This is a genomic window from Kitasatospora sp. NPDC089913, assembly GCF_044748625.1.
Taxonomy (GTDB): Bacteria; Actinomycetota; Actinomycetes; order Streptomycetales; family Streptomycetaceae; genus Kitasatospora.
This window is the reverse complement of sequence record NZ_JBIVGI010000015.1, coordinates 113,227-168,903: the sequence shown is the minus strand read 5'-3', so window position 1 is coordinate 168,903 and position 55,677 is coordinate 113,227. Positions and strand designations below refer to the sequence as shown.

Genomic DNA, 55,677 nt, shown 5'->3' with positions numbered 1-55,677 from the left:
GTGCGGCCCTTTCGGGTCTGTGGTGGGGGACGGAACAGCGGTGGGGTCCCGGATCGCGGGACCCCACCGAGGGTTCTTACGGGCGGCGCAGCGCGTCGGCCGCGCCCGCCCCGCCGAGCAGCGACTGGACGCCGTCCAGGTCGCTGCCGCTGGTCGGCTTGCCGCGGACCGCGGGGGCCTGCTGGCCGCCCTTGATCTCGGCCTCCAGCAGGAGCTTGCCGAGCAGCGCCGGGTCGGGCAGCTCCATCGGGTACTCGCCGTCGAAGCAGGCCCGGCAGAGCCGGTCCTTCGGCTGCTTGGTGGCCTCGATCATGCCGTCGATCGAGATGTAGGAGAGCGAGTCCGCGCCGAGGGTGCGGCCGATCTCCTCGATGGTCATGCCGTTGGCGATCAGCTCCGCGCGGGTCGCGAAGTCGATGCCGAAGAAGCACGGCCACTTGACCGGCGGGGAGGAGATCCGGATGTGGACCTCGGCCGCGCCCGCCTCGCGGAGCATCTTCACCAGCGCGCGCTGGGTGTTGCCGCGGACGATCGAGTCGTCCACGACGACCAGGCGCTTGCCCTGGATGACCTCGCGCAGCGGGTTCAGCTTCAGCCGGATGCCGAGCTGGCGGATGGTCTGGCTGGGCTGGATGAAGGTGCGGCCGACGTAGGCGTTCTTCACCAGGCCGGAGCCGTACGGGATCCCGCTGGCCTCGGCGTAGCCGATCGCGGCCGGGGTGCCGGACTCGGGGGTCGCTATCACCAGGTCGGCCTCGACCGGGGCCTCCTTCGCCAGGCGGCGGCCCATCTCCACCCGGGAGAGGTGCACGTTGCGGCCGGCGATGGAGGTGTCGGGGCGGGCGAGGTAGACGTACTCGAAGACGCAGCCCTTGGGCTTGGCCTCGGCGAAGCGGGAGGTCCGCATGCCGTTCTCGTCGATGGCGATGAGCTCGCCGGGTTCGACCTCGCGGATGAAGGAGGCGCCGCAGATGTCCAGCGCCGCCGTCTCGGAGGCGACCACCCAGCCGCGCTCCAGCCGGCCCAGGACCAGCGGGCGGATGCCCTGCGGGTCGCGGGCGGCGTAGAGCGTGTTCTCGTCCATGAAGACGAGCGAGAACGCGCCCTTCACCTTGGGCAGGACGACCTTGGCCGTCTCCTCGATGGAGAGGTCCGGGTGGCCGGCGAGCAGCGCGGTCACCAGGTCGGTGTCGTTGGTCGCGGCCGACCGCCCGGAGCGGGAGACGTGCTCCTCGCCGGGGAGTTCGGCGACCATGGCCGCCAGTTCGGCGGTGTTCACCAGGTTTCCGTTGTGACCGAGGGCCAGGGAGCCGTGCACGGTCGCCCGGAAGGTCGGCTGGGCGTTCTCCCAGACCGAGGAACCGGTGGTCGAGTAGCGGGCGTGTCCGACGGCGATATGCCCGTGCAACGACCCCAGGGAGGCCTCGTCGAAGACCTGGGAGACGAGTCCCATGTCCTTGAAGACGAGAATCTGGGAGCCATTGCTCACTGCGATGCCCGCGGATTCCTGACCGCGGTGCTGCAGGGCGTAAAGGCCGAAGAACGTGAGCTTGGCGACCTCCTCGCCGGGAGCCCAGACACCGAAGACGCCGCAAGCGTCCTGGGGGCCTTTCTCACCGGGAAGAAGATCGTGGTTGAGTCTTCCGTCACCACGTGGCACGCCTTCGAGTCTAGGACAGTCGGCCCGGCCTTCCGGACCCCGGGCGGCCGCTGTCGCGCGGGCCGCTCCGGGTAACGCGCGTAGACAAAACCCCTTACCAGGCCCGGGTTTCGGCACTCCCGCATCCGGCGGCCGCGCGCTTGCCCTTGTGGTTCGCGCCCGTTGGCGTGTTCCGCGCGCGGCGGGCGCTTCGCCCGGCGTTGGTCCGCCGTTCGCCCAACGTGAGCCTGCTCACCCGGCGCAACGGGCCGCGCCGACGGGGCGGGGAGGGGGCGGGGGCGGCCCGGGTGTGACTCAGGGACAGCTAGGGGGCGTCCTGGGTGACCGGCAGCAGCAGCCCCCAGCAGCCGGCGTGGACCGTCCAGGTGCGGGCCCGCACCGGGCCGACCGGGCGCCCGTCCGCCTCGTAGCCGAAGCCCCGGCCGGCCACCGAGATGCTGGCGGCCCGGGCGCGCAGCAGGGCGCCCGGGGCGCGGACCACGATCTCCATCACGCCCTCGCCGGCGGCCGCGCCGGAGGGCAGGGTCACCTGGACCACCCGGACCGGCCGGTGCACGTCGGCGAGCAGCCGGCCGTCGGCCTCGACCCGCAGCCGGGCGCTGTGCTCGCCCCTGGCCGGCTCGACCCGCTCCGGTCGGCCGGCCGGTCCGCTCCGGCCCGCCCGGGTGCTCCGGCCGGCCCGGACGCTCCCCCCGCCGACCTCGTCCGGTCCGGCGCCCGCGCCGGTCGGTTCCGGGGTGAGTGCGGTCGCCTGCTCGGCCGCAGCCAGTTTCGCCCATAGCGAACGCCATCCGCCGGGACGGCCCGCCGGGCGCCGCGTCCCGCCGCCCGAGATCCGCACCCCTCCGAGCGCCACCCCGCCGCCGTCGTCCACCAGCAGGTCCAGCTTCCGGGCGGCGCCGGTCAGCACGGCGCGCGCCGCGGCGACCGGCGCGCCCGGCACCCCGAGCACCCGGGCCGCCGCCAGCTCCTCCGGCCGGCCGACCGGCACCAGGCCCACCGGGTCGGCGCCCAGCTCGCGTTGGCGGTACAGCGCTTGGAGCACCCGTTGCAGCGCGAGGTCGGAACCGATCACCACCGGTCGCCTCCGACCCCGGTGCGAAAGCACCCGATCGAGCTCGGAAGGCGTCTCCGGACAGGCCACCTTGACGTCCGTCCCACCGGAGAGAACGTCCTTCGCGATCCGCACCGACTCCCCGTCGGACTGCCGGGCCGCCGGGTCGAGGAGCAGGAGAAGCGGCTCCGGGCCGCCGGTTGCGGGCGTGGACAGGGACGACACAACCGGTCCTTCCTCAGGTAATCTCTCGGTGCAAGAGCCCCTTGCGCTATTGCGCCAGGGGCTTCGTCTATCTCGGGGCAGACTGCGGCCTACGCAGGATGCCCCAACCGGAAGGGGTGTACGCCTGTGCCGGCACTCGTGCTCGTTGGCGCTCAGTGGGGAGACGAGGGCAAGGGGAAGGCGACCGACCTCCTCGGCGGCTCCGTCGACTACGTCGTCCGCTACCAGGGCGGCAACAACGCCGGTCACACGGTGGTCATCGGCGACCAGAAGTACGCGCTGCACCTCCTGCCTTCCGGCATCCTCAGCCCGAACGTCACGCCGGTCATCGGCAACGGCGTCGTGATCGACCCGGGCGTGCTGCTCTCCGAGCTCAGCGGCCTGGACGAGCGCGGCATCGACACCTCCAAGCTGCTGATCTCGGGCAACGCCCACCTGATCACGCCGTACCACCGCACCCTGGACAAGGTCACCGAGCGCTTCCTCGGCAAGCGCCGGATCGGCACCACCGGCCGCGGCATCGGCCCGACCTACGCGGACAAGATCAACCGCGTCGGCATCCGGGTGCAGGACCTCTTCGACGAGTCGATCCTCCAGCAGAAGATCGAAGCGGCGCTGCACGACAAGAACCAGCTCCTGGTCAAGCTCTACAACCGCCGCGCGATCCCCGCCGAGCTGGTGCTCGAGGAGTACCTCGGCTACGCGGACAAGATCAAGCCGTTCCTGGCCGACACCACCCTGGTCCTGGACGAGGCGCTGAAGGCCGGCAAGGTCGTCCTGCTCGAGGGCGGCCAGGGCACCCTGCTGGACGTCGACCACGGCACGTACCCGTTCGTCACCTCCAGCAACCCGACCTCGGGCGGCGCCTGCACCGGTTCCGGCATCGGCCCCACCAAGATCGACCGGGTCATCGGCATCCTCAAGGCCTACACCACGCGCGTCGGCTCCGGCCCGTTCCCGACCGAGCTGCTGGACGAGGACGGCGAGGCGCTGCGCCGGATCGGCGGCGAGCGCGGCGTCACCACCGGCCGTGACCGCCGCTGCGGCTGGTTCGACGCGGTGATCGCCCGCTACGCGACCCGGGTCAACGGCCTCACCGACTTCTTCCTCACCAAGCTGGACGTGCTGACCGGCTGGGAGCAGATCCCGGTCTGCGTCGCGTACGAGATCGACGGCCGCCGGGTCGAGGAGCTGCCGTACAACCAGTCGGACTTCCACCACGCGAAGCCGATCTACGAGACGCTGCCGGGCTGGACCGAGGACATCAGCGGGGCGAAGACCTTCGCCGAGCTGCCGAAGAACGCCCAGGCGTACGTGAAGGCGCTGGAGGAGATGTCGGGCGCCCCGATCTCCGCCATCGGCGTCGGCCCGGGCCGGTACGAGACGATCCAGATCAACTCGTTCGTCTAGGCCTCACGGCTGCCTCACGGCTGGCCGAGCAGGGCCCCGCGGGTTCTCCCGCGGGGCCTTTCCGCTGCCTGGGGGCTTTTGCACTAAGGCAGCTATTCGTTGCATCTAGTGCATTCAAGGGTTACCTTTCGATCATGACCGCGAAGCTTCCCTCCCCCACCACCCTCACCGGCCGCCACATCCGTCTGGAGCCGCTGGACCGCCGGCACCTGTCCGACCTGTGGGACACCGTCGGCCCGGACCCCGAGGTGTGGCGCTGGGTCCCGTTCAGCGCGCCCGGGTCGGAGGAGGAGCTGGGCGCGATCCTGGACGTCCGGCTCGGCGAGGTGGCGGCCGGGAACGCCGTGAAGTTCGCCGTGATCGAGCTCGCGAGCGGGCGGGCCGTCGGCGTCACCGGCTACTACGCGTTCGACGCGGAGGACGAGCTGGTCGAGATCGGCGGCACCTGGTACGCGCGGTCGGTGTGGCGCACGGCGGTGAACACCGAGGCCAAGCTGCTGCTGCTCGTCCACGCCTTCGAGGAGCTGGGGATGGGCCGGGTGTTCTGGAAGACCGACGCGCTCAACGACCGCTCGCGCAACGCGATCCAGCGGCTGGGCGCGCAGTTCGAGGGCGTCCACCGGCGCGAGAAGCGGCGTGCCACCGGCGTCTGGCGCGACACCGCGTACTTCTCGATGCTGCGCGAGGAGTGGCCGGCCGCGAAGGACCGGCTGGAGCAGCGGCTCGCCGCGGGCTGAGCGCTACTTGTCGGCGAGGTCCCGCTTGGTCAGGTGTCTCTCGCGCGGCTGACGGGTCGCGATGATCTGCGCCACCACCCCGACGAAGACCACCGAGACCAACAGGCCCGTCAGCAACACCACGGCCATCAGCGATCGACCGCCGCCACGGCCCGGACCGCCTTGCCGCACACCCCGATGAGTTCCACACCCCAGTCATCGGCCAAAGCGGCGACGAGGTCAAGCCCCCGACCGCACGTTCGAGCCATTTCCGGCTCGGGTGCGGCGGGCGCGGCGGGCACGGCGGTGGATCCGTCGGCGACGGGCGATGTGCAGGGCGATGTGCAGGCAGCCGCAACGGAGTTCGAGTGCGACGGACGGCGCTCGGTGGACCCGCCGTCCACGGCACGGCACACTGCACCGAAGGCCCCGGTCGAGGAGGGGCACGCATGCCACCACCCCTGTCGCCCGGCGTGCGCCGACAGCGCCCCGGCTCGAAGGCGTCGAGCGCGGCGGGTCCGACCACTTCACCCACCGCTGACCCCACCCCTGAAGGGACCCGAGCACCATGGACCTGGAGACCTGGCAGAAGGCCGCCCCCGGCGGCGAGGGCGAGGACGCCCTCGAGATCCGCACCGTCAACGGCATGGTCGAGCTCCGCGACCCCAAGAACGACGCCGTCATCGTCCGCACCACCCCCCGCAAGTGGGCCGCCTTCGTCCTCGGCGTGAAGGCCGGGGAGTTCGACCACTTCGTCGCCTAGCACGCTCTCCAGGCGCCCCCTCGCGCCCCGCGAGGGGGCACCGGCACGATGGACACCGCCACCTTCCCCGCCCCCGGAACGGTTCGCCGCCGAGCACCGGTGGGCCGGCACCCACTGTTCGCCGGTCATCGCCGCCCGCGCGGGAAGTCGGAGCGGCCGACCTCCCGCACCGGCGCGGGGAGCTTCCGACCCCGGAAAATGCGGGCGAAGGGGCGGGGGCGGCTTGGATAGGATTGCGCAGCCCACAGTGGAACGTCGCTCTGGCCGGCCGACCGGGAGTCGGCGACTGTGCCCGGTTCCCGCCGCCGCCCCAGAGCCTGCACCCGTCACGGCACTCCGGGACCGGGGTGCGTGCGGGAGAAATCGGAGCATCCGAGGATGGCTCGGCACCTGATCACCAGCGCCCTTCCGTACATCAACGGGATCAAGCACCTGGGCAACATGGTCGGGTCCATGCTGCCCGCGGACGTCTACTCGCGGTACCTGCGCCTGCGCGGCCACGAGGTGCTCTACATCTGCGCGACCGACGAGCACGGCACCCCGGCCGAACTGGCCGCGCAGGAGGCCGGGCTGCCGGTGGCCGAGTTCTGCGCGCGGGCGCACGAGCAGCAGAAGGCGGTGTACGACGGCTTCCGGCTGTCGTTCGACCACTTCGGCCGCAGCTCCTCCCCGCAGAACCGGGAGATCACCCAGGAGATCGCCCGCGAGCTGCACGCCAACGGCTTCATCGAGGAGCGGGCGATCCGCCAGGTGTACTCCAACACCGACGGCCGCTTCCTGCCGGACCGCTACATCGTCGGCACCTGCCCGCACTGCGGCTACGACAAGGCGCGCGGCGACCAGTGCGAGAACTGCACCCGGGTGCTCGACCCGACCGACCTGCTGGAGCCGCGCTCGGCCATCAGCGGCAGCGCCGACCTGGAGGTGCGGGAGACCACGCACCTGTTCCTGCTCCAGTCGAAGCTGACCGGGCAGGTGGAGGACTGGGTCGCCGCGCACGCCGACGAGTGGCCGGTGCTGGCCTCCTCGATCGCCCGCAAGTGGCTGACCGAGGGCCTCCAGGACCGGGCGATCACCCGCGACCTGGAGTGGGGCGTGCCGGTGCCCGCCGATGTGTGGCCGGAACTGGCGGCCTCGGGCAAGGTCTTCTACGTCTGGTTCGACGCCCCGATCGAGTACATCGGCGCGACCAAGGAGTGGTCGGACGCGGCCCCGGCCGGCGAGCTGCGGGACTGGAAGTCCTGGTGGTACGAGGCCGACGACACCGTCCGCTACACCGAGTTCATGGCCAAGGACAACGTCCCGTTCCACACCGTGATGTTCCCGGCGACGATCCTCGGCTCGCGCAAGCCGTGGAAGAAGGTCGACTACGTCAAGGCCTTCAACTGGCTGACGTACTACGGCGGGAAGTTCTCCACCAGCCAGAAGCGGGGCATCTTCACCGACGTCGCGCTGGAGCTGCTGCCGGCCGACTACTGGCGCTGGTTCCTGATGGCGCACGCGCCCGAGTCGGACGACTCCAGCTTCACCTGGGACCTCTTCGCCTCCGTGGTCAACAAGGACCTCGCCGACACCCTCGGCAACTTCGTCAACCGGGTGCTGTCGTTCAGCCGCAAGCGGTTCGGCGACGAGGTGCCCGCCGGGCACGCGGCGGGCGAGGCCGAGGAGCGGCTGGGCGCGCAGATCGCGGAGCTGCTGGCCGACTACGAGACCCAGCTGGAGGCGCTCAACTTCCGCAAGGCGACGCAGAGTCTGCGCGCGCTGTGGAGCGCGGGCAACGCCTACCTGGACGAGAAGGCGCCCTGGCTGCAGGTGAAGACCGACCCGGAGGCGGCGGCGCTGACGCTGCGCACGGCGATGAACCTGATCCACCTGTACGCGGTGGTCTCCGAGCCGTTCGTCCCGACGGCGGCACAGGCGATGCGCGAGGCGTTCGCGCTGCCGGCCGACGCTCCGGCGCGCACCCTCGACTGGGTGGACGCGGCCGGGGCCCGGTCGCTGGACGCGGTCCCGGCGGGGACGCCGTTCACCGTGCCGCCGGTGCTGTTCGCGAAGATCACGGACGAGGACCTGGCCGCCTGGAGCGCCCGCTTCGGCGGCGGCGAGTAGGCGCGCGGCCAGTAGGCAGCCGTCAGTAGGCGGCCGCCCGCGCGGCGGAGCCCGGCACCAACCGCTCGGCCGCCCCTCCCACGAACGGGAGGGGCGGCCGAGCCTCGTTTCCGTGGGGGAGGGAGAGGCGCGCGGGTTCAGCCCAGGGCGCCGCGCGCGCTGCTCAGCAGCGGGGCCAGTTCGGGAGCTCCGACGGCGGCCTCGTCGAGGGCACCGGTGAGAGCCTCCTCGTAGGTGGCGCGGGCCTCCCGGTGGCGGGTCCGGCCGGCGTCGGTGAGCACGGTGTAGACGCCGCGCTTGTCGTCCGGGCAGAGGTCCCGGTAGGTGAAGTCGGCGGCGCCGAGCCGGGCGACCAGCCGGGTCACCGAGCTCTGGTTGAGGCCGAGGCCGGTGGCGAGTTCCTGCATCCGCAGCTCGGACTTGGGCGCCTCGGCGAGCAGGCCGAGGGCGCGGTACTCGGAGAGCCCGAGGCCGTGCCGCCGCTGCAGGACGGTGGCGAGCCGGCCCTCGACCTGGGCGTGCAGGGCGGTGAGCCGGTGCCACATACGGGCGTCGGCCGCGCCGTCGGGGGCGTCGGACGGGGTGGCGTCGGGGGCGGTGGGCACGGGGGTTCCTCCCTGTCCGGGCTGGGTGGTTGACATCAGATTACTTGTACATGCATGCTCTTGCCCAGCAGAAACTGTTTGCACATACATGCAACAACTACTCGGGGGGCTCGTCCCATGGCCTGGATCCACCTGCTCGTCGCCGCCGTCTTCGAGGTCGTCTTCGCCCTCGCCACCAACGCCACCCACGGCTTCACCGAACTCGGCCCGTCCCTGCTGACGGCCGCCGCGGCCGCCGGCGGGATCTTCTTCCTCAGCCTCGCGCTGCGCACCCTCGACGTCGGCGTCGGCTACACCGTCTGGACCGGCATCGGCTCGGTCGGCACGGTCGTCCTCGGCACGCTGATCTTCGACGAGGAGATGAACGCCGGGAAGGCCCTCGCCTTCGTCCTCATCATCGGCGGGGTGCTCGGCCTCAAGCTCGCCGACCGGCTGAGCAGCCGCGGTGCTGCCGCGCAGACCACCGCCCCCGGGCCCGCGTCCGCCACCGCCTGAATCCCGACCGACCCTCCGCACCGACCCTCCGCACCGACCCTCCGCACCGGCACCGGCACCGGCACCGGCAACCTCACCCGCACCAAGGAGTTGAACCGTCATGGCCTGGGCCTACCTGGCAGTCGCCGTCGTCTTCGAGATCGTCTTCGCACTCGGTACCAATGCCACCAAGGGCTTCACCCGACTCTGGCCCTCCGTGCTCACCCTGACCGCCGCCGCGGGCGGCATCTACACACTGAGCCTCGCCCTGCGCACCCTGGACGTGGGCGTCGGCTACACGATCTGGACGGGCCTCGGCTCGATCGGCACGGTGGTGTTCGGCGCGCTGATCTTCAAGGAGCGGATCACCCTGCCCAAGCTGGTGTCCTTCGCCGCGATCATCGCCGGCGCGGTCACCCTGAAGCTCGCCTCCGGGCTCTGACCTCCGCTCGCCGGAGGCGTTTTCACCCGATCGTGGAATCGCCCGGCCGGGTGCCGATCGGCAAGACTGGCCGTCCCCGACCGACACCCGAGGGAGGCGCGGACGATGGACGCCGAGGAGGGGTCACCGGCCGACCGGCCGCTGGCCGAGTGGTACGCCGAGCGGGCGCGCCGCCGCCGGGCGCCGGGGACCAGGGACGCGATCACCCTCGCTCCCGGCCCCCGGCGCGCGGCGCACCTCTTCCAGGACGTGCCACGCCTCGTGGTCGAGTGGGACGGCCACGCCTGGCAGCCGGTCGCGGTGGCCGAGAACTACGCCGAGGCCTACCCGCTGATCGTCCGCCCCGGGGCCGGGTCCGCGCCCGGGTCCGCGCCCGGGTCCGCGCCCGGGTCCGCGCCCGGGTCCGCGCCGGGGCCGGTGTTCCCGCAGGCGGACACTCCGGTGCCGCTGCTGCGGAAGGGCACCGGACGGCACCGCAAGCCCGACCGGTGAGCCCCCGTTCCCACTTCGCCACCGGTCATCGGTCACCGGCCGCCCGGGCGGTGTGGACGGTGACCGCGGTCAGGTAGAAGGCGTCCGGCCGGGCCAGGATGCCGGTGGGCGCCTCCCGGTCCAGCAGGGCGTCCAGGACCGCCAGGTCGTCCGCGTCCAGCCGGGTGTCCAACTGCCCGCGCCGGCGGGAGAGCTGGACGTGCAGGAACTCGCGGGCCGCGGTGTCCAGCGGGGCCGGACGGTCGACCAGGAAGGTCCGGGTGCCGCTCGGCACCAGCCCGGCCGCGGCCAGCATGGCCGGCCAGTCCTCCACCACCGCGACCGCGCCGGGAGTGTCCTCGCGCATCTGCGCGAACGCCTCCTCGTGCGCCGCGTCCAGCCGGGCCTGGAGGCCGGGACGGCCGAGGCCGAGGTCGCGCGGGAGGTAACGGGCGGGCAGACCGCGCTCGGCCACGGCCAGCAGGCCGCCGGGGCGCAGCGTCCCGGCCAGGGCGGTCAACGCGGCCTGCTGGTCGCCGAGATGGTGGATCGCGTTGCCGGACCAGATCAGCTCGGCACTGCCCAGGGTGCCGAAGTCCCCCGGCAGGTCGGCCTGTCGGGTGCCGACGCGGCCGACCGAACGGATCCGGGCCCGCTCGAGCAGGGCGGCCGACCGGTCGACCGCGACCACCTCGGCGGCCGGGAAGGTCTCCGCGAGCACTCCGGCGATCACCCCGGGCCCGCTGCCCACGTCGAGCACCCGCCGGACGGGGGTGTCCTCGAGCAGTCCGCGCAACCAGTGCGCGGCCTCGGTGACGGCCGGGGACTGGAGGTCGGCCTCGCGCTCCAGGTGGACGGCGAGGGCGTCCCAGTCGAAGTCGCCGTCGTGGCCGTGGTCGTGGCCGTGCTGGTGGCCGTGGTCGTGGCCGTGCTGCTGAGCGGTCTGCTGCCCGTGCTGGTGGCCGTGCTGGTGGGTGTGCCCGGTCATCGGGTACTCCGTTCCTTCGAGGTGGGTGGTCACCGCGCCGGTGCGGCGACGGCGGCGGTGCTGCTGGTCCTGCTGGTGCTGTCGGCGGTGACGGCGGTGACGGCGGTGACGGCGGCGAGCGCCCGCTCGGTGTCCTCCTCGACCAGGTCGTGGTTGAGCGCGACGGCGGCCGCGGACCCGGCTCCGGCGGCGGTGATCACCTGGGCGCGCGGGTCGGTGACATTGCCCACCGCCCATACCCCGGGCACCCCGGTACGGCCCGCCCGGTCGGTGGCGACCCAGCCGCTCGCGTCCCGGTCGCAGTCCAGGCCGAAGAGCGGCGCGTCCCGGGCCACCAGGTGCGGGACGAGGAACAGCGCCTCGCACGGCACGACCGCACCGTCCGCCAGTCCGACGCCCAGCAGCCGGTCGTCCGCGACGACCACCCGCACGGCCTCGGCCTCGACGACCCGCACACCCCGGGCGCCGAGCCGGGCCCGGTCGTCCGCGGAGAGGTCCAGGGTGTGCGCGAGCAGGACGACGTCCGCCGACCACTGGCGCAGCAGCAGCGCCTGCCCGACCGAACCCGGGGCGGTGCCGAGCACCCCGAGCGGCCGGTCGCGCACCTCGTAGCCGTGGCAGTAGGGGCAGTGCAACACGTCGCGGCCCCAGCGGGCGGCCAGGCCCGGGAGTCCGGGAAGCCCGTCGCGCAGACCGGTGGCGACCACCACCCGGCGGGCCCGCAGGGGCCGACCGCCGGCCGGGTGGACGTCGAAGGCGGGGGCACCGGCGCCCGGCACCGGGACGATCCGGTCCACCCGACCGTCGAGCAGATCCACCCCGTAGCCCGCCAGCTCGGCCCGGCCCGCCGCCAGCAGCTCTCCCGGCGGCATGCCGTCGCGGGTGAGGTAGCCCCGCAGATGCGCGGCCGGGGCGTTGCGCGGCTGTCCGGCGTCGACCACCGCCACCCGGCGGCAGGCCCGGGCCAGGACCAGGGCCGTGCTCAGCCCGGCGGCGCCACCGCCGACCACCACCACGTCGTAGCCGCCCTCGGCGGCCCGGACGCGCACGTCGCTGTGTGTGTCGCTCATCGCGATCACCTCCACCGCCAGGCTGCGTCGACCACCCTCCGGGAGGCAACTTTCGTTGCTGTTTCGGCAACACTCTCCGGCCCGAGGGGCGAAGCGCCTCTTGCGTTCGAGCGCACTCCAACTCCTAGTGTCGGCACCCGCGACCCCGCACCCCGCACCCCGCACGAGCGACGACCCAGGAGGAACCACCATGCGCTACCGCGTCCTCGGCGGCACCGGCATCGAGGTCAGTACCTACTGCCTCGGCACCATGATGTTCGGCGCCATCGGCAACCCCGACCACGACGACTGCGCCCGGATCGTCCACACCGCGCTCGACGCCGGCATCAACTTCGTCGACACCGCCGACATGTACTCGGGGGGCGAGTCCGAGGAGATCGTCGGCAAGGCCTTGCAGGCCCGCGGCGACCGTGACGACGTCGTGCTCGCCACCAAGGTGCACTTCCCGATGGGCGAGGGCCGCAACCGGAGCGGCAACTCCCGCCGGTGGATCGTCCGCGAGGTCGAGGAGAGCCTCCGGCGGCTGCGCACCGACCGGATCGACCTCTACCAGGTGCACCGGCCCGACCCCGGCACGGACATCGAGGAGACCCTCGCCGTGCTCGGCGACCTGGTGCGGGCCGGCAAGATCCTCGCCTTCGGCTGCTCGACCTTCCCCGCCGAGGACCTCGTCGAGGCCCACCACGTCGCGGAGCGGCGCGGCCTGCCGAGGTTCCGGACCGAGCAGCCGCCGTACTCGCTGCTCGCGCGCGGCATCGAGCGGGACGTGCTGCCGACCGTGCGGCGGCTCGGCATGGGCGCGCTGACCTGGTCGCCGCTCGCCTCCGGCTTCCTCACCGGCCGCTACCGCAAGAACCGACCGATCGACATGGGCACCGGTCGCGCCGCCCTGATGCCGGCCAGGTTCGACCCGGCGCTGCCGGTGAACCAGGCCAAGCTGGACGCCGTCGAGGAGCTGACCGCCGTCGCCGAGGGCCTCGGCCGCACCCTGCCCGAACTCGCCCTGGCCTTCCCGCTCGCGCACCCGGCGGTGACCTCGGTGATCATCGGCCCGCGCACCCGGGGCCAGCTGGAGGCGGCCCTCAAGGGCGCCGACCTCGTCCTGGACGACGCGACCCTGGACCGGATCGACGCGATCGTCCCGCCCGGCACCAACGTCTACCACCCGGACGGGGTCTGGCAGCCCCGGGCCCTCACCGAACCGGCCCTCCGCCGCCGGCCGGAGGGCGACCGCCCGGCGGCCGGCTGAGCACCGGGCGGCCGGACGAGCCACCCGGGGCCACCCCGGTCACCCGCGCAGCAGGTCGACCACCCCGGTGAGGTCCTCGGCCCCGTTGCGCGCGTCGGCCTCCAGCCGCCGCCGCATCAGGTCGAAGTAGGGCGTGAGCAGTTCGGCGCTCACACCCTGCTCCTCGGCGGTGCGCAGGAAGGTCGGCACGCCCGCGACCTGCATCGCCAGGTCGGAGACGACACCCCCGGTGTAGTCCCCCGCCGCCAGCTGCCGCGCCGTGGTCGCGACCGAGCCGGTCATCGCGGTGAGCCAGGAGGAGAGCAGCGGCGCCAGCGCGCCCGGGTCGACGGCCTCGTCCCGTACCAGCGCGAAGGCGTGCGCGACCCCCGCGAACATCCCGTACATCGCGCTCAGCAGCGCCACGTCGTGCAGCGCGGCGAAACCGGCGTCCTCGCCGACCCAGCGGGTACCGGCCGGGACGGCGAGGGTCTCCCGGTGCTCCTCGAACAGCTCGCGCGAGCCGCTGTAGAACACGTACGGGCCTGCCTGCGGGACACCGATCATCGGCGGCACGGCCATGATGCCGCCGTCCAGGTAGCGGGCACCCCGGGCGGCCGCCCAGGCGGCCCGGGCACGGGCCGTGCCGGGGGTGCCGGTCACCAGGTTCACGAGGTCCTTGCCGGTCAGGTCGGCCCCGGCCAGGGCCTCCCCGACCGATTCGTCGTCCAGCAGGCAGACCACCACCAGCCGGTTGGCGGCGACCGCCGCGGCCGGGGTCGCCGCGGTCGTGGCACCCTTCGCGGCGAGCGGTTCGGCGCGGGCGGCGGTGCGGTTCCAGACCGTGAGCGGGTGCCCGGCCGACAGCCAGGCGTCGGCCAGCGCGGTGCCCATCGCACCGAGGCCGAGCAGGGTGAGCGGGGCGGGGACGGTGGTCGCGGGGCGGGTCCCGGTGTCGTTCGTCGTCATGCCCACCAGGCTCGTCGCCCGCCACCGACCTGCTCAAGTACGCACTTGGGAGTTGGTGGTTACCCTGAGGTGAGCGAGCAGGCCGGCGGAGGGGCGGGGGCAGGGCATGGCGACGACACCGAGGCCCGGCGCGTACGTGTGCGGGATCGACGCCGCGATGGACGTGATCGGCGGCAAGTGGAAGGTGCTGATCCTCTGGGCCCTCGGCGAGCGGCCGAGCCTGCGCTTCGGCGAGCTGCGCCGCCACGTGCCCGGGATCACCGAGAAGGTGCTCGCCGCCCATCTGCGCGAGCTGGAGGCGGACGGCGTCGTGCACCGCGCCTCGTTCGACGAGGTGCCGCCGCGGGTCGAGTACTCCCTCACGGCGGCCGGGCGGCGGCTCAACGAGGCGCTGGCCCCGCTGGGCGCCTGGGGCAGGCGGCACGCGCTGGACGGCGCCGAGGAGGCGGCCGCCCCGGCGTAGCGGGCGCCGTCCGGGCGTAGCGGGCGCCGTCCGGGCGTAGCGGGCGCCGTCCGGGCGCGTGCTCCCGGCCCCGGGGAAGCTTCCGGCCCCGCGGAAGGTCAGGCGATCGAGGCCGACACGATCGCCGCGACCGCGAGGTTGCAGCTGGCGGTCACCCAGACCGCCGGGTGCGGCTCCGGGTCGACCAGGATCGCGCCCAGCTTGCCCGGCGTCAGCACGTCCACCACCCAGAACGCGACCGCCATCAGCACCAGGCCGAGCACCCCGAAGCAGGCCGTGGAGAGCAGGCCCTTCCCGAAGTCCTCGTAGGTGTAGAGGATCGCGGTGAAGACGATGCCGCCGATGCCCAGCAGCGCCGAGCTGAGCAGCACGGCGGCGTTGCGGTTGCGCTCCACCCAGATCTGGTGGCCCAGCCGCCCCGGCGTGAGGGCGTCCACGAGGAGGATGCCGAGCAGCAGCAGGACGACGCCGACGCCGCCGAAGACCGCCGCCGCGCCGAGTCCGTGCAGGATGTCGTTCATGGGTTGTCCAGCCCCCCGGGTCCGTGTCGCAGGTCGCTCCTCGTCGGGGCGGCCGCCCGCGTGGGGCCCGGTCCCGCGGTCAAGGATCGGCAAAAGATAACGCATCGGGGCCGGATCCGGACCGGGAACCGGGGTCCCTCCCGTACCATCCCGGCCCACGCGTACCATCGGACGCCATGACGCAGCCGCCGCCCGCCAGCCCCGCCCCGAGACCGGACACCGCGGAGTCCGGCGCCCCCGGCCCCGGCACCCGCCGCCGGTCCGGGTTCGTCGCGCTGGGCATGGTCGGCACCCTCGCGCTCGCGCTCTCCGGCTGCTCTTCCTCCTCCGGCGGCAACCCGCCGAGCCGCTGCGTCGACCCGACCACCCTCAAGGTCCTCGACAGCCACTCCTGCTCCGGCGGCAAGGCCGCCGGAGCCACCGCCGGCCGCTGGTACTACTGCGGCTCCGGCGCCACCGACGCCGTCGGCGGCACCTTCGACAAGGCCGCCACCAAGCGCGGCGGCTTCGGCTGCCCGGCCGGCTCCAGCGGCTCCGGCGGAGGCTGATCCGCCGTGCGCCGCCGTACCGTCGAACCCCGCCCGGACTGGCTGACGACCGTCGAGGGCCAGGGCCTGATCTACGCGATGTGCTCGGACCCGTGCAACCAGGGCGGCCCGCACGCCTACTGGGACGAGTCCGCGTACTACGAGTTCTCGCTGCCCGAGGTGGAGGCGCTGGAGGAGGTGGTCGAGGAGCTGCACGCGATGTCGCTGGCCGCCGCCGGCCACGTGGTGCGCACCGGCCGCTTCGCCGAGTACGGCATCACCGACCCCCGGCTGGTCGCCGCCGTCACCGAGTCCTGGCACCGCCGCGACGAACAGCCCTCCCTCTACGGGCGGTTCGACCTCGCGTTCGACGGCACCGGCCCGGCGAAGCTGTTCGAGTACAACGCCGACACCCCGACCTCGCTGATCGAGGCGGCCGGTCCGCAGTGGTTCTGGATGGAGGAGCGGTTCCCGCACGCCGACCAGTGGAACTCGCTGCACGAGCGGCTGGTGGCAGCCTGGGCCCGGCAGAAGCACCTGCTGCCGTCCGGTCCGGTGCACTTCGCGCACTCGCGCGGCGACACCGAGGGCGAGGACTGGATGACCACCCTCTACCTCCAGGAGTGCGCCGAGCAGGCGGGCATCGAAACGGTCGGCATCGCCGTGGAGGACATCGGCTGGGACGGCCTGTCCGGCCGCTTCGTCGACCTCGAGCACCGCTTCGTCCGCTCCGCCTTCAAGCTCTACCCCTGGGAGTGGCTGGTCTCCGACGAGTTCGGCGAGCAGCTGCTGGACGTCATCGACCTCGGCGGTTCCACCGGCTCCACCCTGTGGATCGAGCCGGCCTGGAAGATGCTGCTCTCCAACAAGGCCCTGCTGGCCGTCCTCTGGGAGCTGTACCCGGGACACCCCAACCTGCTGCCCGCCTACCTGGACGGCCCGCGCGAGCTCGCCGACCCGGACGGCCCCGGCTACGCCGCCAAGCCGCTGCTCGGCCGCGAGGGCGCGGGCGTGCGGATCGTCGAACCCGGCGGCCGGGAGACCAGGCTCGCCGACTGGGCCGGCGACCCGGACCGCTACGGCGCCGAGGGCCACTGCTACCAGCAGCTGCACCCGCTGCCCGACTTCGACGGCAACCGCCCGGTGCTCGGCACCTGGGTCGTCGACGGCGAGGCCGCCGGCCTCGGCATCCGCGAGACCGACGACAGCCCGATCACCCACCAGGGCGCCCGCTTCCTCCCCCACCTCATCGTCTGACCGCCGAGGCCCGGGGCGCTGCCCCGCGCCGTCCCACTCCCGAGTGAACACCAGCGGGATCCGGACCCCCACCTCGCTGAAGTTGATAAGTTCAATTGGCTATTCCGAGCGTGTATCAACTCCGGGGAAGGAGCACCGGTGGCCGGACGAGGCAGGCCCAGCCGCAGCACTGTCTACAACCGGCTCAGCGGAGCGCTGGCCGAGTTGAACGAGCGCTTCGGCGGGCTCCCCAGTCCCAGGGAGGCCCGGGAGATCTGGGACGACATCTGGCACGAGGAGGCGCACCACTCCACCGCCCTTGAGGGCAACACCCTGGTGCTCCGCGAGGTCCAGGCGCTCCTGGACCAAGGCCGGGCCGTCGGGGCGAAACCGCTCAGCGAGTACAACGAGGTCCAGGGTTACGCCGACGCCGCGCGCTGGGTCTACGGCCAGGCGCTGGAACCGGACTCCTGGCACGACGGCCGCCTCGTCACCCTCGGGGAGATCCGCCACGTCCACCACGTGGCCATGACCCCGGTCTGGAACGTCGCGCCGCATCCCGGGGCGGGAGACCGTGAGGGGCCCGGCAACTTCCGCGAGCACGACATCGCCCCCTTCTCCGAGGGAATGACACCGCCCCCCTGGCCACTGGTGCCGGCGCAGGCCGAGCAGTGGGTGGCCGACGTCTGCGACCTCGGCCGACGAATCGAGTCGCGGCAGGATCTCGGACGCCCCTTGCCGGAGGAGCTGGCCCGGATCCACAACGGTTTCGAACGCATCCACCCGTTCCTCGACGGCAACGGCCGAACCGGCCGCCTCGTCATGAACCTCGTTCTCGTGCGGCTCGGCTATCCGCCGATCATCATTCTCAAGCGCCAGCGGGAGGCCTACCTGGCCGCGCTCCGCAGAGCTGACGCCGGCGACTGCGGGGCCCTCGGAGAACTCGTCGCGCGGGCGATGGAGGACAATCTCAACCGGTTCATCGTCCCCAACGTGGCCGGTCCCGCCCGCATGGTGCCGCTGGCCGCGCTCGTCGACGCGGAGCTCTCCCTCGCGGCCCTCCGCCAGGCGGCGCAGCGCGGCCGTCTGAACGCCGCGCAGGGAAAGGACGGAGTCTGGCGTTCGTCACGGAAGTCGGTCGACGCCTACAAGGCGGGCAAGCACCAGCGCAGGCCGCGCTCCGCATCCTGAGCCCGCCCCGTCCGGAATGCGGGGCGCCGCGGTGCTGTTTGATTGCCTCATGGCATCCCGTGCACGTGTACGCGCCCCCGAGCTGGTCGGGGCAGGCGGTTGGCTCAACACCGGCGGCAAGGAGCTCACGCTCGCCGACTTCCGGGGCAAGATCACCGTCCTGGACTTCTGGACCTTCTGCTGCATCAACTGTCTGCACGTCCTCGACGAGTTGCGGGAGCTGGAGGAGAAGCACCGCGACACCGTGGTGATCGTCGGCGTGCACTCCCCCAAGTTCGTGCACGAGGCCGACCACCGGGCGGTGGTGGACGCGGTCGAGCGGTACGAGGTGCACCACCCCGTGCTGGACGACCCGGAGCTGGTCACCTGGAAGCAGTACGCGGTGCGGGCCTGGCCGACGCTGGTGGTGATCGACCCCGAGGGGTACGTGGTCGCCCAGCACGCCGGCGAGGGGCACGCGCACGCGATCGCCCGGCTGGTCGAGGAGCTGGAGGCGGAGCACGCGGCGAAGGGGACGCTGCGGCGCGGCGACGGCCCGTACGTGGCGCCCGAGCCGACCGCCGGGGACCTGAAGTTCCCGGGCAAGGCGGTCCGGCTGCCGGACGGCCACTTCCTGGTGGCCGACTCCGGGCACCACTCGCTGGTCGAGCTGGAGGCGGACGGCGAGACCGTGGTCCGCCGGATCGGTGACGGCGTGCGCGGCCTGGTGGACGGCACCAGCCCGCGGTTCAGCGAGCCGCAGGGGCTCGCGCTGCTCCCGGCCGGCTCCGAGTACGACGTGATCGTCGCCGACACCGTCAACCACGCGCTGCGCGGCGTCCGGCTGTCGGACGGCGAGGTGACCACCCTGGCCGGCACCGGCCGGCAGTGGTGGCAGGGCTCGGCGACCGAGGGCGCGGCCCGCGAGGTCGACCTCTCCTCGCCCTGGGACGTCGCCTGGTTCGACGGCCGGGTCTGGATCGCGATGGCCGGCGTGCACCAGCTGTGGGCGTACGACCCGGCCGCCGGCACGGTCGGCGTCGCGGCCGGCACCACCAACGAGGGCCTGGTCGACGGCCCCGCCGCCGAGGCCTGGTTCGCCCAGCCCTCCGGTCTGGCGGTGTCGGCGGACGGCGAGCGGCTCTGGGTCGCGGACTCCGAGACCTCCTCGCTGCGCTGGGTTTCACGTGAAACCAAGGAGGTGCACAGCGCCGTCGGCACCGGCCTGTTCGACTTCGGGCACCGGGACGGCGCGGCCGAGCAGGCGCTGCTCCAGCACCCGCTGGGCGTCACCGTGCTGCCGGACGGCTCGGTGGCCGTCAGCGACACCTACAACCACGCGCTGCGCCGCTACGACCCGGCGAGCGGCGAGGTCAGCACGCTGGCCACCGATCTGCGCGAGCCCTCCGGCGCGGTGCTGGTGGACCAGGACATCGTGGTGGTCGAGTCCGCCCGGCACCGGCTGACCCGGCTGCGGCTGCCCGAGGAGGCGGTCCGGGTGGAGGCGGTGGCGCACCGCACCCGGCGGGCCGCGACCGAGGTGGCGCCCGGCGTCCTGCAACTGGACGTGGTGTTCCGGGCGCCGACCGGCCAGAAGCTGGACGAGCGCTACGGCCCGTCCACCCGGCTGCTGGTCAGCGCCACCCCGCCCGAGCTGCTGGTCTCCGGGGCGGGCGCGGACTCCGCGCTCTCCCGTGAGCTGGTGCTCTCCGCCGAGGTGACCGAGGGCGTGCTGCACGTCTCGGCGATGGCGGCGTCCTGCGACGACGACCCGGCGATCGAGTACCCGGCCTGCCACGTCCACCAGCAGGACTGGGGCGTGCCGGTGCGGCTCACCGCCGACGGCGCGCGCCGGCTGCCGCTGGTCCTGGCGGGCATGGAGTAGTCGCGGACCCCGCCCCGTGCGGAAGGGCCCGGCGAGCGTCCGCTCGCCGGGCCCTTCCGCGTGCCGGGGGAGGGGCTCAGCCCTCCAGGAACGCCTTGATCGCGCTCGCCAGCAGGTACGGGTCCTCCGCGCCGCACAGCTCGCGGGCCGAGTGCATGGACAGCGCGGCGATGCCGCAGTCCACGGTCTGGATGCCGAGGCGGGCCGCGGTGATCGGGCCGATCGTCGTCCCGCAGGGCATGGCGTTGTTGGAGACGAAGGTCTGCCACGGCACGCCGGCCTTCTCGCAGGCCGCGGTGAACACCGCCCGGCCCACGCCGTCGGTGGCGTACCGGTTGTTGACGTTGACCTTCAGGATCGGCCCGGCGTTCGGCATCGGGTGGTGGCCCGGCTCGTGCCGCTCGCTGTAGTTCGGGTGGACGGCGTGGCCCATGTCGGAGGACAGGCAGACGGTGCCGGCCAGCGCCCGGGCCCGGTCCTCCAGGCCGCCGCCGCGCGCGTACACGCTGCGCTCCAGGACGTTGCCGAGCAGCGGGCTCTGCGCGCCGGTGTCCGACTCGCTGCCGGTCTCCTCGTGGTCGAAGGCGGCCAGCACCGGGATGTACGGCAGGTCCGCGCCCTCCGTCTCGGCCGCGGTGGCCACGGCGGCGAGCGCGGCGGTGGCGGCGTGCACGGAGAGCAGGTTGTCCAGTCGCGGACCGGCCAGCAGCTCGCGGTCCCGGCCCAGGTACGAGGCGGGCTGGACGTCGTGGGTCATGAGGTCCCAGCCGCTCACCTCGGCCGGGTCGACCCCGGCGCGCTCGGCGACGTACTCGATCAGCGCGCCCTCGTCGACCGGCCCGAGGCCCCAGATGGGGGTCAGGTGGCGCTGCTTGTCGAGCTTCATGCCGTCGTTGACCTGGCGGTCCAGGTGGATCGCCAGCTGCGGCACCCGCAGCAGCGGCTCGTCCAGCTGGACCAGCCGCCGGCTGCCGTCGCGCAGGGTGATCCGCCCGGAGAGGCCGAGGTCCCGGTCGAGCCAGGTGTTGAGCGGGACACCGCCGTAGATCTCCACCGCGACCTGCCGCCAGCCCGCCGTCCCGGTGTCGGGGATCGGCTTGACCCTCAGGTTGGGGGAGTCGGTATGGGTGCCCACCACGCGGAACGGTGTCTCCGGGCCCGCGCCGGCCGGCACGTACCAGGCGATCAGCGCGCCGCCGCGGACGACGTACCGGCCGCCGGCCACACCGTCCCAGGCGTCCGTTTCCAGTACCTGCCGGAAACCGGCTTTCTCCAGCCGCTCGGCGGCGCTCGCGACCGCGTGGTAGGGCGATGGCGAGGTGCCGAGGAAGGCGATCAGGTCATCGGTGTGCGTCCGGTCGAAGAAGGCCTGGCGGGCGGCGGTCGACATGCTGCTCCTGGGTCGAGGGAGGGCCGAGGCCGAATGGGAATCGGCTTCGCACCTTGAGCATATGCCCGTACACGGACATGACACTCGGAGCATCCCAACGGATGCAGAACGCAGACAGAAACGTGAACTGACGGGATCTGACGGCCCGCCGGGCGCGGGCGGACGGCCGAAGAACGGCCGCAGGACGGCCGCCGGACAGCCGCAGGACAGCCGCAGGACAGCCGCAGGACGACCGCGGGGACACCGAAGGGCCCGGTCGTGGAACCGGGCCCTTCGGTGTGAGGGTGGGGTCAGGCAGTCGGTGCGGGCGGCGTCAGAACGCCCCCTCCGCCAGGTCCATGATCTCGTTGTCGATGCCCTCGGCGATCAGGCGCTGCGCGGCGACGGTCGGCAGGATGTTCTTGGCGAAGAAGCGGGCGGCCGCGACCTTGCCCTGGTAGAACGGCACGTCCTTCTCCGAGGCGCCGGCCTCCAGCTTGGCCAGCGCCACCGCGGCCTGGCGCAGCAGCAGCCAGCCGACCACGACGTCGCCGGAGATCATCAGCAGGCGGGTGGTGTTGAGGCCCACCTTGTACATGTTCTTGACGTCCTGCTCGACCGAGGAGAGGTCGGCGAGCAGCTTGCCGACGACGGCCTCCAGGTCGCCGGCGGCCTTGGCGAGCAGCTCGCGCTCGGCGGCCAGGGCGTCGCCGCCCTCGGCGGAGCCGAGGAACTTCTGGATCTGCTCGGACAGCGCGGTGAGTGCCTGGCCGCCGTCCTTGACGATCTTGCGGAAGAAGAAGTCCTGGCCCTGGATGGCCGTGGTGCCCTCGTAGAGGGTGTCGATCTTGGCGTCCCGGATGTACTGCTCGATCGGGTACTCCTGCAGGTAGCCGGAGCCGCCGAAGGTCTGCAGGGACTGGGCGAGCTGCTCGTAGGACTTCTCCGAGCCGTAGCCCTTGACGATCGGCAGGAGCAGGTCGTTGAGGCGCTCGGCGGCGCCGTCGTGCTCGCCGCGCAGCTTGGCGGCCATCATGTCGTCCTGGACGGACGCGGTGTAGAGCACCAGGGCGCGCATGCCCTCGGCGTACGCCTTCTGGGTCAGCAGCGAGCGGCGGACGTCCGGGTGGTGGGTGATGGTGACGCGCGGGGCGGTCTTGTCCAGGAACTGCGAGATGTCCGCGCCCTGCACGCGCTCCTTGGCGTACTCCAGCGCGTTCAGGTAGCCGGTGGAGAGGGTGGCGATGGCCTTCGTGCCGACCATCATCCGGGCGAACTCGATGATCTTGAACATCTGGCGGATGCCGTCGACCTTCTCGCCCAGCAGCCAGCCCTTGGCCGGGTGCTTGGCGCCGAAGGTCATCTCGCAGGTGTTCGAGGCCTTGAGGCCCATCTTGTGCTCGACGTTGGTGGCGTAGGCGCCGTTGCGCTCGCCCAGCTCGCCGGTCTCCCAGTCGAAGTCGAACTTGGGGACGATGAACAGGCCCAGGCCCTTGGTGCCCGGCTTGCCGCCCTCGGGGCGGGCCAGCACCAGGTGGATGATGTTCTCGGACATGTCGTGCTCGCCCGAGGTGATGAAGCGCTTCACGCCCTCGATGTGCCAGGAGCCGTCCTCCTGCTTGATCGCCTTGGTGCGGCCGGCGCCGACGTCCGAGCCGGCGTCCGGCTCGGTCAGGACCATGGTGGAGCCCCACAGGCGGTCGGTCATCCGCTGGGCGACCTTCAGCTGCTCCTCGGTGCCCTCCTCGGCGACGACGCCGGCGAAGGCCGGGCCGGAGGAGTACATCCAGACGGCCGGGTTGGAGCCGAGGATCTGCTCCGCGAAGGCCCAGATCAGCGAGCTCGGGGTGACCTGGCCGCCGATCGACTCCGGGATGCCCAGACGCCACCACTCGGCGTCCATGTACGCCTGGTAGCTCTTCCGGAAGGAAGCCGGGACCGGCGCGGTGTTGGTCTCGGGGTCGAACACCGGCGGGTTGCGGTCGGTGTCGGTGAAGGACGCGGCGAGGTCGTTCTCGGCCAGGCGCGCGATCTCGCTCAGGATGTTCTTCGCGGTCTCGACGTCCATGTCCGCGAACGGTCCGGTGCCGTACACCTGCTCGCGGCCGAACACCTCGAAGAGGTTGAACTCCACGTCCCGCAGGTTGGACTTGTAGTGACCCATGGCCGTTTTCTCCGGTTCGTCGCTTCCGGGAGACCGCCGCGTTCGGGCGCCCCGTACCCACCAGTAGGCCTCATGATGCTACCCAGCGGTAACTTGTTTCAAGCCCCAGCCGGTGAATCCCTCGTGGATTCCGCTATGAACGTGGTCACGTCCCACAAGCCGGGGCGGCCACTCCTTGTCAGGATCGACGCCCGCACGGGTGGCCGCGCTCCCGATAGCCTGTCCGTGTGTACGGCTATGACCAGAACGCATACCCGGGCGATCCCTACCAGCAGGCGGGGCCGCAGCCGGGCATGAACGGCATGCCCAACCCCGGCCCGTACGGCGAGCAGCCACCGGGAGCGCAGCAGTCGCTCTACCCGGAGCCCTCGCCGCCGTCCCTGGCGGACGCCGTCCGGGCCTTCACCACCGGCTCGATGGCGGTGGAGGACTTCCAGGCCATCTTCATCACCTCCAAGGTGCACTGCCCGCGCGGCGAACGGCCGGGCTTCCTGGCGCTGCACAACACGCCGACGCCGGTGATCCCGATGTTCAGCTCGCTCAAGGAGCTGCGGCGCTACGCGGGCAAGGAGTCCAAGTACTTCACCGTGACCGGCGCCGAGGTCCTCGACCTGCTGCCGACCGGCTACGGCTTCGCGCTGGACATGGAGGGCGAGCACCGGATGGTGTTCGACGCCAAGGCGGTCGAGCAGATGGTCGACTTCACCATGCGCCGGATGTACGGCTGACCGACGATGGGCCGGGGGCCGCCCGGCCCCGCCGTCCGGCCACCCGCACCCAAATGGTTCAAAATTCAACTTGCTTCTAGTTGAGGATTGAACTAATCTCGTGGACGTAGGCCAGAGGAACATCCCCCGAAGGAGGCCGACATGCCCGCCGTGACCGTCGACAACCCGCTGACCCTCCCGCGCGTCACCACCCCGGACCCCGCCGTCACGAGCGCCCGGCCGGTCCTCACGGTGGCCACCGCCCCCGAGGGCTTCGAGGGCGAGGGCTTCCCGGTCCGCCGCGCCTTCGCCAAGATCAACCAGAAGTACCTGGACCCGTTCATCATGATGGACCAGATGGGCGAGGTGGACTACGCGGCCGGCGAGCCCAAGGGGACCCCCTGGCACCCGCACCGCGGCTTCGAGACGGTCACCTACATCATCGACGGGACGTTCATCCACCGGGACTCGCACGGCGGCGGCGGCACCATCACCGACGGCGACACCCAGTGGATGACGGCGGGCTCCGGCCTGCTGCACATCGAGACCCCGCCGGAGTCCCTGGTGCGGTCCGGCGGCCTCTTCCACGGCCTCCAGCTGTGGGTGAACCTGCCCGCCTCGGACAAGATGATCGCCCCGAAGTACCAGGACATCCGCGGCGGCAGCGTCAAGCTCCTCAGCACCGGGGACGGCGGCGCCCTGCTCCGCGTCATCGCCGGCGAGCTGGACGGCCACCAGGGCCCCGGCGCCACCCACACGCCGATCACCATGATCCACGCCTCGATCAGCCCCGGCGCCGAGCTCACCCTGCCCTGGCGCTCCGACTTCAACGCCCTCGCCTACGGTCTCGCCGGCAACGGCTCGGCCGGCACCGAGCACCGGCCCTTCCACCGCGGCCAGGCCGTCGTCTTCGGCGACGGCGACTCGATCACCGTCCGCGCCGACGAGAAGCAGGACTCCCGCGACCCCAACTTCGAGGTCGTCCTCCTCGGTGGCCTCCCCATCCGCGAACCCGTCGCCCACTACGGCCCGTTCGTGATGAACAGCCACCGCGAGCTCCAGCAGGCCATGGAGGACTTCCAGGCCGGCCGCCTCGGCACCGTCCCCGCCGACGGCCACTGAGCCACCGCGGGCACAGCGGCGAGGGCCCGGACCGGGAACGGTCCGGGCTCTCCCGCGTCCGGGCCCTCCCGTGTCCGGGCTCTCCCGTGTCCGGGCCGGTCCGTCGGCAGCAGCCGCACCGCGGCCCCGGCCGGGCCCGGCCGGCCGGCCGTCAGAGCTCCGCCGCGGAACCCTCGACCAGCGCGTCACCCAGCGCGGTGCGCCGGTACAGCACCGCGCGGCCGGAGCGCGCCCGGGCCAGCAGCCCGGACGCCCGCAGGACGGCGAGGTGGTCCCCGACCGCGCCCGGGGCCATGCCGAGGCTGCGGGCCAGCTGACTGGTGCCGGCGGGCGTCCCCAGCTCCGCCAGCAGTCGCGCCCGGGAACGCCCGAGCAGGGCGGCGAGCGCGGCCCGCGCGTCCGGGCCGGGCGCGGGCCGCTCCCGGAGCGCCGAGGTGCCGCGCGCCCGGTACACGAGCGCCTTCGGCCAGGGCTCGTCGTAGAACGCCGCCACGCCCGGACGGACCAGTACCGAGGGAACCATCAGCAGCCCCTCCCCCGAGAGGTCGACCACCGCGTCCTCGGAGTGCAACGGCACCAGGAGGCTGTGCCCGCTCCACACCAGTCCCCGGTCCAGGCCCTCGACCGCCTCCCGCCAGCCGCGCTCGCCGATCACACCGACGCGGTGCACCACGTCGCGCTCGCAGATCGCCCGCAACCGCGGCCAGTCGGGCGCCAACAGGTCGTTCCAGGCCCGGTCGAGCGCGTCACCGACCAGGTCGACCACCTCGTCCGAATCCAGCAGCGCGCGCACGCGCGGGTCGCGGACCGGAGCCTGCCGTCCCAACCGGTCGATCTCGTCCCGTGCGACCGGGAGCGGGGTGGCCCGGACGGCCGCCAGGTCGTCGGCCCAGGTCTGGGCGAGACCGCGCGGCGGCGGGGCGACGAAGTTGGCTCCCGCGGAACCGGTCTGCAGCGCCAGCACGGCGTCCAGCGCGGTCTCGCGGCGGAGGCGCGCGAAGGCGGGCGCGAGACGCGCCGCCCACCCGCCCGGCAGCCGGGCGTTCCCGCCGTCGAGGCGGCGCAGCAACCCGCAGAGCTCGAACGCCGGTGAGAGCGCGAAGCGGCTTCGCAACAGGTCCTCGGCGGTGGCGGTGAAGCGGAGCACGCCTCCACGGTAGACCGCGCCGGGCCGACCTTACGTCCTGGGGCGAATCATTCGCGGAACACCGGCCCCCGACCGGAGGCTCCTCGCATGACGACGGCTCCCCCGAGTTCTCCGGCGCGGTCCGCCGCGCGACGTACGACCTACCGCGAGGTTCTGGCCGAGCCGCGGTTCCGACTGCTCTTCCTGACGCGTGTGGTCGGCATCACGGCCGGCTCGCTGCGGATCACCACCTTCTCCGTGCTGGTCTTCAGCGGCACCGGCTCCGCGTTGCTCAGCGCCGTCGCCTTCGGGGCAGGCTTCCTCCCCCAGCTGTTCGGCTCGCTGCTCCTCGGCTCGCTGGCCGACCGCCTGCCGCCCCGGGCGCTGATCGTCGGCGGCTTCGTACTGGAGGGCGCGGTGGCGGCACTGCTCGCCCTGGGCCGGTTGCCGACCGCGGCCGGCCTGGCCCTGGTCGCCCTCGCCGCCCTCGCCGCACCGGTGTTCAACGGCGCCTCGGCGCGCCTGGTGGCCCACTGGCTGCACGGTGACGCGTACGTGCTCGGACGCTCCCTCAACACCATGGCCTCCAGCGGAGCCCAGCTGTTCGGCCTGGGACTCGGCGGCGTGGTCGTCGAGGCCCTGGGTCCGCGGCAGGCGCTGGCGCTCGGTGCGGCGCTGAACCTGGTGTGCGCGGCGGCCGTCCGGTTGCGGATGCCGCGCGTTCCGGTCGAGCGGGAGGACCGGGGCGACGCGAGCGCCGGCACGGTGCGGGACAGCCTGCGCGGCTCCGGCGCCCTGCTGCGCGACCGTGCCGTGCGCCGGCTGCTGCTCGCCCAGTGGCTGCCGAGCGCCTTCGTCACGGGCGCGGAGGGGCTGGTCGTCGCCTACACGGGCACCCGCGGATTCCCCCCGGGCTCCTACGCGATCCTGCTGGCCTGCCTGCCGGTCGGCATGCTCCTCGGCGACCTGCTGGTCGGCCGCCTCCTCCGGCCCCTCGCGCGCGAGCGCCTGGTGGTGCCGCTGGTCGCGCTGATGGGCGCGCCCCTGATCGGCTTCGCCACCGAGCCGGACCGCCTGCTCGCAGCGGCACTGCTGCTCTGCACCGGCTGCGGCTTCGCCTACGGCCTCGGCCTGCAGCGGGAGTTCCTGGCGGTCCTCCCGCCGCACGGCCAGGGTCAGGCCTTCGGCCTGCTCGGCTCGGGCAACATGACTCTGCAGGGCATCGGCCCCGTCTGCTTCGGCGCGGTCGCGGCCGCGACCGGCACCGGCGGCGCGATGGCCCTGGCAGGCGTCGGCACTCTGCTCACGGCCGTCTGGCTCCTCTCCTGGCGGCACCCCGGCCACCACGGCGACCCCGCCCTCCTGCCACCCGCGCCTTCGGCCCCGGCAGGCCCCGGAGCCCACCCGTGAGGGCGGCCGCCCCGCGGGTCAGGGGCGGTCGTCCGTGGGGGTGCCCGGCCGGACGCGGGGACTTCCCCCGCAGGATCGGTGACACGGCGGAGCGGGCCCCGGGCATCGGCTGTTCGGGGCCCGCTCCGAGGGACGGCCGGGAGGGGCCGACCGCGTGGGAGGGCCTTCCCGCGTCCTCGACCGTCGGACCGCTGCGGCGACGGCCGTCCGACCGCTCCGGCGACGACCGTCCGACCGCTCCGACCTCGGCAGCCGGGGCGCCCCGTACGTGCCCCCGGTGTCAGAGCCGGGCGTAGAGGGCCGAGGCGTCGTCGTGGGCCTTGCCCCGGGGCCAGCGTTCGCAGCCGGCGTCGGCGCGTTCGACCGCGCGGACCTGGGCGATGAGTTCGGCGGGGCCGGACTCGCCGAGCAGGCGCAGGGCGTCGCCCCAGCTGCCGAGGCCGAAGCGGTCGGTGAAGCGGGCCGCGCCGTCGGAGAGGGCGGCCACCGCGCGCAGTCCGGCCAGGGGGACGAAGCCGGTCTCGGCGTGGGCGGCGGCCTTCGGGCTGGCGGCGGCGATCCAGGGGCCGGTGCCGGAGTTCCGGACGGCGCGGACGGCCAGCGTGTACTCCAGGTGCAGGGCGGCCCGTTCGGCGGAGCCGGGCACCGTCGACCAGACCTGCCGGCGCAGTTCCTCCCCGCCGGGGAAGCGCTGGTTGTCGCCGATCACCCGGGGCGGACCGTCGGCCGGTTCCAGCACCAGCAGGGAGTCGCCGAGCACCAGGTACTCCAGCGAGGCGCCGTGCCGACGGGCGGCGACCACCATCGCGGCGGGCGTGTTGGGGTGGGCCAGGTCGCAGCGGCCGCCGTGCAGGGCGGCCGTCTCCGCGATGGCGTCGGCCAGGCACTCGGCGATCGAACGGTCCGGGCGGTCGGTGAGCCGGGCCAGCAGGTGGACCCCGAGTCTGCGGACGTACCAGGCGGTGCCGTGGCGGCACCCGGACTCGAGTCCGGTCGGCGAACTCGAGCCGTCGAGGAGGACGAGCGCCTCGGAGGTGGCCGCCGCGAAGTCCTCGCTCTCGCGGTCGGGCCGCCGTGCTTCCCATGCGAGCTGTACCTGCATCCCGACAGTGTGCGCGCCGGGTGCGGCGCGCGCCCAGACCCGTGCACGCGCCGCGCCGCGCGCTCCCGGTGGCAGCGCGGGTGATCCGGCCATACCGTCGGAGCACGAGTGGACATTTCGGCCAATCAGGGCCGTCCGGGTTTGGGACCACCTTCGGGGGATCCCCGCCCCCGGCGCTGACGAGGGCGAGGAGCGAGAGATGTTCTGGCAGTTCATCGTGCTGTTGGCGGCGACGATCGGCTTCCCGACCGCCACCCTGCTGTTCCTGATCGGCGGCCCGCGCTTCCCCGACGAGCGGCGCGACGCCGACCGCTGACGGCTGACGACTGACGGCCGACCCGGTGACGCGGCCGGCGGTCAGCGCGCGGCCGGCGATCAGCGCGCGGTCAGCGGCCGGCCGCCGACCAGGACGGGTCGCGGCCGAGCAGGGCGAGCACGCGGTCGAACGGCCCGGTACGGTCCGGTAGCGCCCGGACGGGACCGAACGCCTGCCCGGGCCCCCGCGCCCCCGCGCTGGCCGGAACCGCCCCGGCCACCGTGAGCAGCGCCCCGACCAGCGGCGGTTCGGCCTGCACCGCCGCCACCAGCCGGGCCGGCGAGCCCAGCGCGGCCGCCACGTCCCAGGCGTGCACCAGGGTGTCGAGCAGGTGGAAGCCGACCGCCCGGTCGAACGGGAACGGCCCGCCGTCGCCGATCTCCGGCAGGTGCAGCGCAGCGGGTTCCGCCGCCGCGCCGGCGGTGGCGAACGCGGCGGTCAGCCGCTCCGCCGACCGCCGGAACGCGCCCGCCGGGTCGCCGTGGACCGGGACGTCGCGCCAGCGCGCGCGGTCCGCCCCGGCGCCGAGGGCGGCCGCGGCGAAGCCCCGGTGCTGCCCCACCTCGTGCTCCAGCAGCCGCCGCAGCGGCCACCCGGCGCACGGGGTCGCCAGCACCAGCTGCTCCGGTTGCACGGTGCCGACCACAGTGGTCGCCAACTCCAGTGCACGGGCGTGCAGTTCGACGATCCTCATACCGCTCCCACCGCCTCCCCCGGCCCGTCGACGGTCCGGCCGCCGGGGTGCGCCCCGGCCGCCAGGAAGCCCGTCACCTGGTCCAGCACGGTCGGCTCGACGAGGATCCGGCGGTGGCCGAGCCCCCGGGTGGCCACCAGTTCCAGCCGCTCCCCGTACGCCGCCCGGAGCCGGCGGGCGTGCGAGAACGGGACCACGTCGTCGTCCTCGTCGTGCGCGACCAGGATCGGGAGCGCGATCTCCCCGGGCTCGCGGGCCGCGTCGAAGTGGGTGCGGATGTCCGCCACCCCGGGGAACATCGCGCCGCCGGCCTCCCGGCGGCGCAACTCCCGCTCCACGGTGGCGTTCAGCCCCAGCCGGTCGCAGAACGCGGTCGGCAGCCAGGAGAGCTCGGATGCGCCGGAGAAGGCGACCAGCCGCTCCGCCCGCAGGCCCTCGCGCAGCGCCAGGAAGGCCGCGTTGACGCCCAGCGAATGGGCTACCACCGCCTCGAAGTCGCCGTACCGCTCCTGGAGCCGCAGGGCGAGGGCCCGGTGGTCCAGCACGGTGGCGGTGCGCCCGCCGGAGTCGCCGTGCCCGGGGGCGTCGTAGCCGACCGCGGTCAGGCCGAGCGCGCGCAGCCGGGGCACCAGGTGCGCGAAGCGGGAGGCCCGGGAGCGCCAGCCGTGCATCAGCAGGACGGGCCGGGCACCGTCGCCCCAGGAGTAGACGGCCACCCGCGCGTCCCCGTGCCGGATCGTCCCGGTGACGGCCCGGTCGTGGACCTCGTGCTCGCCGGGGCGGACCCGGCTGCGGCGGAAGGGGTGGCGGTAGAGCCCGAAGGCGGCCCGGCCGGCGAGCCCGGGGGCGGCCAGCGAGGCGGTGTTCAGGGTGGTGCGGATCAGTGCGACGGCCGGGTCCATGCGGAACTCCTGTGGGTGCCGAGGGGCAAGAGAGCCGAACTCGGCAAGATATTAGCACGATCGTTCGTGCTGTTTTCAGGTCGACGGACGCTCCCCGCTACCCTGGCCGCACGACGGAGAGGCCGGGGAACGGCCGGAGGACTGGGGTGAGCGGTGGCCGGATCGACCACGGACGGACGGGTACTGCGCGGCGAGGAGACCCGGCGGACGGTCCTGCGCCGGGCCGTCGCGATCGCCTCGGTCGAAGGGCTGGACGCGCTGTCGATCGGCCGGCTCGCCACCGACCTCGGCCTCAGCAAGAGCGGGGTCTTCGCCGGCTTCGGCTCCAAGGAGGAGCTCCAGCTCGCCACCGTGCGGGCGGCCCGCCGGATCTTCGCCGACGCGGTGCTCGCACCGGTCCGGGACGAGCCTCCCGGCCTGCGCAAGGTCCGGCTGCTCTGCGAGTCCTGGCTGGCCTACTCGCGCGCCCGGGTCTTCCCCGGCGGCTGCTTCTTCTACGAGGTCAACGCCGAGTACGACGCCCGGCCGGGCCCGCTGCGCGACGTGCTCGCCGCCAACTGGCGGGAGTGGCACGCCACCGTGCTCGGCCTGGTCGAGGAGGCCGTCGGCACCGGCGAACTGCGGCCCGACGCCGACCCGGAGGACATCGCCTTCACCCTGATCGCCCTGCTGGAGAACGCCAACCCGCAGGCCCTGCTGTTCGACGACGACACCCCGTACGACCGGGCCCACCGTGCCGTGCTGCGCCGGCTGCGCTCGGACGCCACCGACCCGGACGGGCCCGCCTTCAGTGCCTGAGGCCCGGCGAGGCCGGGCCCACGAGGCCGGGGCGCGCGAGGCCGGGGCCCACGAGGCCGGGGCGCGCGAGGCCGGGGCTCTCGCGTTCGCCCGGGCGCTCCCGGCTCAGGAGCCGTCCAGCACCCGCTCCAGGACCGCCGCCAGGGCCAGCAGCCGCTCGTCCGCCCCGGCCTCGCCGACCACCTGGAGGCCGAGCGGCAGGCCCGCCGCCGTCACCCCGGCCGGCAGGCTGAGCGCGGGCAGGCCGGCATAGCTCCAGGGCAGTGACATCACCGCGCTGCCGGTGCTGTCCAGCCCGAGCGGGGCCGGGCCGGTGGCCGAGGGCGCCAGCAGCAGGTCCACCCCGGCCCGGTGCCGCCGCTCGGCGAGCCGCTCCCGGAACGCCGTCCGGGCGCGCAGCGCGGCCGCGCGGTCGGCCGGGTCGACGGTCCGCCCGTGCCGGATGCTCGCCACCGTCTCCGGCCGGTACAGCTCACCGAAGCGGGCGAACCAGTCCGTGTGGCTCGCCGCCATCTCGAAGCGGTTGACCGTCTGCGCCTGCCGCTCCAACTCGTCGAAGTCGGGCAGCAGATCGAGCCTGCGTACCGTCAGCCCGCGCGCGGCCAGCAGGGCCAGCTGGCGGTCGAACGCCTGCCGCGCCGCCGGCCCGGCCCGGTCCAGGTACGGGCCCACCGGAACGCCGAGCACCGGCGCGCCGTCCGCCCACGCCCCGCCGTTCGCCGCCCCGCCCGGCCCGGCCGCGTGGTCCCAGTCGTCGCACAGCAACGGGGCGGCCAGCGCGGCGCCCGCCAGATCGGCGGTGAACAGGCCCACGGTGTCGAAGCTCGGCGCGTTGGGGATCACGCCCGCCGTCGGGATCCGTCCGAAGGTCGGCCGGAAGCCCACCACACCGCAGTAGGCGGCCGGGCGGATCACGGAGCCGATCGTCTGGGTGCCGATCGCCAGCGGCACCAGTCCGGCCGCGACCGCCGCCGCCGAACCGCTGCTGGAACCGCCCGGGGTGTGTTCGGGGCGGTGCGGATTGCGGGTCCGGCCGGGCGCACTGCCGGCGAACTCGGCGGTCACGGTCTTGCCGGCGACCAGCGCGCCGGCCGCCCGCAGCCGGTCCACCACGGCGGCCTGCGGCCCGGCCAGGACGCCCGGCGGAAGCAGCGAACCGCCGTGCGTGGGCAGCCCGTCGACGTGCACGATGTCCTTGATCCCGACCGCCACCCCGTACAGCGGCGGCGCCTGCGCCGGGTCCGGGTGGCGGGCCACCAGCGCCCGGGCCTCGGCCTGCAGCCGGTCGGCGCGGCCGGGTTCGGGGACGAAGGCGTGGATCAGCGGGTCCACCTGCTCGATCCGGGCGCAGAGCCGGTCGACGTGGACGGCCGGGGTCGGCACGCCGGCCCGCAGCGAGGCGGCCTCACGGACGAGCGAGCGCGGCCGCACCAGGGACTTGTCCATGGCGCCCACGGTAGCCCCGGCCCGCCCGCGACCGCGCCGCCGCCCCGGTCAGCCCGTGGGCCAGCCGGCTTCCGGCTGGCCGCCGGGCGGTCCCGGCCGGTGCTCGTCCCCCAGGTAGGGGGACTCCCTCAGGACGTACGCGCCGCAGGTGTGGCAGCAGAGCTCGGGGGTGTGCCCCCAGTCCGTCGCCTCCCGGGCGGGTGCCGCCGCGTCGATCTCCCGGCCGCACATCGCCGCGTCCTCGCCGCCTCGGACCATGTGCCACAGCCGCACCCCGGCGGACGCGCCGCCGGCGCCGAACTCGGCCCGCATCTGGTGCATCATGCCCCCATCGTCCGGCGGGCCGCCGGACCCGGCAAACGGAGCGGGAGCCGCCGGGCGTCCGGCGCCACCGGCTCACCCCGGCCCGCACCGACCGGCCCGGCGGCACCGGATCAGACCAGCCCGCCGTACAGCCGCAGCCGGGCGATCCCGCCGTCCGGGAAGACGTCCAGCCGGACGTGGGTGGCCGGACGCGGCGCGTCGACCACCAGCCGGTGCACGGCGTCCGGCTGGAGCCGGGTGCGCGGCACCAGTTCGAACCACGCCTCGGGATCGGCGCCCTGCTCGTCCCGGCCCGACAGCGCCGCCCAGCCGGCCGCGTTGCCGACGTAGTAGCCGGTGTCGATCTCCACGGCCCGGATCGCGCCCCGCCCGGCCAGCCGCAGCCGGACCCAGTCGTGGCCGTCGTCGCGGCGCCGCCGGTTCTCCCAACCGTCGCCCATCGCACCGGACTTGCCGGGCAGGGCGAGGTTGACCGGGGAGGAGAAGAAGCGGTCCGAGGCGTCCTCGACGGCGCCTCCGTGCTCGACCGCGGCCAGGTCGAAGGTGCCGAGCGCGGTCAGCCAGGCCGGATCCGGACGGGCCTCGCCGTGCACCCGGAAGCGCGCGATGCCGCCGTCGGGGAACTGACTGAGCCTCAGATGTGTGAACCGGCGGCCCCCTTCGACGGCGAAGCCGTTGGCGGCGTGGCCGCGCACCGGCGAACGGGGCACCAGCGGGTGCCACTCGGTCTCGGGGGCCAGCAGCTCCTCCGGGCCCGGGGTTCCCGGGAGTTCGGCACCCTCGACGCCGATCTGCAGCGGGAAGTTGCCGCGGAAGTGCGCGGTGTCGACGACCACGCCGTGCACGACTCCCGGCACGCCCAGCCGGATCAGGGCCCAGTCGTGGTCCTCGACGGTCGGGTGCGGGTGTCCGGCGCCGGTGCCGCGCCGCCGCCGGGTCTCCCAACCGTCCATGATCTGGCCCTTGTTGCCGAAGGTGTGCGGGCGGAACTCGGCCGCGCCCGGCAGCAGCAGGTTCTCCCGCTCGGCGAACAGCTCGTCGTTGGCGGCGAGGACCGCGCCGCCGAGCCGGCGGTCGGCGAGGTCCACCAGGCCGGTGAAGGGGAACTCGGCGGTGCGGTAGTCGGCGTAGGGGTTGCCGCCCCCGTACGGCGGGGCGTAGGCGTCGGACAGCTGGTCGGGACGGGGGCCCGAGATCCGTTCGGTGGTCATGCCTCCACCCTCGCCCCGGGTCACCCGTCAGGTCCATCACAAAGAAATGAGCAAACCGTTCAGTCCGACTGAAGGGTCCTGGCGACGGCCGTCAGCTCCGCCAGCACCCGGCGCAGCGGGGGCGTCCGCTCCGTGCCCGCCCGGACCGCCGCCACCACCCGGCGGGTCGGCAGGTCCGCCGGCAGCGCCCGGACGACCGCCGAGCCGCCCCGCCCGGCCGAGGCCAGCCGCGGCACCAGCGCCACCCCCAGCCCGGCCGCCACCATCGCCAGGATCGCCGTCCAGTCCGCGGCGGTGTGCGCCCGCTCCGGGGTGAAGCCCGCCCGGGCGCAGGCCGCCGCGGTGATCTCCCGCCAGGGCCCGGCCGCGCCGTAGATCCAGGGCTCCGCCGCGAGGTCCGCGAGCCGCAGCCCCGGTGTCCCGGCCAGCGGGTGGCCCGGTGGCAGCGCGACGTCCAACGGGTCGCTGAGCAGTTCCGTCTCGACGAATCCGGAGCCCCGGCCGACCGGCCCGACCACCGCCAGCGACAGCGCCAGGTCGACGTCCCCCGCCGCCAGCAGCCGGACCGCCTCGGCCGCCTCGGCCTCCACCACCCGCACGGTCAGCCTCGGCGCGGCCTCGCGCAGCCGGGACACCGCCGGGACGAGCAGCCCGGTGATCGCGGTGGCGAAGGCCCCCACCCTGACCTCGCCCGCCTCGCCGTGCAGATAGCCCGCCAGCTCGGCCTCGGCACGTTCCAGCTGTCCGAAGACCACCGCCGCGTGACGCAGCACCAGCCGGGCCGCCGGGGTCAGCCGCACCCGCCGCCCGTAGGGCTCCAGCATCGGCGCGCCCACCTGCCGGGCCAGCGCCGAGACCTGCTGCGAGACCGCCGAGGGCGACAGCCGGAGCCGCTCGGCGGCCGCCGTCACCGTCCCGCACTCGTCGACCGCCCGCAGCACCCGCAGCCGCCTCAGGTCCCACTCGCCCACCGCTCCCATCGCGCCAGGGTAGGGCGTCGCCGACCGCCTCCCGGGCCCCGGCACCGGACGCTTCGCCCACCCTCCGATATGGTGCCGCTCCTGCGACGCGCCGGTGATCACACCGAGGCGCCAACTCGCCCGTATTCGGACAGATTTACTCAAGCTGGAGCCAAGACCGTGCGCACTTCCCGCCTTCTGGCCGCGTCCACGCTGATAGCGCTCTCCCTCGGCGCGACGGTCGGCACGGCCACCGCCGGCGCCGTCGGCATCTCGCCCACCCCGACGACGACGGCCCCGACGTCCCCCGCCCCGACCACGGCAGCCCCGACGACGGCCCCGAGCGGCTCCCCGAGCGCCACGCCGACCCCGACCGGCACCCCGAGCACCGGCACCCCGAGCACCGGCACGCCCTCCGCGAGCACTTCGCCCAGTGCCACCGGCACCCCCGGCAGCACCACCTCGCCGAAGCCGACCAACCGCCCCACGACCCCGGCACCCACGTTCACGAACCGCTGCCAGGGCGGCGTCCACGGGGGTGACAACCACAACCTCAAGGCCACCGGCACCGGCCTCTGGGGAACCACCCTGGTCAAGGGCGGACCGGCCCAGGAGGTCCAGGTGACCTTCGAGAACACCACCGGCGTGGACCTCGCCAGGTTCTCGTCCAGCATCTACATCACCGACAACTGGAACGAGCGTCCGCTGGACTGGCGGACCGACTTCTTCACCGTCCAGCTCCGGCTGCCCGGATCGGACTGGAAGCCGGCCGAACTGGTCGACCGCGCCATCGACACCGGGACCCACCGGATCGCCAAGGGCGAGAAGCTCACCATCCAGTTCCGGATCGCCGCCAACGCCGCCCCCGTCGGCGACTACGGCGGCACCGTGGGCGGCGGCTCCGAGGTCTTCGACAACACGCCGGACCTCCCCCAGCCCGCTTCCCCCCTGCCGAACAGCTGCACCCAGTACGGCAACTACTACGAGGGCGGCTTCAAGGTGGCCGACAAGTCCTCCACCACCGCCGCCACCCCCCTCAAGGCGACCGCCTCGCCGTCCGCGGTGAGCGGCCCGCACCTGGCCGACACCGGCTCCAGCTCCAACACCCTGCCGATCGCCGTCGGCGGCGCCGCCGTGCTCGCGGCCGGTGCCGGGACGCTGCTCGTGCTGCGCCGCCGCAAGGCCGGCGCGCACAGCTGACGCACCACCGCCGGAACGTCCGAAGGGTCCGTACAACCGTGCGGGCCCTTCGAACGTCCCCCATGCGCAAGCGGTTTCGTCCGACCCTCACCGGAGCCCCCCTGTGCGCACTTCCCGTCTGGCGGCCACCGCCACCCTGTTCGTGCTGACCGGCGGCGTCCTGGCCGGCGGAACCAGCCCCGCGACCGCCGCCGACGGCAGCGCGTCGCCCTCGGCGAGCGCGACGGCCGGGCCGACGGCCGGAGCGACGCCCGGAGCGACGGCGACCACCACCACGCCGACTCCCAGCACCGGCGGGCCCACCCCCACCGCCTCCGCCACGGTGACGCCGTCGGCCACCGGCACGCCCCCGGCCACCGCCACCCCGACCGACCCCGCTCCCGGCACCGCGACCGCCACCCCTTCGGCCACCTCGACCCTGCCCGCCGGCTGCGAGTCCGAGTACCAGGTCACGATGCCGGTCCACGCCGTGCCGACTGCGGCGACCCTGGTCCGGGGCGGACCGCCGCAGGACCTGGCCTTCTCCTTCTACAACAGCAGCGACACCGTGCTGACCGACTTCCGGATCAGCTACCGGATCGAGGGCCCGCAGGGCGGCGCCCCGTTCAAGCCCCTGGTCAGGATCCAGGGCGGCCCCTTCACCCCGGTCGAGCCGAACGACGGCACCGGGACGACCGCCGTCGGCTCCTTCCGGGTCCCGGCGCACGAGATGGTCACCGCCGAGCTGAGGTTCGCCGACGAGCCGGGCACGGTCTCCGGGGACTACGCCGTCACCGTCGCCGGCTCCTCCGAGGTGCTTCCGTACGGGGTGGGCCCGGTCAACGTGAAGTACCGGTGCAACCGGCTGCTGGGCTCGCTCACCAGCACGCTCACCCGCACCGAGCCGGCCCCGGCCACCACCGCCCCGTCGACGAGCGCCTCGCCGACGGCGACGGAGACGGCGACGCCCACCACGAGCGCCTCCCCGGACGCGTCGCCCTCGGCCCCGGCCACCACCTCCGGCACGCCCGGCACCTCCGGCACCGACAACGGCGACCCGGCCGGACCCCGGCTGGCCGGCACCGGCGCGAGCTCCGGCAACGTCCCGCTCGCCGTCACCGGCGGCATGGCGATCGTCCTCGGCCTCGCCGCCGTCGTGGTCGCCCGCCGCCGCAACCGGGCCGCCGCCGCCTCCACCGCCGCCCCCACCACCCGCGGCTGATCCCGCCGCCCGCTCGGGCCGGCCGCCGGCGGGCGTCAGGGGCGGCGGGCCGGGAGGAAGGAGGCGGGGACCAGCGCCAGGGCGAGGAGGACCGCGGCGACCGCGTACGTACCGCGGAACCCGGCGGGGTCCGTACCGCAGGAGCTCAGGAGCACGGACAGCAGCGCCGTCCCCACCGACGCCCAGACCTGGGAGTTGATGCTCAGGGCGGTACTGGCCGCGGCCAGCCGGTCGTCCGGGAGGTCGCGGGTGGCGGTGGTCATCGTCGGCATCAGGGTCGTGCCCGCTCCGACGCCCATCAGCATCGCCGCGCCGACGACCCGCCAGGCCGGCACGCCCTCGGTGCCCGTCTGCAGGGCGGTCAGGGCCATGCCCAGGGCGCCGACGGCGATGCCGAGGCGGACCAGGTGGCGCGGCGCGACCCTGTCGATGCGGCGGGAGGCGACCTGCATGGTCACGCCGACGGCCAGACCGACCGGTGCGCCGAGGAGTCCGGCCGCCGTGGCGCTCAGGCCACGTGCCTCCTGCCAGTACATCGGGGCGAGCAGCATCGATCCGAAGTACCCGCCGGTGAAGAGGGCGAGGGTGCCGACACCGGCGGCGAAGGTGCGGTGGCGCAGCAGCCGGAGGTCGAGCAGCGGGTGGTCGGCCGTCAGGGCGCGGCGGACGAAGGCGGCCACGAGCACCGCACCGGCGAGGGCGGGCACGAGGGTGCCGGGGGCGGTGACGTCGCCCTGGTCCCCGCTGCGGGCCAGACCGTAGAGCAGGAGGGCGAGGCCCGGGGAGAGCAGCAGCAGGCCGGGGACGTCGAGCCTCGGCGGTGCGGGGGTCGCCGGGCGCGGCGGATCGGGTCGGAGCAGCCTGGCGGCGAGGACGAGGGCGACCGCTCCGACGGGCAGGTTGACGAGGAAGATCCAGTGCCAGGAAGCGGTGTCGAGCAGCCAGCCGCCGAGAGCGGGGCCGGCCACCGGGCCGGCCAGGACGGGCAGTCCGAGCAGGGCCATCGCCCGCCCGAGGCGGGCCCGGTCGGCGGTGCGCATCACCATGGCCATGCCGACCGGGGTGAGCAGGCCGCCGCCGAGTCCCTGGACGGCCCGGAAGGCGATCAGGCTGCCGACGTCCCAGGCGCACGCGGCGAGGAGGGAGCCCAGGGTGAAGAGGGTGAGGGCGGTCAGGTAGGTGCGCCTGGCACCGTACCGGCCCATCGCCCAGGCGGCGGTGGGCACGACGGCGGCGAGCGCGAGGGTGTAGGCGGTGGCCGTCCACTGGACGGTCGTCAGGGGTGCGTGGAGTTCCTCGGAGAGGCTGCGCAGCGCGACATTGACGATCGTCATGTCGAGCACGGACATGACCGAGCCGGTGATGACGACGGCGAGGGTGCGGTTGAGCGCGGCGGAGGAGCTTCGCGGCGGCTCGGCCGGGGCCCGGACGGCGGGTCCGGCGGTCTGGACGGTGCTCACGGCCCGGTCCCCCTCAGCCCTGGTAGGGGCGGGTGGTGCGGGCGGAGCGCAGGGTCCGGCCCCACCAGTCGAGCTGGCCGAGCATGCCCTTGGCGGCGCCCTCGCTGACGGCGGCGTCGCGCGGGGCGCCGTCCTCGGCGAGGCCGGACCAGGGGCCGTGCAGGCTGACCGAGTCCCGGACCGTGACGGCGTGCAACTCGGCGAAGACCAGCCGTAGTTGCTCGACCGCGCGCAGTCCGCCGCCGAGGCCGCCGTAGGAGACGAAGCCGACCGGCTTGGCCTGCCACTGGGTGTAGTGCCAGTCGATGAGGTTCTTCAGGGCCGCCGGGAAGCTGTGGTTGTACTCGGGGGTGACGACGACGAAGGCGTCGGCGGCGGCCAGGCGGGGCGTCACGTCCGCGAGGGCGGCGGCGGCCTCCGGGGTCGAGGTGCCGCCCCAGCCGGGCATGGCGAGCGGCAGGGGGACGTCGACGAGGTCGATGACGTCCAGGTCCAGGCCGGCGGTGCTCCCGGCGGCGGCGAGGAACCAGTCGGCGACGGCACGGCCCTGGCGGCCCTCGCGGACGCTGCCGACGATGACGGCGACGCGCAGCGGAGCGCCCCCGGCGTCGGTGGCGGCGTCGACGGCGGTGTCCAGGCCCGTGGTCGTGTCCAGGACCGTGGTGGTGGCAGGCATGACGAGATCCCCTCCCGAGGCGGTTCGGCCGCCCCGTGCGGCCTCCCTCCGGTAAACTACAACGAGCGTTGCAGAAATTACAACGCCCGTTGTAATCGATGAGGAGGCGGACATGGGGAGCGACAACCGGACCGGAACGGGCACGGCGCCCGAAGAGGTCTCGCCGCGGAAACTGGCGAAGCAGCGGGCCATGGCGAGCGCGGCCTGCTCGGTCTTCGGACGCGAGGGCTACACGCGCGCCTCGGTCGACGCGCTGGCGACGGCCGCCGACGTCTCGACGCGCACCCTGTACAACCACTTCCCCGGTGGGAAGGCGGAGCTCTTCCGCACCGTCGTCACCTGGACCTCCGGCGTGGTGAGGGACGCCCAGATCGCCCGGATCCGCGCCCTGGTGGACCCCGCCCGTCCGCCCCGCCCGGAGGACCTCGAACGGGATCTCGTCGCCCTCGCCCGCGCCCTCGTCGGCATGATGACCGACTTCCCGGACCACTTCGCCCTCGTCCGGCACATCCACGCCGAGGCCGACCACGTGCCGCCGGAGCTGCTGGCCGCGTGGCGGGAGGCGGGCCCGAGGCCGGCCGGGGAGGCCCTCGCGGAGGCGATGACCGCCCTCGCCGACGCCGGGCTGATCGACGTGCACGGGGACTCGGCCACGACGGCCGGCCACTTCACGGCCCTGATCTCGCACGCGATCGTGCAGCAGTCGCACTACGGGGTCCTGCCGCTGCCGCAGGAGGAGACCGACCGCCTGATCGGCACCGGCGTCGCGGCGTTCCTCCGGGCCTACCGGGCCGGGTGACGGCACGGCCCCCAGGACGGCGCGCTGCTGCGGACACGCCCCGGCGGCCCGGTCTCCCCGGCCGGTCTCCCCGGTCGGATTCCGGGGGGCGGGCCCTACGAGGCGGCGCGCAGCAGCGCCCCGTCCTGCCACTTGAGGATCTTGTCGAAGCTGACGATCGCCCCCCGCAGCGGATGGTTGCGGAGCTGGACGTGGTCGGTGAGGGCGTGGATGAGGAACAGGCCCCGGCCGGACTCGGCGGTGAGGTCGGGCAGCGCGTCCAGGTCCACCGGCCGGAAGACGGGCACCGGGTCGGCGGCGGCCGGGAGGACGTGGGTGTCGTACGGGCGGCCGTCGCGCCGTGGGCGGTGGGTGGTGAGCAGCGGCCCGGGGACGGTGGCGCGGCCGCGCCGGGCGCGGCGGCGGGGCTGCGCCCGGCCCGCCGGCCGGGCGGGCGGGGCCACCGGGACGGCGGCGGGGGCCGGACGGCGGGCCGGGCGGTCGGGCCCGGGCAGGCCGGGGCCCGAGTCGGTCACCTCGATCCGCAGCAGGTCGCCGCTGATCGACGCGGTGACCTGGTAGCCGTCGTCGGGCCGCCCGCACGCGCCGTGCTCGACCGCGTTGGCGCACGCCTCGCTGAGGGCGACGCCGAGATCGTGGGCGATCTGCGGGTCGACGCCCGCGGTCGCCATCGCGCCGAGCAGTATGCGGCGCGCGAGCGGCACGCTGGCCGGGTCGCGCTTGAGGTGCAGAGTCCACCAGATGTCCACGGGAGGTCCCTCCTGGCTGCGGCTCCACATATAACGAGGTATCTCCGGGCGGTGCGGAGGTGAACCGTGCCGAGGCCCCACTACCGCCCGTTCGGCGGATGGACGGGGGGACAGGCATGTGCCGAGCAGCGCACACCGGGGGCCGTGCGCGGGGCCGAACGGGGCATTCGTAGGGATTTCCCACCCTGCCGATCCGGTGGGTGTGCGCGATGAGATGATGTCCCGGCCATGAATGCCCCAGCCGCCGCCCCGCACCCGGGCGCCCCCGCACCGGACGCGCCGGTGGGGGCCGCCGCCTGGGACCTGCGGCTTGCCCGGGCGGTTCCGTTCGCCCTGGTGTGCACGCTGATCGCGGCCGCCGGGCACGCGTTCGCGGCCGGCGGCGAGGTCGCCCCGCCCACGCTCGCGGCCGGGTTCGCCGCCGTGCTGGTGCTCGCCACCGCCCTCGGCGGCCGGGAGCGCTCGCTCGGCGCGATCGCCGGGGCGCTGGGCGCGGGCCAGTTCGGGCTGCACCTCCTCTTCCACTCCTACGGCGGCCCGGCGGCGGCCGGCGGGCACCACCACGGCGGCGCACTCGGCTCCGGCCCGCTGACGCTGCCGCAGGTCGCCAGCCGGCTGGTCTGCAACGAGGCCCGCCCGGGCACCCTGATCGGTCTGCCCGGGAGTCCCACCGCCGAGCAGGTGGTGGCCGGCGCGGGTCTGGACCCGCAGGCGTACGCGGCCGCGCCCTGGTGGCAGGGCGGCGTGCTCGGGATGACGCCGGCGATGCTGGCGGCCCACCTCGGCGCGGCGCTGCTGGCCGGCTGGTGGCTGCGGCGCGGCGAGGCGGCGCTCTGGCGGCTGGTGCGGATCACCGCCTCGGCCGCGCGGACCCGGGCGGCCGAGCCGCTGCGGACGGCGTGCGCGCTGGCCGCGGTGCTGCTGCGCGGCCTGCTCGGTCTGCCCGGTGGACCGGCCCGCCGGTCCGGTGGCCGCGGCGCGGACGACCCGCTGCCGGCCGGTGCCGTGCTGCGGCACAGCGTGGTGCGGCGCGGGCCGCCCCTCGGGCTCCTCGCGTACTGACCCGCCCCGTGTCCCCGGTGTCCCCCACCGGTACCGGTCCGGCGGCGGTCGGGAGTACGCGGCGCCGTGCCGTCCCCGCCCGATCCGTGCGGTCCTGCGGCCTCCCCCCACTTCTTCCCCCGCCGCGCGGCCCCGCCGAGGCACGGACCCCTCCGTGCCCGGGAGCGGGCCTGCCGAGCCTCCGAACGGAGACACGAACCCCATGCGTTCCCTTCCCGCCCGTCGTACCGCCGCCGTCGCCCTCGCCGCCGCCGCCTCGGTGGTGGCCCTCGCCGGTCCCGCCTTCGCCCACGTCACCGTGAACCCGGGCAGCGCCGAGCAGGGCGGCTACACCGCCGTCGACTTCCGGGTCCCGAACGAGAACGACGCCGCCGGCACCGTCAAGCTGGAGGTCAACCTCCCGCTGGACCACCCGCTCGCCTCGGTCCGCACCCAGCCGCTGCCGGGCTGGACCTCCACCGTCGAGAAGGCCAAGCTGGACAAGCCGATCAAGGTCCACGGCAACGACGTCAACGAGGCCGTCTCCAAGATCACCTGGACCGCCGACGCCGGCGTGAAGATCGCCCCCGGCCAGTTCCAGGAGTTCCGGGTCTCGCTCGGCCCGCTGCCGACCGACGCCGACGCGATGGTCTTCAAGGCCCTGCAGACCTACGACAACGGCGACGTCGTCCGCTGGATCGACGAGGCCAAGGACGGCCAGCCCGAGCCGGCCAAGCCCGCCCCGGTGCTGAAGCTGACCAAGGCCACCTCGGCCGACGGCCACGGCGTGACCGCCTCCGCCACCCCGTCGGCCGCCGCCGACGGCCACGGCACCGGGCACGGCGACGCGGCCAAGAACGACGCCGCCTCCGACGACAAGGCGAGCGACTCCACCGCCCGCGTGCTCGGCGTGGTCGGCATCGTGGTCGGTGTGATCGGCACCGCCGTCGGCGTCCTCGGCCTGCGCCGCCGCAACGGCGGCTCGGCCTCCTGATCCCAGCACCGGCGGGGCCGCGCCCGGCACCCGTCGCGGCCGCGCCCGCGTCCCGGGCGCGGCCCCGCCGGTGATCCACCGCACACGATCGGACCCTCCCATGCTCCGCTCCGCCCGTACCCCCCGCACCGCCCGCCTGGCCGGGGCCACCGCCGTCGCCCTCGCCGCCGCGCTCGCGCTGACGGCCTGCGGCTCGTCCGGCTCCGACACCGCCGGCCCCGCCAAGGTCGTCCAGCAGAAGAGCGACTCGCCCTACGAGGGCACCGTGCTCGGCAAGCACTTCGACAAGCCCGACCTCCAGCTGACCGACACCTCCGGCCAGCCCTACGACCTGCGGCAGAAGACCGGTGGCCGGACCACGCTGCTGTTCTTCGGCTACACCAGCTGCCCGGACGTCTGCCCGACCACCATGGGCGACATCGGCGTGGCGATGAAGAAGCTCACCCCGGAGGAGCGGCAGAAGGTCGACGTCGTGTTCGTCTCCACCGATCCCCAGCGCGACACCCCGCAGGTGCTGCGCGCCTGGCTGGACTCGATGGGCAGCGACTTCATAGGCCTGACCGGGGACCTGGGCAAGGTGAAGGCGGCCGCCAAGGCGCTCGGCATCCTGATCGAGGACCCGGTGACCAACGCCGACGGGACCGTCACCTCCACCCACGGCGCCCAGGTGCTGGCCTTCCTGCCCTCGGACGACAAGGCGCACGTGCTCTACCTGAGCGGCACCGAGGTGAAGACCTTCGAGCACGACCTGCCGCTGCTCGCCAAGGGGGTCGCCGCATGAAGGGCGCCCTCGGCTTCCGCCGGACGGCGCTGGCAGGGGCGGTGCTGGCGACGGCACTGGGCGGCGGCGCCTTCCTGGTCGCCTGCGGGAGCGGCGGCCAGAACGGCGGAGGTGCCGCGGCCGGCGGCGGAGCGGCCCGACTCAGCGTCGCCGACCCCTACATCCCGATGCCGCCGGCCGGTGGCATGGCGGCCGGCTACCTGACGGTGCGCAACGAGGGCGGCGAGGGCGACGAGCTGGTGAAGGTCTCCAGCCCCGGCGCCTCCTCGGTCACCATGCACCGCTCCACCGCGAGCACCATGGAGCAGGTCGAGAAGCTCGACGTCCCCGCGCACGGCGCGCTGCAGCTCGCCCGGGGCGGCACCCATCTGATGATCATGGGGTGGCAGAAGGCCCCGGTCCTGGGTGACGAACTCGAACTCGACCTGACCTTCACCCGCACCGGCACCATCTCGGTGAAGGTGCCGGTCAAGGAGCTCACCTACCGGCCCGGCCAGCAGTAAGGGATCGCAGGATGCTGATGGGACGGACGCCGAAGGCACGGCCGGCGACGGCAGGGGCGGCGACGACGGTACGGACGACGGCAGTACGGACGACAACGGCACGGGCAGCGACGGCACGGCTGTCGGCACGGCGGACCGCCGGGTTGCTCGGTGTGCTCGGCGCGGTGCTCGCGCTGCTGCTCGGCGGCGCCGGACCGGCCTCCGCGCACGCCGCCCTGCAGTCCACCGACCCGGCGCAGAACTCCGTTCTGCCCGCCGCGCCGCAGGCCGTCACACTGACCTTCAGCGAGGCCGTCTCGCTCTCCTCGGACTCGGTGCGGGTGCTCGACCCGGCCGGCCGGGCGGTCGACTCGGGCAGCCCCGCGCACGCCGACGGCAAGGACAACACCGCCCGGGTCGGGCTGGGCCCCGGACTCGCCAACGGCACCTACACGGTCGCCTGGCGGGCCGTCTCGGAGGACTCGCACCCGATCGGCGGCGCCTTCACCTTCTCGATCGGCGCGCCCTCGGCCACCACCGTCTCCACCACCGCCCTGCAGAACGCCGAGGCCGACGGCCTGGTCGCCGCGCTCTACGGCACCGGCCGGACGGTCGCCTACGCGGCGTTCGCGCTGCTCGTCGGCGCGGCCGGCTTCGTGCTGCTCTGCTGGCCGGCCGGGGCGTCCCGGCGTCCGGTGCAGCGACTGCTGATGACCGGGTGGGTGGCGCTGCTGGTGTCCACCGTCGCGGTGCTGATGCTGCGCGGACCGTACGAGCGGGGTTCGGGGGTCGGCAAGGCCTTCGACCTGTCGCTGATCCGGACCACGCTGGACGAGCGGATCGGCACCGCTCTGGCGGCCCGGCTGCTGCTGCTCGCGGCGAGCGGGGTGTTCCTCTCCCTGCTGGTCGGTCAGCTCGGGCTGCCGCAGGGCGGCCGGGCGAAGGCCGCCGCGAACGGCCCTTCCACTGGCTCCGGCTCCGGTACCGCCGGCTCGGACGGCGATCCGGAGGAGGCCGAGCTGCGCGAGCTGGAGCGGCGCGCCGCCGAACGCCCGCAGCGCGAGGCCCGGCTCGGCCTCGGGGTGGCCGGACTGGTGCTGGCCGTCGCGCTCTCGGCGACCTGGGTCGGCGCGGACCACGCCTCGGTGGGCATCCAGGTCTGGCTGGCACTGCCGCTCGGCATGCTCCACCTGGTGGCCATGGCGCTCTGGCTGGGCGGCCTGGCCGCGATGCTGGTCGGGCTGCGCGAGGGGATCGGCGCGGAGGTCGCGGACCGCTTCTCGAAGATCGCGTTCGGCGCCGTCCTGGTGCTGGCCGGCACCGGCGTCTACCAGTCCTGGCGCGGCCTCGGCAGCTGGGGCGCGCTGACCGGTACCGACTACGGGCGGCTGCTGCTGGTGAAGACCGGCTGTGTGATCGCCATGCTCGGCGTCGCCTGGATGTCCCGCACCTGGCTCGCCCGGCTGCGCGCCACCCCGGAGGAGGCGGCCGAGGTCGCGCCGGAGCCGGTCGCGGTCCCCGCTTCCGCCACGGCCCGCGTCCCCGACCCCGCCCCGGACGCCGCCTCCGATGCGGGCGCGGGCGCGGACAGCGCGGACCCGGTCCGCCGGGCCCAGCTGGCCCGTCAGCGGGCGGCCCGGGCGACCGCCGACCGGGACCGGGGGCTCACCCCGACCCGGGCCGGGCTGCGCCGCTCGGTACTGGTCGAGGCGGTGGTCGCGGTGGCCGTCCTGGTGGTCACCACCCTGCTCACCAACTCCCCGCCCGGACGGGTGGCGGGCGAGGTCGCGGCCGCCGCGGCGAACGGCGCCGACACGACGTCCGGCGGCACCTCGGCCGGCACGACCGGCGGGGCGCCCGCCCCGCAGACGGTGCCCGGCCGGACCGTGGAGCTCAAGCTCCCGTACGACACCAAGGGCCGGACGCCGAACGCCAAGGGCACCGCGACCGTCACCCTCAACCCGGCCGGCACCGGCTCGAACGAGGTCCACCTGAAGCTGGACGGCGCGGACGGCTCGCCGGTCGAGGTGCCCGAGGTCGAGCTCGCCTTCACCCTGCCGGACCGCGACCTCGGCCCGCTCACCGTCCCGCTCACCGCCGAGGGCACCGGACGCTGGACCGGGACGGCTCAGCTGCCGCTCGCCGGGAACTGGGTGGTGTCGGTGGTGATCAGATCCTCCGACATCGACCAGACCACGGAGATCAAGCAGCTGAAGATCGGATAGGGCGGACCGTCCCCATGGAAACCAGCACCAGCACCAGCCCCGACAGCAACAGCGACAGCACCGCCGGGGACACCGACGCCGGCCGCGCCCCCGGTCCGACCCGGCGGACCCTGCTGGGCACCGCCGGGGCCGGCCTGGTGGTCGGGGTCGGGGCCGGGGTCGCGACGGCCCTGGCCGTGGAACGGCGCGACCGGAGCCCGGCAGCGCGGGCGACCGGAACGGGCCCCGGTCTGGGGCTCGCCGCGGTGGGATTCCACGGCGAGCACCAGGCCGGGATCCTCGAACCCCAGCAGGCCCGGGTCCAGCTGGCCGCCTTCGACCTGTCCGGCGGGGTCGGCCGGGACGGCGTGCGGGCACTGCTCCGGCGCTGGTCGCGCACCGCCGCCCGGATGGCGGCGGGCGAGCCGGCCGACGAGTTCGAGAACCAGATCGCCCTGGACGCCGGTCCCTGTTCGCTCACCGTCACCTTCGGCTTCGGTGCCTCGCTGTTCGACCGGACCGGGCTGGCCGACCGGCGCCCGGCCGGGCTGGAGCCGCTGCCCGCCTTCCCGGCCGACGCGCTGGACCCGGCCCGCGGCGACGGCGACCTGTTCGTGCAGATCGGCGCCGACGACGCGCTGGTCGCGGTGCACGCGCTGCGGGTGCTCCAGCGCCAGGCGGCCGGCACCGCCGCACTGCGCTGGCAGATGTCCGGCTTCGCCCGGACGCCCGGTGCCACCCGCAGCCCCATGACCGGACGCAATCTGATGGGCCAGGTCGACGGGACCAACAACCCCCGGCCGGACGAGGACGGCTTCGCGGCCAAGGTGTTCGTCGCCGCCGGGGGCGATCAGCCGGCCTGGCTGGCGGGCGGCTCGTTCCTGGTGTTCCGCCGGATCCGGATGCTGCTGGACAACTGGGAGGCGCTGCCGGTGGAGCGCCAGGAGCGGGTGATCGGACGGCGCAAGTCGGACGGCGCACCGCTCGGGGCGGCCGCCGACGCGGGCGAGCGCACGCCGGTGGACCTCGCCGCGCAGGCGGCGGACGGGTCGCTGGCCGTGCCCGCGGACGCGCACATCCGGGTCGCGGCGCCGGCCGCCAACGGCGGGGCGGCCATGCTGCGGCGCGGGTTCTCGTACCACGACGGGCTGCTGGCCGACGGGTCGCCGGACGCCGGGCTGCTCTTCCTGGCCTTCCAGTCCGACCCGCGCAAGGGGTTCACCCCGGTGCAGCGCAAGCTGGCCCGGGGCGACGGGCTGTCCCGCTTCCTGCGGCACGAGGCGAGCGGGCTGTACGCCGTCCCGCCGGGGGTGTCGCCGGACGGGTACGTCGGGCAGTCCCTGTTCGACTGACCTGCCCGGCCCCGACCGGCCCCGGCCCGCCCGGACGGCCGGTGCACGGCGGGCCGGACGGTCCACCGGCCACGGGTGGTCCGGTCCGCCGTCCACGGATCGTCCGCGGTCCTCCCACGGAGCGGAACGCGATCGTGGGCGGCGCCGGGAGTGGCTAAGGTAGCTTCTTTCGGCGGTCCGCCGAACTCCCGTCGGTCCCGTTCCCCTTGGAGGCGTCATGTCGGCCACCCGCTACACGTACCTCGGGCCGGCCGGGACCTTTACCGAGGCGGCCCTGCGCACCCTGCCGGAGGCGGCGACCCGGGAGCTGGTGCCGATGTCCTCGGTGCAGCTGGTGCTGGACGCGGTGCGGGGCGGCGAGGCCTCGGGCGCGTTCGTGCCGATCGAGAACTCGGTCGAGGGCGCCGTCACGGCCACCAACGACGAACTCGCCTCCGGCGTCCCGCTGATGATCTACCGCGAGGTGCTGCTCCCGATCACCTTCGCGCTGCTGGTGCGGCCGGGCACCGGGCTGGCGGACGTCAAGACCGTCACCAGCCACCCGGTGGCGCAGGCCCAGGTCCGCCGCTGGCTCACCGCCAACCTCCCGGACGCGCACTGGGAGTCGGCCGCCTCGAACGCCGACGGCGCCCGGCTGGTCGCCGAGGGCCGGTACGACGGCGCGTTCGCGGGCGAGTTCGCGGCCCCGATCTACGGGCTGGACCCGCTGGTCAAGGACATCGTGGACGTGCAGAGCGCGACCACCCGGTTCGTCCTGGTGGGCCGACCGGGGCGGGTGTCCTCGCCGACCGGGGCGGACAAGACCTCGATGGTGGCCTGGCTGCCGGACGACCACCCGGGCGCCCTGCTGGAGCTGCTCCAGGAGTTCGCGGTGCGCGGGGTCAACCTGATGCGGATCGAGTCCCGCCCGACCGGGGAGGGGCTCGGCAACTACTGCTTCCTGATCGACTGCGAGGGCCACCTCAGCGACCGCCGGGTCGGCGAGGCGCTGATGGGCCTCAAGCGGATCTGCCCGCAGGTGCGGTTCCTCGGCTCCTATCCGCGCGCCGACCGGCAGGTGTCCGGGCACCAGCGGCCCGGCACCTCGGACGCCGATTTCGGCGCGGCCGCGGACTGGCTCTCCCGTTGCCTCGACGGGCGCGGGGACGTCTGACAGCGGCGCGAGGATTCGAGGACATCCGGGCGACATTCGCCGTCCACATGTCCTTTTCGAACCGTTTTCTGCACCGCCGGGCGGTCGTCCACAGGGCGGCCGCCCCGGCCCCCGGCTTGTCCACAGGGGCATCCACTGTCCACAGGTCCGAGTTATCCACAGGCTTGGGGACGAGTCGACAAACCGGTATAGCCACTGCACACATCGGTCGGATCATCGGTTTGCGTCGCAGAGATGACTAATCGGACCAGAGTCACCCGGGTGTCGGCAAATCACCCGTCCGAGTGCTTCAATTCCCTCACTCGGGAAGGTCAAATAAGGTTTCAAACCTGAATTCCCTGGTTGGTTCCGCAGTCCACCGGCACCGACCGACGATCCACAGCCCCGGCCCCGAGCCTGTGGATAACCGGGTCGCGGACGGTTTCCCACAAGAGTTATCCACAGGCTGGGGGGAGTTATCCCCAGGGGAAAACCGGTACCGGTGGACGGGCCCCCGCCCGGTAGGCTTGGGCGCGTGATTGACCTTCGCCTGCTCCGTGAGGACCCTGACCGAGTGCGCGCCTCGCAGCGCGTCCGTGGCGAGGACGTCGACCTGGTCGACGCCCTCCTCTCCGCCGACGAACGCCGCCGGTCCTCGGGCACGCGCTTCGACGAACTCCGCGCCGAGCAGAGGTCGCTCGGCAAGCTCGTCGCCAAGGCCCAGGGGGAGGAGAAGGCCGCCCTGCTCCAGCGCACCAAGGAGCTGGCCGCCGAGGTCAAGGCCGCCGACGCCGAACAGGGCGAGGCCAAGAACGAGGCCGAGCGCCTGCTCCGCTCGCTGGCGAACCTCATCGACCCGGCCGCCCCGGTCGGCGGCGAGGAGGACTTCGTCACGCTGGAGGAGATCGGCACCCCGCGCGACTTCGCCGCCGAGGGCTTCGAGCCCCGCGACCACGTCGAGCTGGGCCAGCTGCTGGGCGCGATCGACACCGAGCGCGGCGCCAAGGTCGCCGGTGCCCGGTCCTACTACCTGACCGGTGTCGGCGCGCTGCTGGAGCTCGCCCTGGTCAACATGGCGATCGCCCAGGCCACCGCCGCCGGCTTCGTGCCGATGATCACCCCGGCCCTGGTCCGCGCCGCCGCCATGGACGGCACCGGCTTCCTCGGCCAGGCCGCCGAGAACGTGTACTACCTGGAGGACGACGAGCGCTACCTCGTCGGCACCAGCGAGGTCCCGCTCGCGGCGTACCACATGGACGAGATCCTCGACGCCGACAAGCTGCCGCTGCGCTACGCCGGTTACTCGTCCTGCTTCCGCCGCGAGGCCGGCACCTACGGCAAGGACACCCGCGGCATCATCCGCGTCCACCAGTTCGAGAAGGTGGAGATGTTTGTCTTCACCACCCCCGAGGACGCCGAGAACGAGCACCGCCGCCTGCTCCAGTGGGAGAAGGACTTCCTCAACGCGCTCGAACTGCCCTACCGGGTCATCGACGTCGCCTCCGGCGACCTCGGCGCCTCGGCCGCGCGCAAGTTCGACATCGAGGCCTGGGTCCCCACCCAGGGCAAGTACCGCGAGGTCACCTCGACCTCGAACACCACCGAGTACCAGGCCCGCCGCCTCTCCATCCGGATGCGCGAGGACGGCAAGACCCGCCCGCTGGCCACGCTGAACGGCACCCTGGTCGCCGTCCCGCGCACCATCGTGGCGATCCTGGAGAACCACCAGCAGCCCGACGGCTCGGTCGTGGTCCCCGAGGCGCTCCGCCCCTACCTCGGCGGTCGCACCGTGCTGGAGCCGGTCAAGTAGCACCGGCCCCGCCGGTCCGCAGTGAAGAAGCAACTCCCGGGAGACGCACGGCCCATGAGCACCACCAGCCCCAGCCCCGTCTCCCCCTCGGACGGTGGCGGCCTGCCCTTCAAGCTGGTCGCCACCGACCTCGACGGCACGCTGCTGAACAGCGCCGAGACCGTCACCGCACGCACCCGCGCCGCACTGGCCACGGCCACCGCGGCCGGGGCGCTGCACATCATCGTCACCGGCCGCTCGGCCACCTGGGCCCGCCCGGTCTTCGACGAGATCGGCTACCGCGGCATAGCGGTCTGCGGCCAGGGCGCCCAGGTCTACGACGCCGGTGCGCACAAGCTGCTCACCTCGCTCACCCTGGACCGCCGGGTGGCCGCGCTCGCGATCGAGAAGATCGAGGCCGAGGTCGGCCCGCTGGCGATCGCCGCCAACCAGGACGGCCTGGACGGCGACGTGCTGGCCGGCCCCGGCTACCGGCTGCAGATCGGCTCCGAGCTGCCGGTCGTCGAGGTCCCGCCGTCCGAGCTGCTCGCCTCGCCGATCAGCAAGCTGTACATACAGCACCGCGAACTCGACGACGACGCGCTCGCCGAGGCCGCCCGCAACGCGGCCGGCGACCTGGTCGGCGTGGTGATGGCCGGCGCCGGTGTGGTCGAACTGCTGCCGCTCGGCCTCTCCAAGGCCACCGGGCTGGCGGTCGCCGCCCGTCGGCTCGGGGTGACGGCGGCCGACACCGTCGCCTTCGGCGACATGCCCAACGACGTGCCGATGTTCGGCTGGGCCCGGCACGGTGTGGCGATGGCCAACGCGCACCGGGAGCTGCTCGCGGTGGCCGACGAGGTCACCCTGAGCAATGACGAGGACGGCGTCGCCGCCGTGCTGGAGCGCCTCTTCCCGGCGCTCTGATCCCGGCGCTCTGATCCCCGGCCCTGCGACCCGGCCCTCCGACCCCGACCTCTCCGATCCGGGCCCGCCGCCCACGGCGCTCCGCCGAACCCAGGCGCTCCGCCCGACCGGTCCGGCCCGACCCGGACTCCCCGCGACCCCGGTGCCGCAACCGCACCGGGGTCGCGGCACGTCCGCCGCACGCCGGAGTGAACCCGCCCGCGCCGCCCGCCGGTTCAGCCGTTGGAGTGACCGTGCGGCGGAGCGCTGCGGCGAACGCCCGGGTCGGCGGGGGTGCGGCCGGGTTCGGCGGCCGGGCGGCGGCGGAAGAGTTTGTATGCTCCCAGGGTTGCCCGCTTCGGTCACTGAGAGGTGCGCGCCATGTCAGTCCAGTGGGACGGGAGCCCGCCGGATCCGGCGGGGCGCGCCGACGGCGGCGTCCGGACCGACGACGCGGTCCGGACCGAGGACGGCCCCGGACGGTTCCCGGCGCCGCGCCCCGGCGGCCGGGCCGAGGCCCGCAGGGCCGCCCGCGACCGCGTCGTCCCGGTCCGCCCCGGTCGCGGCGGCACCACCGAGAGCAGTCGGACGGCCGCCCGGGCCGGACGCCGGGAGACCCCCAGGGAGCCCCGCCCCGACGCCCGGGGCGGGAGCGGCGGGAGCGGGCAGCGGACCGCCCGGAGCTCCGGACGGAACGGCCGGAGCGGCGCCCGGCGGCTGATCGCCTGGTCCGTGGCCGGGGTGCTGGTGGTGCTGGCCGGCGCCGGCGGCGCGGTGTACTACAAGCTGAACGGCAATCTCCGGTCCTTCGACGCGGATGCCATCTCCCCCGACCGCCCGCCCGAATCGGCCGCCGACGCGCACGGCCACCGGCCCGTCAACCTGCTGCTGATCGGCTCCGATTCACGCGCCGGGAAGAACAGCGACCTGGGCGGCGGCGACGAGACCGGCGCCCGTTCGGACACCACGATCCTGCTGCACGTGTACGCGGACCACCGGCACGCGGTCGGCATCTCGATCCCGCGCGACGCCCTGGTGACCGTGCCCCGGTGCAAGCTGCCGAACGGCAAGTGGACCCGGGAGCAGCCCGGACAGATGTTCAACTCGGCTTTCTCGGTGGGCAATTCCGAGACCGGGAACCCGGCCTGCACACTCAACACCGTGGAGCGGCTCACCGGCATCCGGGTGGACCACACGATCGAGGTCAACTTCGAGGGCTTCGCCGCGATGACCGGGGCCGTCGGCGGGGTCGACGTCTGCCTGCCGAACGACATCCACGAGGGGAACATCAACCCCAATCTGGGCCGCAAGGGCAAGGTGGTGCTCGCCAAGGGCCGCCAGCGGGTCTCCGGCCAGCAGGCCCTGGACTACGTGCGACTGCGGCACGGCATCGGCGACGACTCGGACGTCGGCCGGATGAAGCGTCAGCAGGCCTTCCTGGCCTCCCTGCTGGCGAAGATCAAGAGCAAGGGCCTGAGCCCCGGCACGCTGCTGCCGCTGGCCGACGCCGCGACCCGTTCGATGACCGTCGACCCCGGCCTCGACTCGGCCGCCAAGCTGGTGGACTTCGCGCTGACGCTGAAGGGCATCGACCTGCACGAGGTCAAGTTCCTCACCACGCCCTGGCGTTACTCGGGCGCCCGGATCGATCTGGTGCACCCGGCGGTCGACACCCTGTGGCGGACCCTGCAGGCCGACCGGACCATCGACGGCCAGGACGCCACCGGCCGGCAGGAGGCCGCGGGCGAGCCGACGGCCGAGCCGGTGCCCACCCCCACGCCGAGCGCCGATCCCTCCCCGGCGGTCGGCGCCGACGGCACACCGATCCGGGTGACCGTCTACAACGCCACCAACGCCGCCGGCCTGGCCGCCCGGGCCGCCGAGACCCTGCGTGCGGCGCGGGTCACCGTCGCCGGGACGTCCAGCCGCGGCACCGCGCGGGCGACCACCACGGTCGAGTACGGCACCGGGCAGCGGGCCGCCGCGGAGAAGGTCGCCGCGCTGTTCCCGGGCGCCGCGGTGGCTCCGGGGCAGGCGGCGGGGATCAGCCTGCGGCTCGGCCGGGACTACGCGGCGGGCGGCACCCCCTCGCCGACCGCCACCGGCCCGGCGGGGAGCCCGGCCCCGCTGCCCACCGAGGTGGTCAGCGAGGCCAGGTCGGGCGACGACGACATCTGCAGCAACGTCTCCTACGGCTGACCGGTCCCGGAGCCGGGGCCGCGCCCGCAGGGGAACGGGCCCGCCCCGAGCCGGTCCCGCCCGGGGCCGGGGCCGTAAGGCCTCAGAGCGCGGCGCGGATCCAGCCGTCGACCAGCGCGGTGAGATCCTCGTCCGCCTGGCCGTGGCCGACCACATGGGTGCGGATCACGTCCCCGCCGCCGCCGAACAGGCCGCCCCGGCGGTCGGCCTCCAGGACCACCTCGACCTTGTCCGGGGTGGTCACGAAGCTGACCTCCAGCGAGTTGCAGGAGTGCGCGTACTGCGGCGCCGCCGAGTACTCGATCTCCTGGTAGAACGGCAGGGTCTGCCCGGTGCCGCGGATGTGCCCGGCCTCCAGGTCCGCCGCGCGGAACCGGAAGCCCAGCTGGAGCAGCGTCTCCAGGATCCGGTGCTGCACCGGCAGCGGCTCGACCTCCAGCGGGTCCGAGTCGCCCTTGTCGAGCGCGCCCGCGATGTCGACCTCGGTGCGCACACCGAGCTGCATGCCGTGCAGGCGCTGCCCGGCGACGGTGGTGACCGGGGTCTCCCACGGCACCTGGACCGCGAACGGGATCGAGCGGTTCTCGCCCGGCGCCAGCTTCAGCGGCGCGGTGACCGAGAACCGGGCGAACGGGTACAGGCCGGTGCTCTCACCGTCCTCGTGCTCGATCTCCACCCGGGCGACCAGGGTCAGCGTGATCCCCCGGATGTCCGCCTCCACCGTCCCCCCGGTCAGCTCGACCGTGCCGGCCATCGTCCCGCCGGGCCGCACGACCGGCGTGCTCAGGACGGTGTCGACACCGGGACCGCCGACGCCCAGGGCACCGAGCAGCTTCTTGAACACCATGCGGACGTTCTCCTCGCATCAGGGGGTGTGGACCGGGCCCGTCCTTCCGGATCCTTCCGGGGCGGTCCGGAGCGCCGGTCGTCCGGAGGAACGCCAGGCCGCCCCGGACGGTTCCCGGGCTGTTCACCCCCAGTTGTAGGATGACCGGGCAAGCAGTTGTAGGATGACCGACGACCGAGCCTCGAGTCACCGGGAGGAGCCCGCCATGACCAGCGCGCACAGCGGCAACGAC

53 protein-coding genes (1 of these 53 only partly in view) are annotated in these 55,677 nt (G+C 74.1%); 31 read left to right on the top strand and 22 right to left on the bottom strand.

What is annotated here, in order from left to right; genetic code table 11:
* Nucleotides 1-76: 76 nt before the first annotated feature.
* Complete coding sequence (gene purF / locus ACIPYS_RS23305) at nt 77-1,660, bottom strand: amidophosphoribosyltransferase (RefSeq protein ID WP_030306023.1); 1,584 nt, start codon at nt 1,658-1,660, stop codon at nt 77-79.
* Nucleotides 1,661-1,964: 304 nt separating this feature from the next.
* Nucleotides 1,965-2,738 carry a diacylglycerol kinase gene (locus ACIPYS_RS23300; protein WP_400748988.1) on the bottom strand — a complete coding sequence of 258 codons (774 nt, stop codon included), beginning with the start codon at nt 2,736-2,738 and terminating at the stop codon, nt 1,965-1,967.
* Nucleotides 2,739-3,065: 327 nt separating this feature from the next.
* Between ACIPYS_RS23300 and ACIPYS_RS23295 the strand changes: the two genes are divergently transcribed.
* Together ACIPYS_RS23295 and ACIPYS_RS23290 are read left to right on the top strand one after the other, a co-directional pair.
* Nucleotides 3,066-4,349: an adenylosuccinate synthase gene (locus tag ACIPYS_RS23295; RefSeq protein WP_093861333.1), complete on the top strand. Its 1,284-nt coding sequence runs from the start codon at nt 3,066-3,068 to the stop codon at nt 4,347-4,349.
* Nucleotides 4,350-4,483: 134 nt separating this feature from the next.
* Entirely contained in the window at nt 4,484-5,086 is a 603-nt protein-coding gene (locus tag ACIPYS_RS23290) for a GNAT family N-acetyltransferase (RefSeq protein WP_093861332.1), read from the top strand.
* A 3-nt stretch (nt 5,087-5,089) separates the two neighbouring features.
* Here ACIPYS_RS23290 and ACIPYS_RS23285 read toward each other — a convergent pair whose 3' ends face one another.
* On the bottom strand, nt 5,090-5,215 hold the full coding sequence (locus ACIPYS_RS23285; RefSeq protein WP_286158570.1) for a hypothetical protein: 126 nt from the start codon (nt 5,213-5,215) through the stop codon (nt 5,090-5,092).
* Between the two features lie 418 nt (nt 5,216-5,633).
* Between ACIPYS_RS23285 and ACIPYS_RS23280 the strand changes: the two genes are divergently transcribed.
* Together ACIPYS_RS23280 and metG are read left to right on the top strand one after the other, a co-directional pair.
* Nucleotides 5,634-5,828: a DUF397 domain-containing protein gene (locus ACIPYS_RS23280; protein ID WP_093861331.1), complete on the top strand. Its 195-nt coding sequence runs from the start codon at nt 5,634-5,636 to the stop codon at nt 5,826-5,828.
* Nucleotides 5,829-6,206: 378 nt separating this feature from the next.
* On the top strand, nt 6,207-7,937 hold the full coding sequence (gene metG, locus ACIPYS_RS23275; RefSeq protein ID WP_400748983.1) for a methionine--tRNA ligase: 1,731 nt from the start codon (nt 6,207-6,209) through the stop codon (nt 7,935-7,937).
* Between the two features lie 137 nt (nt 7,938-8,074).
* Here metG and ACIPYS_RS23270 read toward each other — a convergent pair whose 3' ends face one another.
* Complete coding sequence (locus tag ACIPYS_RS23270; protein WP_400748980.1) at nt 8,075-8,578, bottom strand: MarR family winged helix-turn-helix transcriptional regulator; 504 nt, start codon at nt 8,576-8,578, stop codon at nt 8,075-8,077.
* Between the two features lie 81 nt (nt 8,579-8,659).
* Here ACIPYS_RS23270 and ACIPYS_RS23265 point away from each other — a divergent pair, with 81 nt between their 5' ends.
* From ACIPYS_RS23265 to ACIPYS_RS23255, 3 genes are all read left to right on the top strand, one after another.
* Nucleotides 8,660-9,037 (top strand): DMT family transporter, encoded by a 378-nt coding sequence (locus tag ACIPYS_RS23265; protein ID WP_400748978.1) that lies wholly within the window; start codon nt 8,660-8,662, stop codon nt 9,035-9,037.
* Nucleotides 9,038-9,137: 100 nt separating this feature from the next.
* Nucleotides 9,138-9,458 (top strand): multidrug efflux SMR transporter, encoded by a 321-nt coding sequence (locus ACIPYS_RS23260; RefSeq protein WP_093861328.1) that lies wholly within the window; start codon nt 9,138-9,140, stop codon nt 9,456-9,458.
* Between the two features lie 105 nt (nt 9,459-9,563).
* Nucleotides 9,564-9,950: a DUF6087 family protein gene (locus ACIPYS_RS23255; protein WP_400748975.1), complete on the top strand. Its 387-nt coding sequence runs from the start codon at nt 9,564-9,566 to the stop codon at nt 9,948-9,950.
* A gap of 25 nt (nt 9,951-9,975) precedes the next feature.
* Here ACIPYS_RS23255 and ACIPYS_RS23250 read toward each other — a convergent pair whose 3' ends face one another.
* Both ACIPYS_RS23250 and ACIPYS_RS23245 read right to left on the bottom strand, forming a co-directional pair.
* A complete protein-coding gene (locus ACIPYS_RS23250) occupies nt 9,976-10,917 on the bottom strand; it encodes a class I SAM-dependent methyltransferase (protein ID WP_400748972.1) in 942 nt (313 codons plus the stop codon).
* A gap of 29 nt (nt 10,918-10,946) precedes the next feature.
* Entirely contained in the window at nt 10,947-11,987 is a 1,041-nt protein-coding gene (locus ACIPYS_RS23245; RefSeq protein ID WP_400748969.1) for an NAD(P)/FAD-dependent oxidoreductase, read from the bottom strand.
* Nucleotides 11,988-12,177: 190 nt separating this feature from the next.
* On the opposite strand from ACIPYS_RS23245, the gene ACIPYS_RS23240 reads away from it, so the two are divergent.
* A complete protein-coding gene (locus ACIPYS_RS23240; protein ID WP_400748966.1) occupies nt 12,178-13,236 on the top strand; it encodes an aldo/keto reductase in 1,059 nt (352 codons plus the stop codon).
* A 39-nt stretch (nt 13,237-13,275) separates the two neighbouring features.
* Here ACIPYS_RS23240 and ACIPYS_RS23235 read toward each other — a convergent pair whose 3' ends face one another.
* Nucleotides 13,276-14,184 carry an NAD(P)-dependent oxidoreductase gene (locus ACIPYS_RS23235; protein ID WP_400748963.1) on the bottom strand — a complete coding sequence of 303 codons (909 nt, stop codon included), beginning with the start codon at nt 14,182-14,184 and terminating at the stop codon, nt 13,276-13,278.
* A 106-nt stretch (nt 14,185-14,290) separates the two neighbouring features.
* Between ACIPYS_RS23235 and ACIPYS_RS23230 the strand changes: the two genes are divergently transcribed.
* A complete protein-coding gene (locus tag ACIPYS_RS23230) occupies nt 14,291-14,647 on the top strand; it encodes a helix-turn-helix domain-containing protein (RefSeq protein ID WP_093861324.1) in 357 nt (118 codons plus the stop codon).
* 98 nt (nt 14,648-14,745) lie between these two features.
* Here ACIPYS_RS23230 and ACIPYS_RS23225 read toward each other — a convergent pair whose 3' ends face one another.
* Complete coding sequence (locus ACIPYS_RS23225; RefSeq protein WP_093861323.1) at nt 14,746-15,168, bottom strand: DUF350 domain-containing protein; 423 nt, start codon at nt 15,166-15,168, stop codon at nt 14,746-14,748.
* Between the two features lie 176 nt (nt 15,169-15,344).
* On the opposite strand from ACIPYS_RS23225, the gene ACIPYS_RS23220 reads away from it, so the two are divergent.
* The 4 genes from ACIPYS_RS23220 (at nt 15,345) to ACIPYS_RS23205 (ending at nt 19,986) form a co-directional block, all read left to right on the top strand.
* Nucleotides 15,345-15,716, top strand: coding sequence for a hypothetical protein (locus ACIPYS_RS23220; RefSeq protein WP_400748959.1), 372 nt, complete (start codon nt 15,345-15,347; stop codon nt 15,714-15,716).
* A 6-nt stretch (nt 15,717-15,722) separates the two neighbouring features.
* A complete protein-coding gene (locus tag ACIPYS_RS23215) occupies nt 15,723-16,952 on the top strand; it encodes a glutathionylspermidine synthase family protein (RefSeq protein ID WP_400748956.1) in 1,230 nt (409 codons plus the stop codon).
* Nucleotides 16,953-17,090: 138 nt separating this feature from the next.
* Complete coding sequence (locus tag ACIPYS_RS23210; protein ID WP_400748954.1) at nt 17,091-18,122, top strand: Fic family protein; 1,032 nt, start codon at nt 17,091-17,093, stop codon at nt 18,120-18,122.
* 49 nt (nt 18,123-18,171) lie between these two features.
* On the top strand, nt 18,172-19,986 hold the full coding sequence (locus ACIPYS_RS23205; RefSeq protein ID WP_400748951.1) for an NHL domain-containing thioredoxin family protein: 1,815 nt from the start codon (nt 18,172-18,174) through the stop codon (nt 19,984-19,986).
* Between the two features lie 76 nt (nt 19,987-20,062).
* Here ACIPYS_RS23205 and ACIPYS_RS23200 read toward each other — a convergent pair whose 3' ends face one another.
* Both ACIPYS_RS23200 and ACIPYS_RS23195 read right to left on the bottom strand, forming a co-directional pair.
* Nucleotides 20,063-21,376, bottom strand: coding sequence for a M18 family aminopeptidase (locus tag ACIPYS_RS23200; RefSeq protein ID WP_093861320.1), 1,314 nt, complete (start codon nt 21,374-21,376; stop codon nt 20,063-20,065).
* 313 nt (nt 21,377-21,689) lie between these two features.
* Nucleotides 21,690-23,519, bottom strand: coding sequence for an acyl-CoA dehydrogenase (locus tag ACIPYS_RS23195; protein WP_093861319.1), 1,830 nt, complete (start codon nt 23,517-23,519; stop codon nt 21,690-21,692).
* Nucleotides 23,520-23,746: 227 nt separating this feature from the next.
* Here ACIPYS_RS23195 and ACIPYS_RS23190 point away from each other — a divergent pair, with 227 nt between their 5' ends.
* On the top strand, nt 23,747-24,247 hold the full coding sequence (locus tag ACIPYS_RS23190; RefSeq protein WP_400748947.1) for an SseB family protein: 501 nt from the start codon (nt 23,747-23,749) through the stop codon (nt 24,245-24,247).
* Nucleotides 24,248-24,388: 141 nt separating this feature from the next.
* Nucleotides 24,389-25,348 (top strand): pirin family protein, encoded by a 960-nt coding sequence (locus ACIPYS_RS23185; RefSeq protein WP_093861318.1) that lies wholly within the window; start codon nt 24,389-24,391, stop codon nt 25,346-25,348.
* Between the two features lie 151 nt (nt 25,349-25,499).
* Here the strand turns inward: ACIPYS_RS23185 and ACIPYS_RS23180 are convergent, their stop codons facing one another.
* Complete coding sequence (locus ACIPYS_RS23180; RefSeq protein ID WP_093861317.1) at nt 25,500-26,495, bottom strand: helix-turn-helix transcriptional regulator; 996 nt, start codon at nt 26,493-26,495, stop codon at nt 25,500-25,502.
* A gap of 87 nt (nt 26,496-26,582) precedes the next feature.
* On the opposite strand from ACIPYS_RS23180, the gene ACIPYS_RS23175 reads away from it, so the two are divergent.
* On the top strand, nt 26,583-27,884 hold the full coding sequence (locus ACIPYS_RS23175; protein ID WP_400748943.1) for an MFS transporter: 1,302 nt from the start codon (nt 26,583-26,585) through the stop codon (nt 27,882-27,884).
* 280 nt (nt 27,885-28,164) lie between these two features.
* Here ACIPYS_RS23175 and ACIPYS_RS23170 read toward each other — a convergent pair whose 3' ends face one another.
* The 3 genes from ACIPYS_RS23170 to ACIPYS_RS23160 all read right to left on the bottom strand — a co-directional run bounded on the left by ACIPYS_RS23170 (nt 28,165) and on the right by ACIPYS_RS23160 (nt 30,898).
* Entirely contained in the window at nt 28,165-28,986 is an 822-nt protein-coding gene (locus tag ACIPYS_RS23170; protein ID WP_400748940.1) for an integrase, read from the bottom strand.
* A gap of 386 nt (nt 28,987-29,372) precedes the next feature.
* On the bottom strand, nt 29,373-29,996 hold the full coding sequence (locus tag ACIPYS_RS23165) for a TIGR03086 family metal-binding protein (RefSeq protein ID WP_400748937.1): 624 nt from the start codon (nt 29,994-29,996) through the stop codon (nt 29,373-29,375).
* The gene (locus ACIPYS_RS23160) at nt 29,993-30,898 is read right to left on the bottom strand and encodes an alpha/beta hydrolase (RefSeq protein ID WP_400748934.1); all 906 of its coding nucleotides are present in this window, start codon (nt 30,896-30,898) and stop codon (nt 29,993-29,995) included. The genes ACIPYS_RS23165 and ACIPYS_RS23160 overlap by 4 nt, the downstream gene beginning before the upstream one ends.
* A 153-nt stretch (nt 30,899-31,051) precedes the next feature.
* Between ACIPYS_RS23160 and ACIPYS_RS23155 the strand changes: the two genes are divergently transcribed.
* Nucleotides 31,052-31,696, top strand: coding sequence for a TetR/AcrR family transcriptional regulator (locus ACIPYS_RS23155; protein WP_093861312.1), 645 nt, complete (start codon nt 31,052-31,054; stop codon nt 31,694-31,696).
* Between the two features lie 105 nt (nt 31,697-31,801).
* Here the strand turns inward: ACIPYS_RS23155 and ACIPYS_RS23150 are convergent, their stop codons facing one another.
* The 4 genes from ACIPYS_RS23150 to ACIPYS_RS23135 form a co-directional block, all read right to left on the bottom strand.
* Nucleotides 31,802-33,142, bottom strand: coding sequence for an amidase (locus tag ACIPYS_RS23150; protein ID WP_400748930.1), 1,341 nt, complete (start codon nt 33,140-33,142; stop codon nt 31,802-31,804).
* Nucleotides 33,143-33,190: 48 nt separating this feature from the next.
* Complete coding sequence (locus ACIPYS_RS23145) at nt 33,191-33,466, bottom strand: hypothetical protein (protein WP_093861310.1); 276 nt, start codon at nt 33,464-33,466, stop codon at nt 33,191-33,193.
* A gap of 110 nt (nt 33,467-33,576) precedes the next feature.
* On the bottom strand, nt 33,577-34,677 hold the full coding sequence (alc, locus tag ACIPYS_RS23140) for an allantoicase (protein WP_093861309.1): 1,101 nt from the start codon (nt 34,675-34,677) through the stop codon (nt 33,577-33,579).
* 59 nt (nt 34,678-34,736) lie between these two features.
* Nucleotides 34,737-35,648, bottom strand: a complete 912-nt coding sequence (locus ACIPYS_RS23135) for a LysR family transcriptional regulator (protein ID WP_400749078.1) — start codon at nt 35,646-35,648, stop codon at nt 34,737-34,739.
* Between the two features lie 168 nt (nt 35,649-35,816).
* Between ACIPYS_RS23135 and ACIPYS_RS23130 the strand changes: the two genes are divergently transcribed.
* Both ACIPYS_RS23130 and ACIPYS_RS23125 read left to right on the top strand, forming a co-directional pair.
* Nucleotides 35,817-36,836 (top strand): LAETG motif-containing sortase-dependent surface protein, encoded by a 1,020-nt coding sequence (locus ACIPYS_RS23130; RefSeq protein WP_400748925.1) that lies wholly within the window; start codon nt 35,817-35,819, stop codon nt 36,834-36,836.
* A 103-nt stretch (nt 36,837-36,939) separates the two neighbouring features.
* Nucleotides 36,940-38,037 carry a hypothetical protein gene (locus ACIPYS_RS23125; RefSeq protein WP_400748922.1) on the top strand — a complete coding sequence of 366 codons (1,098 nt, stop codon included), beginning with the start codon at nt 36,940-36,942 and terminating at the stop codon, nt 38,035-38,037.
* A gap of 35 nt (nt 38,038-38,072) precedes the next feature.
* Here the strand turns inward: ACIPYS_RS23125 and ACIPYS_RS23120 are convergent, their stop codons facing one another.
* Nucleotides 38,073-39,497, bottom strand: a complete 1,425-nt coding sequence (locus tag ACIPYS_RS23120) for a DHA2 family efflux MFS transporter permease subunit (RefSeq protein ID WP_400748919.1) — start codon at nt 39,495-39,497, stop codon at nt 38,073-38,075.
* 13 nt (nt 39,498-39,510) lie between these two features.
* Nucleotides 39,511-40,173: an NADPH-dependent FMN reductase gene (locus tag ACIPYS_RS23115; protein ID WP_400748916.1), complete on the bottom strand. Its 663-nt coding sequence runs from the start codon at nt 40,171-40,173 to the stop codon at nt 39,511-39,513.
* A gap of 112 nt (nt 40,174-40,285) precedes the next feature.
* On the opposite strand from ACIPYS_RS23115, the gene ACIPYS_RS23110 reads away from it, so the two are divergent.
* Nucleotides 40,286-40,972 (top strand): TetR/AcrR family transcriptional regulator, encoded by a 687-nt coding sequence (locus tag ACIPYS_RS23110; RefSeq protein ID WP_400748913.1) that lies wholly within the window; start codon nt 40,286-40,288, stop codon nt 40,970-40,972.
* Between the two features lie 95 nt (nt 40,973-41,067).
* Here the strand turns inward: ACIPYS_RS23110 and ACIPYS_RS23105 are convergent, their stop codons facing one another.
* A complete protein-coding gene (locus ACIPYS_RS23105) occupies nt 41,068-41,721 on the bottom strand; it encodes an ATP-binding protein (RefSeq protein WP_093861304.1) in 654 nt (217 codons plus the stop codon).
* Nucleotides 41,722-41,949: 228 nt separating this feature from the next.
* On the opposite strand from ACIPYS_RS23105, the gene ACIPYS_RS23100 reads away from it, so the two are divergent.
* The 10 genes from ACIPYS_RS23100 (at nt 41,950) to ACIPYS_RS23055 (ending at nt 54,598) form a co-directional block, all read left to right on the top strand.
* Nucleotides 41,950-42,783: a hypothetical protein gene (locus tag ACIPYS_RS23100; protein ID WP_400748910.1), complete on the top strand. Its 834-nt coding sequence runs from the start codon at nt 41,950-41,952 to the stop codon at nt 42,781-42,783.
* 202 nt (nt 42,784-42,985) lie between these two features.
* Complete coding sequence (locus ACIPYS_RS23095) at nt 42,986-43,756, top strand: YcnI family protein (RefSeq protein WP_093861302.1); 771 nt, start codon at nt 42,986-42,988, stop codon at nt 43,754-43,756.
* A 100-nt stretch (nt 43,757-43,856) separates the two neighbouring features.
* Entirely contained in the window at nt 43,857-44,537 is a 681-nt protein-coding gene (locus tag ACIPYS_RS23090) for an SCO family protein (RefSeq protein ID WP_093861301.1), read from the top strand.
* Nucleotides 44,534-45,040: a copper chaperone PCu(A)C gene (locus ACIPYS_RS23085; protein WP_093861300.1), complete on the top strand. Its 507-nt coding sequence runs from the start codon at nt 44,534-44,536 to the stop codon at nt 45,038-45,040. The genes ACIPYS_RS23090 and ACIPYS_RS23085 overlap by 4 nt, the downstream gene beginning before the upstream one ends.
* A gap of 152 nt (nt 45,041-45,192) precedes the next feature.
* Nucleotides 45,193-47,244, top strand: a complete 2,052-nt coding sequence (locus ACIPYS_RS23080) for a FixH family protein (RefSeq protein ID WP_400749075.1) — start codon at nt 45,193-45,195, stop codon at nt 47,242-47,244.
* Between the two features lie 14 nt (nt 47,245-47,258).
* Nucleotides 47,259-48,575, top strand: coding sequence for an iron uptake transporter deferrochelatase/peroxidase subunit (efeB, locus tag ACIPYS_RS23075; RefSeq protein ID WP_400748905.1), 1,317 nt, complete (start codon nt 47,259-47,261; stop codon nt 48,573-48,575).
* A gap of 217 nt (nt 48,576-48,792) precedes the next feature.
* Complete coding sequence (gene pheA / locus ACIPYS_RS23070) at nt 48,793-49,728, top strand: prephenate dehydratase (RefSeq protein ID WP_093861298.1); 936 nt, start codon at nt 48,793-48,795, stop codon at nt 49,726-49,728.
* 514 nt (nt 49,729-50,242) lie between these two features.
* Nucleotides 50,243-51,517, top strand: coding sequence for a serine--tRNA ligase (serS, locus tag ACIPYS_RS23065; RefSeq protein WP_400748901.1), 1,275 nt, complete (start codon nt 50,243-50,245; stop codon nt 51,515-51,517).
* A gap of 54 nt (nt 51,518-51,571) precedes the next feature.
* The gene (locus tag ACIPYS_RS23060) at nt 51,572-52,420 is read left to right on the top strand and encodes an HAD family hydrolase (RefSeq protein ID WP_400748897.1); all 849 of its coding nucleotides are present in this window, start codon (nt 51,572-51,574) and stop codon (nt 52,418-52,420) included.
* A gap of 360 nt (nt 52,421-52,780) precedes the next feature.
* A complete protein-coding gene (locus ACIPYS_RS23055) occupies nt 52,781-54,598 on the top strand; it encodes an LCP family protein (RefSeq protein WP_400748894.1) in 1,818 nt (605 codons plus the stop codon).
* Nucleotides 54,599-54,680: 82 nt separating this feature from the next.
* Here the strand turns inward: ACIPYS_RS23055 and ACIPYS_RS23050 are convergent, their stop codons facing one another.
* A complete protein-coding gene (locus tag ACIPYS_RS23050; protein ID WP_093861294.1) occupies nt 54,681-55,445 on the bottom strand; it encodes a sporulation protein in 765 nt (254 codons plus the stop codon).
* A gap of 205 nt (nt 55,446-55,650) precedes the next feature.
* Here ACIPYS_RS23050 and ACIPYS_RS23045 point away from each other — a divergent pair, with 205 nt between their 5' ends.
* Nucleotides 55,651-55,677 carry the start of a FadR/GntR family transcriptional regulator gene (locus ACIPYS_RS23045; protein ID WP_093861293.1) on the top strand. The gene runs 714 nt beyond the window's last position, so 27 of the gene's 741 nt are visible here — the first part of the coding sequence; its start codon is at nt 55,651-55,653; the stop codon falls past the right edge of the window.

Excerpts from the sequence above, each read along its gene's own strand:
- ACIPYS_RS23290 (WP_093861332.1), top strand. The coding sequence starts at position 4,484 with ATGACCGCGAAGCTTCCCTCCCCCACCACCCTCACCGGCCGCCACATC.
- ACIPYS_RS23285 (WP_286158570.1), bottom strand. The coding sequence starts at position 5,215 with ATGGCCGTGGTGTTGCTGACGGGCCTGTTGGTCTCGGTGGTCTTCGTC.
- ACIPYS_RS23280 (WP_093861331.1), top strand. The coding sequence starts at position 5,634 with ATGGACCTGGAGACCTGGCAGAAGGCCGCCCCCGGCGGCGAGGGCGAG.
- metG (WP_400748983.1), top strand. The coding sequence starts at position 6,207 with ATGGCTCGGCACCTGATCACCAGCGCCCTTCCGTACATCAACGGGATC.
- ACIPYS_RS23270 (WP_400748980.1), bottom strand. The coding sequence starts at position 8,578 with ATGTCAACCACCCAGCCCGGACAGGGAGGAACCCCCGTGCCCACCGCC.
- ACIPYS_RS23265 (WP_400748978.1), top strand. The coding sequence starts at position 8,660 with ATGGCCTGGATCCACCTGCTCGTCGCCGCCGTCTTCGAGGTCGTCTTC.
- ACIPYS_RS23260 (WP_093861328.1), top strand. The coding sequence starts at position 9,138 with ATGGCCTGGGCCTACCTGGCAGTCGCCGTCGTCTTCGAGATCGTCTTC.
- ACIPYS_RS23255 (WP_400748975.1), top strand. The coding sequence starts at position 9,564 with ATGGACGCCGAGGAGGGGTCACCGGCCGACCGGCCGCTGGCCGAGTGG.
- ACIPYS_RS23250 (WP_400748972.1), bottom strand. The coding sequence starts at position 10,917 with ATGACCGGGCACACCCACCAGCACGGCCACCAGCACGGGCAGCAGACC.
- ACIPYS_RS23245 (WP_400748969.1), bottom strand. The coding sequence starts at position 11,987 with ATGAGCGACACACACAGCGACGTGCGCGTCCGGGCCGCCGAGGGCGGC.
- ACIPYS_RS23240 (WP_400748966.1), top strand. The coding sequence starts at position 12,178 with ATGCGCTACCGCGTCCTCGGCGGCACCGGCATCGAGGTCAGTACCTAC.
- ACIPYS_RS23235 (WP_400748963.1), bottom strand. The coding sequence starts at position 14,184 with ATGACGACGAACGACACCGGGACCCGCCCCGCGACCACCGTCCCCGCC.
- ACIPYS_RS23230 (WP_093861324.1), top strand. The coding sequence starts at position 14,291 with ATGGCGACGACACCGAGGCCCGGCGCGTACGTGTGCGGGATCGACGCC.
- ACIPYS_RS23225 (WP_093861323.1), bottom strand. The coding sequence starts at position 15,168 with ATGAACGACATCCTGCACGGACTCGGCGCGGCGGCGGTCTTCGGCGGC.
- ACIPYS_RS23220 (WP_400748959.1), top strand. The coding sequence starts at position 15,345 with ATGACGCAGCCGCCGCCCGCCAGCCCCGCCCCGAGACCGGACACCGCG.
- ACIPYS_RS23205 (WP_400748951.1), top strand. The coding sequence starts at position 18,172 with ATGGCATCCCGTGCACGTGTACGCGCCCCCGAGCTGGTCGGGGCAGGC.
- ACIPYS_RS23200 (WP_093861320.1), bottom strand. The coding sequence starts at position 21,376 with ATGTCGACCGCCGCCCGCCAGGCCTTCTTCGACCGGACGCACACCGAT.
- ACIPYS_RS23195 (WP_093861319.1), bottom strand. The coding sequence starts at position 23,519 with ATGGGTCACTACAAGTCCAACCTGCGGGACGTGGAGTTCAACCTCTTC.
- ACIPYS_RS23185 (WP_093861318.1), top strand. The coding sequence starts at position 24,389 with ATGCCCGCCGTGACCGTCGACAACCCGCTGACCCTCCCGCGCGTCACC.
- ACIPYS_RS23175 (WP_400748943.1), top strand. The coding sequence starts at position 26,583 with ATGACGACGGCTCCCCCGAGTTCTCCGGCGCGGTCCGCCGCGCGACGT.
- ACIPYS_RS23170 (WP_400748940.1), bottom strand. The coding sequence starts at position 28,986 with ATGCAGGTACAGCTCGCATGGGAAGCACGGCGGCCCGACCGCGAGAGC.
- ACIPYS_RS23165 (WP_400748937.1), bottom strand. The coding sequence starts at position 29,996 with ATGAGGATCGTCGAACTGCACGCCCGTGCACTGGAGTTGGCGACCACT.
- ACIPYS_RS23160 (WP_400748934.1), bottom strand. The coding sequence starts at position 30,898 with ATGGACCCGGCCGTCGCACTGATCCGCACCACCCTGAACACCGCCTCG.
- ACIPYS_RS23150 (WP_400748930.1), bottom strand. The coding sequence starts at position 33,142 with ATGGACAAGTCCCTGGTGCGGCCGCGCTCGCTCGTCCGTGAGGCCGCC.
- ACIPYS_RS23145 (WP_093861310.1), bottom strand. The coding sequence starts at position 33,466 with ATGATGCACCAGATGCGGGCCGAGTTCGGCGCCGGCGGCGCGTCCGCC.
- alc (WP_093861309.1), bottom strand. The coding sequence starts at position 34,677 with ATGACCACCGAACGGATCTCGGGCCCCCGTCCCGACCAGCTGTCCGAC.
- ACIPYS_RS23115 (WP_400748916.1), bottom strand. The coding sequence starts at position 40,173 with ATGCCTGCCACCACCACGGTCCTGGACACGACCACGGGCCTGGACACC.
- ACIPYS_RS23110 (WP_400748913.1), top strand. The coding sequence starts at position 40,286 with ATGGGGAGCGACAACCGGACCGGAACGGGCACGGCGCCCGAAGAGGTC.
- ACIPYS_RS23100 (WP_400748910.1), top strand. The coding sequence starts at position 41,950 with ATGAATGCCCCAGCCGCCGCCCCGCACCCGGGCGCCCCCGCACCGGAC.
- ACIPYS_RS23095 (WP_093861302.1), top strand. The coding sequence starts at position 42,986 with ATGCGTTCCCTTCCCGCCCGTCGTACCGCCGCCGTCGCCCTCGCCGCC.
- ACIPYS_RS23090 (WP_093861301.1), top strand. The coding sequence starts at position 43,857 with ATGCTCCGCTCCGCCCGTACCCCCCGCACCGCCCGCCTGGCCGGGGCC.
- ACIPYS_RS23085 (WP_093861300.1), top strand. The coding sequence starts at position 44,534 with ATGAAGGGCGCCCTCGGCTTCCGCCGGACGGCGCTGGCAGGGGCGGTG.
- efeB (WP_400748905.1), top strand. The coding sequence starts at position 47,259 with ATGGAAACCAGCACCAGCACCAGCCCCGACAGCAACAGCGACAGCACC.
- pheA (WP_093861298.1), top strand. The coding sequence starts at position 48,793 with ATGTCGGCCACCCGCTACACGTACCTCGGGCCGGCCGGGACCTTTACC.
- ACIPYS_RS23060 (WP_400748897.1), top strand. The coding sequence starts at position 51,572 with ATGAGCACCACCAGCCCCAGCCCCGTCTCCCCCTCGGACGGTGGCGGC.
- ACIPYS_RS23055 (WP_400748894.1), top strand. The coding sequence starts at position 52,781 with ATGTCAGTCCAGTGGGACGGGAGCCCGCCGGATCCGGCGGGGCGCGCC.
- ACIPYS_RS23050 (WP_093861294.1), bottom strand. The coding sequence starts at position 55,445 with ATGGTGTTCAAGAAGCTGCTCGGTGCCCTGGGCGTCGGCGGTCCCGGT.